We start from the raw sequence: 57,671 nt of genomic DNA, 5'->3' as shown, positions 1-57,671 counted from the left end.
ACGTGCACATGCACGTACGCGGTCGCCGTGCCCTGCAGGATTGCATGACCGCCATCCGCCAGCACTGCCAGGTAGCCGAGGCCGGGCGCCACCTGTTCGCCAATGGCGAGCGTCACCTGCGCAACGCGCAGCAGCTGCAGGAGCTGTACCCCGCCGATTTGCTGGCCGAGACCCTGGCCATTGCCGAACGCTGCCGTTTCGACCTCAGCGAACTCAAGTACCAGTACCCGCGTGAGCTGGTGCCCGAAAGCCATACCCCCGCAAGCTGGCTGCGCGAACTGTGCGAGCGAGGCTTGCCGTTGCGCTGGCCGGCCGGGCCGAGCGACAAGGTGCGCGAAGTGCTGGCACGGGAGCTGGCATTGATCGAAGAGCTGGCTTACGAAAGCTACTTCCTGACCGTGCACGACATCGTCGCCTTCGCCCGCAGCCAGCGTATCCTCTGCCAGGGCCGGGGTTCGGCAGCCAACTCGGTGGTGTGTTTCGTGCTGGGGATTACCGAACTCGACCCCATGCAGCACCGCCTGCTGTTCGAGCGTTTTCTGTCACGCGAGCGCAACGAGCCGCCCGACATCGACGTGGACTTCGAGCACGACCGCCGCGAAGAAGTGATCCAGTACGTGTTTCGTCGCTATGGCCGGCATCGCGCCGCACTCACCGCCGTGGTCAACACCTATCACGCTGCCGGAGCGGTGCGTGATGTGGCGCGGGTACTGGGGTTGCCGGCCGATCAGGTGGATGCACTGGCCAAGTGCTGCGGCCGCTGGAGTGATCGCATCCCCGATGCACAGCGCTTGGCCGAAGCGGGTTTCGAGGCCAGCAGCCCATCGTTGCGGCGGGTGCTGATTCTGGCCGCTGAGCTGATCGGCTTTCCCCGGCACCTGTCGCAACACCCTGGCGGCTTTGTCATCTCGCAGCAACCGCTGGACCAACTGGTGCCGGTGGAAAACGCCGCGATGCAAGACCGCACGGTGATCCAGTGGGACAAGGACGACCTGGACATGGTCGGGCTGCTCAAGGTCGATGTGCTGGCCCTGGGCATGCTCAGCGCCTTGCGCCGTTGTTTCGACCTGCTGCAACGCCACCGTGGCCGGCAGCTGACCTTGGCGAGCATTCCAGCTGAGGACCCGGCTACCTACGCGATGATCAGTCGGGCCGAGACCATGGGCGTGTTCCAGATCGAATCACGGGCGCAAATGGCCATGTTGCCTCGGCTCAAACCCACCACCTTCTACGACCTGGTGATCGAGGTGGCCATCGTGCGACCCGGGCCGATCCAGGGCGACATGGTCCACCCTTACTTGCGCAGGCGCCTGAAGCAGGAACCGGTCACCTACCCCTCGCCGAAGTTGCAGGAAGTGTTCGAGCGTACCCTGGGGGTGCCGCTGTTTCAGGAACAGGTCATGGAACTGGCCATGGTGGCTGCCGACTACAGCCCGGGCGAGGCCGACCAGTTGCGGCGCAGCATGGCCGCCTGGAAGCGCCACGGTGGGCTGGAGCCGCACCGTGAGCGGCTGATACAAGGCATGTTGCGCAATGGTTACGACTTGTCGTTTGCCGAGCGCATCTTCGAGCAGATCAAGGGCTTCGGCAGCTATGGCTTTCCTGAGTCTCACGCGGCCAGCTTTGCCTTGCTGTGTTATGCGAGCAGTTGGCTCAAGTGCCATGAGCCGGCCATTTTCACCTGTGCGTTGGTCAACAGTTGGCCCATGGGTTTCTACAGCCCCGACCAACTGCTGCAGGAGGCCAGGCGCCAAGGTATCGAGGTGCGGCCGGTGGATGTGTTTCACAGCGAGTGGGATTGCACGCTCGAGCGCGTGGCTGACAATGCCCTAGCCATTCGCCTGGGGTTGCGGCAGATTCGGGGCTTTGCCGAGGCCGATGCTCGGCGCCTGGAGCAGGCGAGGGCGCAACGGCCCTGGCGCGATGTCGAAGATCTGTGCCTGCGTGCAGGGCTCGACCAGCGTGCCCGCGCCCGCCTGGCGGACGCCGGGGCACTGAGGGCCCTGGCGCGTGACCGCCACCAGGCGCGCTGGCAGGTGGCGGCCGTGCAACCGCAACTGCCCTTGTTCGCTGAAGTGGACGCAGTGCCAGAGGGCGCGGTGGCGCTACCGGCGCCGACCGTGGGTGAAGACCTTGTCAGTGATTATCAGACCTTGGGTACCACGCTTGGGCCACACCCGTTGACACTGCTGCGCCCACGCTTGCGCGCGTTGGGCTGTCGCAGTTCGTGCGAGCTGGCTGCTGTCGAGCATGGCGACAGCATTGCCGTGGCCGGGCTGGTGGTGGGCAGGCAACGCCCGCAAACCGCCAGCGGGGTGACGTTCGTGACGTTGGAGGATGAGTACGGCATGGTCAATGTGGTGGTGTGGCGTGACTTGGCCGAGCGGCAGCGGCGAGCATTGGTGGGCTCGCAATTGCTCAAGGTGAGCGGGCGGCTGGAGCAGGAGAATGGCGTTCGCCACCTGATCGCCCGACGGCTGGAGGATGTCAGCCCCTTGCTGCAGGGGCTGAATGTTCGTAGCCGCGATTTTCACTGAGTGTGTAGGAGCGGCCTTGCGTCGCGAAAGGGCTGCGCAGCGGCCCCGGCATTATATGCGGTGACGCTGAAATCCTGGGGCCGCTGCGCAGCCCTTTCGCGACGCAAGGCCGCTCCTACAAGGGCGGTGTCGGTCAGACCATCGCCAACCGTTGTTTGCGGGCCGGCGGTGGAAACGCCCGGTCGATTGCCCGTAGGTCTTCGCTGCTCAAGGTCAGCACACCCGCCGCCGCATTCAGCCGCACATGTTCTGGCGCTACCGCCTTGGGAATGGCGATCACCCCATCTTCACGTGTCACCCAGGCCAGACTGACCTGGGCCGTTGACGCGCCATGGCGCTCGGCGATCTCCAGCAGCACAGGATGCTGCAGCAACTGCCCGGCCTGAGCCAGTGGGCAGTACGCCATGGTTGGCAATGCATGCTTCTGGCTCCACGGCAGCAGGTCGAACTCGATGCCGCGCTGCGTCGGGTTGTACAGCACCTGGTTGGTGGCGCAATCGGGGTTGTTCAACTCGCGCAGGTCATCGACGTCGAAGTTGGACACCCCCCAGCGCTTGATCTTGCCCTGTTCGCGCAGGCGCTCGAACGCCTCGACGGTCTGCTCAAGTGGATGCTGGCCACGCCAATGCAGCAGGTACAGGTCGATGCAGTCGGTACCCAGGCGTTTGAGGCTGCGCTCGCAGGCAGCCGGCACGCCCCGCGTACTGGCATTGTGCGGGTAGACCTTGCTGACCAGAAACACCTGGTCCCGACGCCCGGCGATGGCCTGGCCGACCACTTCCTCCGCGCCGCCCTCGGCATACATTTCAGCAGTGTCGATCAGGCTCAGGCCAAGCTCGATACCCTGTTGCAGGGCAGACACCTCTGCTGCACGGCGGCCGGGGTCTTCACCCATGTACCAGGTGCCCTGGCCAATGGCCGGAACGCTCGAACCTGCCAGTTTCACGTGTCGCATGTCACCTCCGGGATCAGGGTATGGGAAAGCAGTACCTCGAGCAGCGCTTGCGCTGCGGTGGACAATTTGTGCTCGCTCAGGGCAATGACACCGATGCGCCGTTCAACCGAGGGCTCGACCAAGGGCAGGCAGCGGGCGCCGAGCTCCTGCATCTGGTTGATGCACAGCGCCGGTACTGCGCTGACGCCCAGGCCACTGGCAACCATGCGCCCAATGGTCGACAGCTGATGGCTTTCGAACGCCACTGCCAGTTTGCCGTGCCTGGCCGCAACGTTCTGTTCCATCAGCAGACGCACCGCCGAAGGGCGCTGCAAGGCAATGAAATCTTCGGCCAGCAGTTGTGCCCAACTGACCCCGGGCAACAACGCCAACGGTGAGTCGGCGGGTACCACGGCGACGAAGCGGTCCATGTACAACGGGTAGAAGGCCAGGCCATCGGTGTTGTCCGGTTCGAAGCCGATGCCCAGTTCGACGCGACGATGGCGCACCAGTTCCAGTACCTGTTCGTTGATCACATCGTGCACGGTGACGTTGACCTTCGGGTAGCGCTGGCGAAACACCTTGAGCGAGCGGGGCAGCAAGTTGCCTGCAAAAGCCGGCATCGCCGCCACTGAAACCCGACCCAGTTGCAGGGTGAAGCGCTGGCGCAGCAGTTCTTCGGTGTCGTCCCAGTCGGCCAGCAGGCGCCGCGCCAGTGGCAGCAGTACTTCACCTTCGGCCGTCAGGCTGACACTGCGGGTGGTGCGGCTGAGCAAGGCGCCGCCGAGGTTTTCCTCAAGGGCCTTGATGGTCAGGCTCAATGCCGGTTGCGAAACATGCAGATGCTCGCCGGCTTGGGCGAAGCTTTGGTACTTGGCCACGGCGACGAAGGCGCGGAGTTGCTTGACGTTCATGACGGGCCTACTGTTTGTTTTGAAAACGTTATCAATCAATGATGAAAACAAAATTAACAAATCAGTCGTCTGCGGTGAAGATGTCAGCACACGCTCACCGACAGCCTCGTCGGTTCAACAACTACAAAAGGCGGATCAACATGGCCGGACTGGACAAGCGCGTAGCAACCTATGAAGAGGCCCTTGACGGCCTGACCGACAACATGACGGTACTGGCCGGTGGCTTTGGCCTGTGCGGCATCCCGGAAAACCTCATCAACGAGATCAAGCGCCGTGGCGTCAAGGGCCTGACCGTGGTCTCCAACAACTGCGGTGTCGATGGTTTCGGCCTGGGTGTACTGCTGGAAGAGCGCCAGATTCGCAAGATGATCGCTTCCTACGTGGGCGAGAACGCCGAATTCGAACGCCAACTGCTCAGTGGTGAACTGGAAGTCGAACTCACCCCACAAGGTACCCTGGCCGAAAAAATGCGCGCCGGCGGCGCTGGCATCCCGGCCTTCTTCACTGCCACCGGCTATGGCACCCCAGTCGCCGATGGCAAGGAAGTGCGTGAATTCAAAGGCCGCCATTACATTCTCGAAGAATCCATCACCGGTGACTTCGCCATCGTCAAGGGCTGGAAGGCCGACCATTACGGCAACGTGGTGTACCGCAACACCGCGCAGAACTTCAACCCGCTGGCGGCCACCGCCGGCAAGATCACCGTGGTTGAAGTGGAAGAGATCGTCGAACCGGGCGTGCTGCTGCCCAGCGAGATCCACACCCCCGGTATTTTCGTGGACCGTGTGATTGTCGGTACCTTCGAAAAGCGTATCGAAAAGCGCACCGTCAAGGCCTGAGCGCCCTCCTTCAGAACAACAAAGAGATCCTGACCATGGCACTGACCCGCGAACAGATGGCGCAACGCGTCGCCCGTGAACTGAAGGACGGCTACTACGTCAACCTTGGCATTGGCATTCCGACCCTGGTGGCCAACTACGTACCCGACGATATGGATGTCATGCTGCAGTCGGAAAACGGCTTGCTCGGCATGGGCGAGTTCCCTACCGAAAGCACGATCGATGCCGACATGATCAACGCCGGCAAGCAGACCGTTACCGCCCGCCGTGGCGCATCGATCTTCGATTCGGCGCAATCGTTCGCCATGATCCGTGGTGGCCACGTCGACCTCACCGTGCTGGGCGCCTTCGAAGTGGATGTGCAAGGCAACATCGCCTCGTGGATGATCCCCGGCAAGCTGGTCAAGGGCATGGGCGGCGCCATGGACCTGGTGGCCGGTGCCGACAACATCATCGTCACCATGACCCACGCCTCCAAGGACGGTGAGTCCAAGTTGCTGGAGCGTTGCAGCCTGCCGTTGACCGGTGCCGGTTGCATTCGCAAGGTACTGACCGACCTTGCGTACCTGGAGATCGACAATGGCACCTTCATCCTGCGCGAGACGGCGCCGGGGGTAAGCGTCGAAGAAATCATCGAGAAGACCGCCGGCAAGCTGATCGTGCCGGATGATGTGAAAGAGATGACGTTCTAACCTCTGCTGTGATCATCAACCCTGTGCGAGCGAGCTTGCACAGGGTTTTTGCTGTTGATTCAAGATCAGTTCGACAAAACCAATAAAAGGACATGACTGTGGCCGCTGAAATCCAAGACAGCCGTTCCGCCCGCTTTGCCTTGCGCTGTTCCAACTGGGCTGAACGCTGGTTCCCTGATTCCTGGGTATTCGCCGCCCTTGCGGTAGTGCTGGTGTGCCTGGGTGCCCTGGTGATGGGTGCCAAACCGACCGACACCGCCAAGGCCTTCGGCGATGGCTTCTGGAGCTTGATCCCGTTCACCATGCAGATGGCGTTCGTGGTCATTGGCGGCTATGTGGTGGCCAGCTCGCCGCCTGCCGCTCGGCTGATCGACCGCTTGGCGCGTATCCCCAGCAACGGCCGTTCGGCGGTGTGCTGGGTTGCGCTGGTCTCGATGCTGGCCTCGTTGCTCAATTGGGGCCTGTCGCTGGTCTTCGGAGGCCTGCTGGTGCGCGCCCTGGCGCGCCGCACTGACCTGAAAATGGATTACCGCGCCGCTGGCGCCGCTGCCTACCTGGGCCTTGGCGCGGTATGGGCGCTGGGCCTTTCGTCTTCGGCGGCGCAACTGCAGGCCAACCCGGCCAGCTTGCCGCCGTCGATTCTGTCGATCACCGGGGTGATTCCGTTCACCGAAACCATCTTCCTCTGGCAGTCGGGGGTCATGCTGGCGGCGCTGGTGATCGTATCGCTGGTGGTGGCCTATGCCACCGCCCCAGGCGCGACCAGCGCGCGTACGGCGGAACAATGCGGCGTCGACCCAAGCTTCACCGCGCCGCCACCGGCCCAGCGCAGCCGGCCCGGCGAGTGGCTGGAGTACAGCCCGATCCTGACCTTGCTGCTGGTGGCCCTGGCCGGTGGTTGGCTGTACCAGGAGTTCGCCACCAAGCCTGCAATCACCGCCATCTCAGGGCTTAACACCTACAACTTCCTGTTCATCATGCTGGGTGCCTTGCTGCACTGGCGCCCGCGCAGCTTCCTCGATGCGGTGACCCGTGCCGTGCCCACCACCACGGGGGTGCTAATCCAGTTCCCGTTGTATGGCTCGATCGCGGCGATCCTCACCCAGGTCAAGGGCGTGGACGAACAGACCCTGGCCCACCACATTTCCACCTTCTTCGTACAGATCGCCTCCCACGATACCTACGCCGTGCTGATGGGCGTGTACTCGGCAGTGCTGGGCTTCTTCATCCCCTCGGGCGGGGGCAAATGGATCATCGAGGCGCCCTATGTGATGCTGGTGGCCAATGACCTGCAATATCACCTGGGTTGGGCCGTGCAGATCTACAACGCTGCCGAAGCCCTGCCAAACCTGATCAACCCGTTCTACATGCTGCCGCTGCTGGGCGTGCTGGGCCTCAAGGCGCGCGACCTGATCGGCTTCTCGTTCGTGCAATTGCTGGTGCATGCACCCTTGGTACTGGTGCTGCTGTGGGCGTTGGGTACGACATTGCAGTATGTGCCGCCCGTGATGCCTTGAGATCAGGGCCAGCATTTCGCGCGCAGTCCACGTATCATCGGTGCGCGCGAGCCTTGCATCTGCCTTCGCCTGGGAAAACTGCGTCACATGTCTATCCGATTGAAATTGCTGAGAAAGAAACTGGGCCTGACCCTGGAATTGCTGGCCGATAAAACCGGCATGACCAAGAGCTACCTGTCCAAGGTCGAGCGTGGCCTGAACACGCCGTCGATCGCTGCGGCGCTGAAGCTGGCGCGGGCGTTGAACGTCAATGTCGAAGAATTGTTCGCTGAAGAGCAAACCGCGCAGCACCGTTACAGCCTGGTGCGTCATGCTGAGCGCCAGGCCCTGGTGGGCGACGGCACAGGGCCGGGGTACGCGGCACTCACCAGCCAGGTGGGGCAGCGCAGCCTGTTGCCGTTCCTGATCCAGCCACCGACCCAGTTCAGTGACCCGACGTTCAAGGAGCACCAGGGCGAGGAGTTTCTGTTCGTTCATGCAGGCCAGGTAGAGGTGGATTTCATGAACGAACGGGTGCTGCTGGAGCAGGGCGATGCCTTGCATTTCAATGCCCAGACGCCGCACCGGCTGCGCTCTGTGGGGCCGCAGCCGGCGCAGTTGCTGGTTGTGGTACACGACGACGGCGAATGAGGGCAGGGTGATGATCGAGGTGTCGCGGTTCTGGCGGGATCCGGCATTGCCCTTCGTCGAAGCCCGGCGCGTAGGGGACGGGCGCCAGGTGTGCTACGCCGCCCACTCCCATGAGAGTTTTTCCATCGGCGTCATCACCGGTGGGCGCAGTACTTACCTGACCGGCGATAGCCAGATCGAAGTGAGCGCCGGTGCTACGGTGCTGATGAACCCCGGGGTTGTGCATACCTGCAACCCCATCGAGGGCCAGGCCTGGTCTTACCTGATGCTGTTCGTGGATCTGCCATGGCTGCAGGCGCTGGGTTTTCAGCTGCCTCAACAGACCTGCAGCACCTCGCCGCGCCTCTATAGCCGCGTTTTACAGGTATTTGCAGACCTGTTCGACGACGGCCTGCCTGATCGTGAAGGCCGCGTAGCGACATTTTTTGGCACACTGCCAAGCCTGCTAGGTGCCACGCCAGCTTTGAACGTGCCGGAACACTCTCGGCTGGACGCAGCTGCTGCCTTCATTCGCGCACACCGTACCGACCCACTGAGCCTTGAAGACATCTGCATGGCCAGTGGCTTATCCCGGTCTTACCTGATTCGGGCCTTTCGCCAGCGTTTCGGCCTGACGCCCCATGGCTACCTGGTTGACCAGCGCGTGCAGCTCGCCCGGGCGTACCTGCGCAAGGGCCGTGCTATTGCCGAAGTGGCACTGGCGGCAGGTTTCGCCGACCAGGCGCACTTGCAGCGTGCGTTCAAGAAACACCTGGCGGCAACGCCGGGGCATTACTGCAAGAGTGCCCCGTCGCTCAGATGACCAGATACGCAGCACTGGCCACCAGCAACACGGCCAGCCCGCGGTTCAGCAAGCGCATCTGCCGGGGGTTGCCCAGGCACTGGCGAATCACGCTTCCGGCCCATGCCCAGCTGGCCACCGAGACAAAACAGATCGGCCCATAGATCCAGGTAAACAGCCACAGCAGTTGCTGTTCGCCGCCGGTGTAGGCGCCGACACCCGCCACCGCCGCCAGCCATGCCTTGGGGTTGAGCCACTGCATCGCTGCGCCATGCCAGGCCGAGGGCGCGCTCTGCCCGTGCTCGCCACCTAGCTGGCCATCATCGCTGGCCAGTTTCCAGGCCATGTACAGCAAAAAAGCCACCCCACCCCAGTGCAGTAGCACGCCCAGCAGCGGCCAGCGCAGCAACAGTTCATGCAGGCCCAGCCCGACCAGTACCAGCAGCAGGCAGAACCCCAGCGTCGCACCGGCCACATGGGCCAGGCTAGCGCGCAGGCCATGACGGGCACCGCTGCCCAGGGCGACGATGTTGACCGGGCCAGGGGAGATCGAGGCCGCCAGCGCGAAAGCGGCCATAGACAAAGACAGACTCATGAGGGCAATCCTGTGAGGGGAGTTGCCGAGCATCTTCGGGCTGCGGTGCTCTGGCGTATTGAACAAAAGTCCCCAATGGGCTGTTACAGGTTTTGTAATAGTTTCTCACTGTCAGAAAAACCTGCTGTGATTGTACGATCGCTTACCCAATTTCTACCCAGGTAACTATGAGCACCTTCGCGGAGCCCCCCAGTCTTCGGCCTTCTCGGCCATCCTTCAACCGTCCCTGTGACGCTTCCCTTGTGAGTACCCGGTAATGGAATGGCTAGCCGACCCCACGGCCTGGCTAGGCCTGTTGACGCTTATCGTCCTCGAGCTGGTGCTGGGTATCGACAACCTGGTGTTCATCGCCATCCTGGCCGACAAGTTGCCGCCCCATCAGCGCGACCGTGCGCGGATCATCGGTTTGAGCCTGGCGCTGATCATGCGCCTGGGCTTGTTGGCGAGTATCTCGTGGATGGTGACGCTGACCGCGCCGCTGATCGAGGTGTTTGGCAAGAGCTTCTCGGGCCGTGACCTGATCATGCTGTTCGGTGGTGTATTCCTGCTTTTCAAGGCCACCATGGAGCTGCACGAACGGCTTGAAGGGCACGTCACTCAGGCCAGTGGCGTGGTACGCCATGCGGCGTTCTGGCCGATTGTTGCGCAAATCGTCGTGCTCGATGCGGTGTTCTCGCTGGACGCCGTGATCACCGCCGTGGGCATGGTCGAGCAGCTGTCGATCATGATGATTGCGGTGATCTTCTCGATCGGCATCATGATTGTCGCCAGCAAACCGCTGACCCGCTTCGTCAACGCCCACCCGACAGTGATCATGCTGTGCCTGGGCTTCTTGATGATGATCGGCTTCAGCCTGACCGCCGAAGGCCTGGGCTTCCATATACCGAAAGGCTACCTGTACGCGGCCATTGGCTTCTCGATCCTGATCGAAGTGTTCAATCAGTTGGCCCGCGCGCGCCGCAAACGCAGCCTGCAGCAGCATCGGCCGCTGCGTGAGCGTACTGCCCATGCGGTACTGCGCCTGCTGGGTGGCCGTCGGGTCGAGGCCGACGAAGTGGGCGAAGATATCGCCGACCTGGTCGGGGGCGGCGGCGAAGAGGTGCTGTTCGACCGCCGGGAGCGGGTAATGATCAGTGGTGTACTGAACCTTGCCGAGCGGCCGATCCGCACGGTGATGACCGCACGCACCGAAGTCGATGTGATCGACCTTGCGCAGCCGGCCGCGGCCATAGCCGAAGCCCTGGCGAATTCGCCGTACTCACGCCTCCCGTTGATCCGCGATGGTCGCATCGATGAGCCGCTGGGCTTCGTGCACAAGAAGGAGTTGTTCAAGGAGCTGCTGTCGGGAAGCCAGCCAGACCTGGAGCGCATGGCCCGGGCCCCTTTGAACCTGCTGGAAAGCTTCAGCATCCTCAACGCCCTTGAACAGATGCGTGGCCAATCTACCCATATCGCCTTCGTGGTCAACGAATTCGGTGATTTCACCGGCCTGCTGACCATGACCGATATCCTTGAGTCGATTGCCGGTGAGTTGCCAGATGCCAGCGAAGTGGAAGGCCCGGGTATCGTTGAAGAGGGTGATGGCTTTGTCGTCAGCGGCGCCCTGAACCTCAGCCAGGTCCAGGCACGTACCGGCTTCAGTGCCCGTGCCACCGAGGATTACCAGACCCTCGCGGGCCTGGTGATGAGCTTGCTGGACCGCCTGCCGGTGGTGGGTGATCGCTTGGCCTGGAATGGCTGGATCATGACTGTGGAGGCTGTTGAAGAGCGGCGCGTGCGCCAGGTACGGCTTATACCGAACGGCGACGCTGACGCAGCAGGTGCTTGAACCCTTCCACAACCAGTACCAGCACTGCGGCCCAGATCGGCAGGTAAGTCAGCCACTGATCCGGGCCGATGCTTTCACCCAGCAGCAGGGCCACGCCCACCAGCAATACCGGCTCGACGTAGCTAAGCAGGCCAAACAGGCTGAACGGCAACAGACGGCTGGCCAGCACATAGGCGATCAGGGCCGAGGCGCTGATCGCTCCCAATACCGGGATCAAGGCGTAAAGGCCAGGGTGGGCAAGCAGGTCCGCCGCTGACAACGGCCCCTGGATCACGAAGTACAGCGCCCATGGCAACAGCAGGCACATGTCGCACCACAGGCCGCCCAGGTGGTCGGTGCGGCAGCGTCGGCGCAGCACGAAGTAGATCGGGTAGCCGATCATCACCACCAGGGTTTCCCAGGCGAAGCTGCCATGCTGGTACAGCTCGTGCCCGACACCCAGCGCGGCGCAGCACACCGCCACCTTCTGCAGGTGCGACAGGCGTTCGCCGTAGACCAGGCGGCCGGTCAAGACCATGGTCAGCGGCAGCAGGAAGTAGCCCATCGACACTTCCAGGCTGCGCCCATGCAGCGGTGCCCACAGGAACAGCCACAGTTGCACCCCCATAAGCCAGGACGTACCGACCATCCCCAGCAGCAGCACCGGTGTGCGCCGCACCCGCGCCAGCAGCTCGCCGACCCGTTTCCAGTCCTTCGAGGCCAGCATGAACAGGGTGAGGCAGGGCAGCGTCAACAGCGTGCGCCAGCCAAAGATCTCTTCGCCATCGAGCGGCGTGAGCAGGGAGGTATAGAAGTACATCACAGCGAACAAGCAAGACGCCATGACCGATGAAAGGATGCCTTTTGACACGAATGCCTCGAATAGGGGAGTTGAGCGTGTGGATCAGCCGCGCATGATCTCAGGGGGCGCGTCCTGCGGCAACCGCGACACACCGGAGCGTGCGGCCAGCGCTTCGAGGAACGCCTCTGCCGGCATGGGCCGGGCGAACAAGTAGCCTTGCTGGAAATCCACCGCGTGTTGGGCCAGGTAGTCACGCTGGGCCTCGGTTTCCACGCCTTCGGCGACGATGCCCAAGCCCAATTTGCCCGACAGCTCGATGATGGTGTCGAGGATGTGCAGGGACAGCGCGTCGACACCGATCATGGCGACGAAGCTCTGGTCGATCTTCAGGTAGTCGACCTTGAACTGGCGCAGGTAGTTGAGGCTCGACTGGCCCGTGCCGAAGTCATCGAGGGCAATCATCACGCCCATATCATGCAGTTTCTCGAACAACTCCAAGGCCACTGGGGTGGCTTCGATCAGCTTGCGTTCGGTCAGCTCCAGGGTCAGTGCCACCCGTCCGGGTGGAAAGTGCTGAAGGAAAGTCCGGCAGTCGTCGAGCAGGCTCAGGTCGCGGCAATGGTCGGCGGTTATGTTGATGCCGATGTGAAAGCCATCTTCCAGCAGCGCGGCATACGGTGCCAGGCTCTGCGCGGTGTGCAGCATCAGCGCGCGGGTCATGGCGACGATCTGGCCGCTGTGTTCGGCGTAGGGGATGAACAGGTCGGGGCGCACCAGGCCTTCCCGTGGGTGGTTCCAGCGCATCAGCACTTCGGCGCCCGCCCAGCGGTAATCGCCCTTGCGCACCACGGGTTGGAAGTACGGCAGAAATTCGTCAGCCTCAAGGGCGCGCTGCAACTCGGCACGTGGCGAGGTGGCACGGCGGATTTGCCAGTGGCACGCGGCCCCGGCCAGCACGCCGAGCACCATCAGCAAGCTGAGCAGGGCGGGGTAGTGGCTGCGCAGCAGCTGGCCTTGCTTTTCGGCGCCATAGCCGCCGTACACGCTGAACGGGTAGCGGGTCGAGCTCAGCGTCACGGCGGCGGTCGCAGCCGTGGGGGGCACGCCTTTGTGGACGATACCGTCCTTGCCCATCCAGTCGTTGCCGACGCGAATCTGCAACGTATCGTCCGGGCCGATCAGGCGCAGGGCCGTGAGCAGGTGGTCGCCATCCACGGTGCTGATCGCCCCGTGGTCGCCCTCGCTGGCCCGGTACACCAGCAGCGGATGGCCCGGCGTCACCGAGTTGCCATCCATCAGCCAGAGCGTGCCGTTGGTGTACTCGCTCGCGTCGACGACCTCATCGAACTCCCCGAACAGTGATGAGCAATACAGCGTGTTGTGCTGAAAAAGGTTGGTCGAACGGACGAAGGCATTACGGGTGACCTGGCCACGCAGGGCCAGTTTGACCTGTGTGCAGGGGCTACCTGCCAAGGGCAGCAGCGCGTGGGCGGTGCTGGACAAGCTGTCGAGAATGCGCTCGACATGCTCGACCACTTGGGCGGCGGTGGCATGGCTGCTGGCGCGCAGGTCGCGATCGATCTGCCAGTTCATCACTGCCAGGCCACACGCCACCGGGACTACGCCGATCGCCCAGGGCAGCAGGGTGCGCCAGCTCCAGCCGGCGCGGCGTCTAGTGGTAAGGGGCATGCTGGCCTAATGTGATGGAAGGTAACGTGCAGAGGATAGCCGCTTGTCAGGGAGCGTGGCTAACTAAAGCGCGACAAAGCAATTTACGCAATGTAGAATCCGGTTACGAATACAACAATAAGGTTCTCCACCTCCGGAGAATCAAGCCCGCCGAGAATGGGTCCATATGACAAACCATGGGTTCAAATTGATCATTGGTGACTTCCTCGCTCGCAGCGTGCGCGGCATCCCGTGCTCACCGCCTGTTCTGTTCTACATCCCCGGAAATCACTAATTTTTCGCTGTAGATGAGGACAAGAACATGGCAGATATTTTCGAAAATCCAATGGGCCTGATGGGCTTCGAGTTCATCGAGCTGGCATCGCCGACACCTGGCGTACTCGAGCCGGTTCTGCAGATACTCGGTTTCACCAAGGTTGCTACGCACCGTTCCAAAGAGGTGCACCTGTACCGTCAGGGCGGTATCAACCTGATCCTGAACAACGAACCTAAAAGCATCGCCTCGTACTTTGCCGCCGAACATGGCCCATCGGTCTGTGGCATGGCGTTCCGCGTGCGCAATGCCCATGAAGCCTATGCCCGCGCTTTGGAGCTGGGCGCCCAGCCGGTGGAGATCGAAACCGGCCCGATGGAGCTGCGCCTGCCGGCGATCAAGGGTATTGGTGGTGCGCCGCTGTACCTGATCGACCGCTTTGAAGAAGGCAGCTCGATCTACGACATCGATTTCAACTTCATCGAAGGTGTGGATCGCAACCCTGTGGGTGCGGGCCTGAAGATCATCGATCACCTGACCCATAACGTCTACCGTGGGCGCATGGCCTATTGGGCCGGTTTCTACGAGAAGCTGTTCAACTTCCGCGAGATCCGCTACTTCGATATCAAGGGCGAGTACACCGGCCTGACCTCGCGTGCCATGACCGCACCCGACGGCATGATCCGCATCCCGCTCAACGAAGAGTCGTCCAAGGGCGCCGGGCAGATCGAAGAGTTCCTGATGCAGTTCAACGGTGAAGGCATCCAGCACGTGGCCTTCCTCACCGATGACCTGCTCAAGACCTGGGATGCGCTGAAGGGCATTGGCATGCGCTTCATGACCCCACCGCCGCAAACCTACTACGAAATGCTCGAAGAGCGCCTGCCAGGCCACGGTGAACCGGTGGATCAACTGCAAGCGCGCGGCATCCTCCTTGATGGCGCCGCAGAGTCGGGTGACAAGCGCCTGCTGCTGCAGATCTTCTCGGAAACGTTGCTTGGGCCGGTGTTCTTCGAGTTCATCCAGCGCAAGGGCGATGATGGCTTTGGCGAAGGCAACTTCAAGGCGCTGTTCGAATCCATCGAACGGGACCAGGTTCGTCGGGGCGTATTGAGCACCGACTGATCCAACCGGGTACCGCCGTCAGGGTTTTTCGGCGGCGGTACCACGCCTGTTGCCCCGCGCCCGGAACAGGCCCCAATAGATGATCGAGCCGGTCACTATGCCTACCAGCACCAAAGAAGGAAGAATCTGCAGCATCGACTGGCGGATTTCCTGGGCGCTGTACCCTTGGGCGTACCCCCCCGTGACGGCATATCCATACTTGGCAGAAACTGCCCGTACCGTGTACTCGGACTGTGAAGGCCGATTCGGGTCGCGGCTGTCTCCATGGCTCCAGATGTACTGGTCGCCAAACTCCAGAAGCAGCGTCAGGCCATCCTGGAATGCGCGCAATTCGTTGCGCAGTTCCGAGGCATTGCCTGTGACGATCACACTGGGGTTTTGCCCCGGCACTTGAAAGTGAGTAACCAGCGTGGTGGGTAACACGGGCGAGTCGATCGCCAGCTCAACCCCCTGCCCGGATTGGGCGAAAGCCGACAGATGCTCCAGCGACTCGGTGTGGGTGCTGCAGTATGCTTGCTGGTCTTGCGTCAGCGTCAATGAGCGTAGCAAGGGATCGCGGGCCACCTGGTCCTGCAATGTACTGATGACATCCGCGCATGCCTTGCCAGCCAAAGGCTGGGCAAGCAAGGCGGTGCTATGCATGCGCTCCAGCACCTTGTCGATGGTGAACACCGCTTCCTGAACCGAGATCTGTGCGTTTTCCTCAAGCTTCTTTTCCAGTTGAAACACCATCACCAGCAACCCGGAAACCACCGGTACCAGGCCGATCGCCATGATTAGCAGCAACTCCAGCAAACTGCGCCCGGCATGCATGATTTTCGACATAGGCCATTGCTCTCCAGTCTGATGCTGCCCGTGTTGGACAGATGAGCTGAAAGCCTATGTATTCAACGGTATGTCGGATGTAGTCCGGGTGCGGCATGAACGCCGGGAAATCAGGTAATCAGGCGTAAGTTGTCACTTTGACTTGAGTCTCGCGAGCACCTTTTCAGCCAAGTCAGCCGTGGATGCGGGGTTTTGCCCGGTAATAAGACGATCATCGCTGACCACGAAGGGTTTCCACGGGTCATCGTGCTTGCTGTAAATACCGCCACGGGCAACCAGTTCGTTTTCGGTGAGAAAAGGCACTACCTTGTCCAGTTCAACCAGTTGCTCTTCGATGTTGGAAAAGCCTGTGACCTGTCGGTCCTTCACCAGCAGGCTGTTGTCACTGAGCTTGATGTTCAACAGGCCGACGACGCCGTGGCAAACAGCCGCGATGATGCCTTTGTTCTCATAGATCTTGCGTGCGAGGTCTTGAACCGGTTTGCTCTCGACAAAGTCGTACATCACGCCATGCCCGCCGGTGTAATAGATGGCGCTGTAGTCGTCAGCCTTGACCAGACCTGGGCTCAGGGTGGCGCCCAGGCGGCTCATGAACCGCTTGTCGTCATACCACTGCCAGTCCAGGTCGGGGGCCATCTGCAGGCTGTGCGGGTCGACCGGTACGTAGCCACCCTGAGGGCTGACATAGTCAACTTCGTAACCGGCCTTCTCGACTTTCTCGACAAAATGCACGGCCTCGCCCAACCATAGCCCGGTTGCCCGCTTGAGGTTCGGGTACTTGGCCGTATTGGTCAGCACTACCAGCACTTTCTTGCTCATGACCACACTCCCGTCGGCAGCCTGTAAGGGACCGTTATTCCATGGCTCAGTGGAAAACCTAATGAGCATAGCTGCCACATGCCGGTACGCCATTAAAGCAGCGCGAGCTGTGCTACCTTGAACAGCATTCGCCACCCAGAACACCATGGGAGTCACACATTTGGTCGCTAATGGCACCCCCCGCGAAGCTGCGTCACAGGCCATCCTGCTGGCGCCCAACACGGCAACGGTCGATCCCATGGGCGAGTGCATCGCCCAATTCGATTGGGGGCGCACCGCCCTCGGGCCATTGCCACGCTGGCAGGCCTCGCTGCGTATTGCCGTCGACATGATGCTGTTGTCGCCATTTGCCTGCGCGGTGGTGTGGGGGCCTGACCTCAGCGTGATCCATAACGATGCCTATCGAGCGCTGCGCCTCGGCGGCCAGGATGTACTGGGCAAAGCGTTCGACGCGGTCTGGAGCGATGCCTGGCAGACCATGGGGCCTTGGGTGTTCAAGGCACTCGAAGGGCGCTCGAGTTTTGTCGAGGACCCGCCCATGCGTATCGCCTGCGGCCAGAACGGCGACCCCGTGTGGTGTGTCTTCGGCTACTCACCGATTCGTGACGAGCAGGGCAGCGTTGCGGGTTTTCTTCACACACTCATCGAAACCACGGCAAATGTCGAGGCGTATCACCATTGGCGTGAGCAGGCCGAGGCCTTTGAAAAACAGCTCGGAAGCTACATGGCCGATCGTGAACAGATCTGGCAACTGTCGCGTGATGCCATGATGATCGTCACCCGTGAACTGACGCTACACGCTACCAACCCAGCCTGGCACCGTATCCTGGGTTGGGGTAAGGACGCGGCGCAGGGCATGCCGATACTGGAGCTGATCCACCCGGCGGATCGCGCAGAAGTGCAGGTGGCGGTATCCGGCTTCGTGCAGGACAAGGCGCTCGAGCAGATCGATATCCGCCTGCGTCACCAGGATGGCCACTATCGCTGGTTTCGCTGGGCCGCCAAATTCGATGGCAGCTTGCTGACCGCCGTGGGCCGTGACATCACCGCCGACCGCGAAGAGGCCACCCGCCAGTCCGAGGCCCTGTTGCGCAACAGTGAACATCTGGAAGTCATTGGCCAATTGGCAGGCGGGATGGCACATGAAATGAACAACCTGCTGTCGGGTATCGGGGGCAGCCTGGAACTGTTGCAACGACGCATGCTGCAGGGGCGCCTGGAACGCATGGAGACCTATGTGGAGCTGGCGCGCGACTCGGTGCAGCGCGCCATGAACCTGACTCACCGGCTGCTGGCGTTTTCCAGCCATCAGCCCCTTGATCCCAAGCCACTGAATGTCAATCGGCAGCTGTCCTTGATCGAACCAATGCTACTAAAGGCCCTGGGCGCGGAAATGAGCCTGCATTGGCAACTGGATGTGAGACCATGGACGGTCTGCGTTGACCTTACCCAGTTTGAAAATGCCTTGATCAACCTCTGCGTGAATGCCCGTGAAGCCTGCCTTGAGCGTGGCAGCGTCACTATCCGTACTGTCAATGAACGGTTGACTGCGCATTTCCCGGATGAGCAGGGGCTGCCGCCAGGCGACTACGTGGCATTGCATGTCGAAGACAACGGCCACGGCATGTCGGCGGCCGATGTCGCCAGAGCTTTCGAGCCCTTTTTCACCACCAAGCCCATGGGGCGTGGGTCGGGGCTCGGCCTGCCGATGGTCTACGGCTTTGTCGGGCAGTCGGGTGGTTATGTCTGGATCGAGTCGAACCTGAACGAGGGGACGAGAGTCTCCTTATTGTTTCCGCGCAGCCGTGCGTCGATTCCGGCAGAGGCACCGGCATGCCTGCCGGTCATCGAGCGGGTCCAGGGCGGGCGGCTGCTGCTGATCGATGACGAGGTCAACCTGCGCGCACTGATGCGTGAGTTTCTCTGCGAGCGTGGTTTCGCCGTCATTGAAGTTTCCGACGCCAATTCTGCACTGGACCGCTTTCGTCATGACGGGGCTTTCGACCTGGTCATCACTGACATCGGCTTGCCGGGTGGTTTCAGCGGCCGGCAAGTGGCCAAGGCCATGCGCATGCTCAAACCGACGCAGAAAATCCTCTTCATCACCGGGTATACCGATCAGCCGATCGAAGCCCAACTGCTCGAGCAGCCTGGCACCGCGCTGATGCTCAAGCCGTTCCCGCTGGAGCAATTGGCCAACCAGGCCCAGCACATGCTTGCCGACTGAGCCGGTTCAGGGCTCGCCGAGTATCTGCGTCACCTGCGCCTGCAGCTGTTCGAGTGCGAATGGCTTGCAGATCAGGTGCATGCCCGCGCCAAGAAAGCCCTCCCTGGCCATGGCCGTTTCTGCGTAACCGGTGATGAACAGCACCGGCAGGTCTGGGCGCAGGGTGCGGGCGATTTCCGCCAGTTGCCGCCCATTCATGCCGGGCAGGCCGACATCGCTGACCAGCAGGTCGATCCTTTGCGATGAACGCAGTATGTGCAGCGCTTCATTGGCGTTGGCGGCGGTTTGACAAGGGAAGCCGTCTTCGCACAGCGCATGACAGAGCAACTGACGCACATGAGGGTCGTCTTCGACCACCAGCACGTCATGGCCCTTGCTGCCGGGCACAGGCCTTGGGGTCGGGCGCTCGGGCTTTGCCTCGCCAACGTGCCGCGGCAAGTACAGGTCGACTTGGGTGCCATGGCCGATCTTGCTCTGCAGGGTGACATGCCCATGGGACTGCTTGCTGAAGCCGTACACCATGGACAGGCCCAGGCCGATGCCCTGGCCAACGGGTTTGGTGCTGAAAAACGGTTCGAAGGCGTGTTCCAGCGTGCTCTGCGACATACCCTGGCCGTCATCGATGATGCTCAGGCGCAGGTATTCACCACTGTTGAGGGCGCCCCCCGCGAACTGCTCGTGCTCGACCCGCTGGTTGCTCGCCTCGATGCGTAGCAGCCCGCCGGTGGGCATGGCTTCACAGGCATTGAGCAGCAGATTGTCCACGGCCTCTTGCAGCTGCCCGTCGTCGGCCTCCACCGGCCAGAGGTCGGCGGGCACATGCAGTTGCAGGGTCACTGAATGGCTGAGCCCAGCATTCAGGCGCTTAGGTTCAAGCAGCGTGTGCAGCTCGACGCGCTGAGTGTGCAGGGATTGCCTGCAGGAAAACGCCAGCAGACGGTGGGTCAACTGACCTGCGCGCGACAGGGCCTCCTGGCCCATGCGCAAGATGCCCTCCAGGCTGTCGCTGCGGCCCTGCTTGAAACGACGCTCGATCAGTTCGAGACTGCCACCGATACTGGTCAACAGGTTGTTGAAATCATGAGCGATGCCACCGGCCAGTTGGCCGATGGCTTCCATTTTGCGGATCTGCGTGCGGGCGAGCTCTGTGCTGTGCTGTTCCTGGAAACGTGCGTCCAGCCGCTGTTGCTGGGCTGAGAGCTGATCACGTGCGTGGTACTGATGGCGGCGGTTACGCTGCGCGATGCGGATCAGTTGCAACACTTGCCCCTCCTCGAGTGGGAAGAGCAACTGCATCAGGTTACCTGTAGGCAGGTGGGTGGGGCCTGTGGCGGCTGAGCTGACATCCATGATCAGCAGAATGGGCAGGTCTGACCAGCTGGGCTGCTGGTCGATAAAACCTTGCAACGGCGGGCTGGGCCCGTTGCTGAACGTCTGCTCGGCGATGATCGCCAGGGCCGCACCTTCGATCAGGCAGTCGTGCAGGTTGGCGATGTCATGGGCACACAGGCTTTCGATGCCGACGGTCGCAAGCAGGCGAGCGGTATCCGCAGCAAGCTGTGGGGGTGCCAGGATCAAGGCACGTTCGTCCAACGCCAACGAACTGGCCAAAGCGACGCTCCTGTAACATTAGGCAGGGCCAAGGCTTGGCCGTGCTGCCAGTAGTCCGATACTCACTGGACCGCAGGCTGTCGCTTGGGGTTCAACGAATTTTTCGGCGGCCTAAAGCCCCTGTTGTAGCACCGGGTCGTCGGGGTTTTGCCGTTCGAGCTCGGCGAGCAGCACCTGAACGTTCTGCAGTTGGCCGGTCTCTTTCCAGTACTGGATAAGCAACAGCCGCGCCCGGCGATTGGCTGGCTCGCGACTGAGCACGGTTTCCAACTGTTTCTGGGCAGCATCGACCTGCTCGAGTTCATGCAGGGTCACCGCCAGGGTAGTGCGGTACTCGGCGTTGTCCGGCTCCAGCTCCACCGCACGGGACAGGGCAAGCAGGGCATATTCGCGCTGTTCGTGCCGATTGAGCCAGAGCCCCAGCTCATATTGCAAAAAGGCAGAGTCGGGGCTCAGGAGCAAGGCTTTGGCCAGCACCTGGCGAGAAGCGTCGTGATGGCCTTGGCGCTCCAGCAGGCGAACCTGGGTTGCCAACGCGTCGACGTTGCCTGGGGCCACCGTCAGGGCCCGTTGCAAGGCAGCAGCGGCCTGGGTGTAGTCGTTTTCGTGCAGGTACAGGCGCGCCAGATGCACCTGGGCATCGGCGTCGTCGGGTTGTTCCTCCAGTGCCTGCTGGTACTGCTCCAGGGCTGCCTGCAAGGGGCCGAAGTACAGGCCGATAGCGTCCGGGTCCAGGCCCAGCAGAGCGTCTACGGCCGCGAAGCGTACACTTTGCTCGGCGTCATCGAGCAAGGGGCCGAGTACCAGGCTGCGTTGTGCGGCCGGCAGCAAGCGGCGAATGCCGGCAATGGCTGCTTGGCGTACCAGCGGGTCTGCGTGCTCCAGGTCCAGGCGTGCGAGTTTCAGGGCCTGGGGGGAGGGGTAGTTGGGCAGCTCGGCGTACAGAGCCGCGCGGCGAATGGGGGCCAGGTCGTTACGTTGCAATTGCTGGTACAGCACCCGCGCAGCGCCTGGCAAGCCTTCATGGGCCTGGCGCAGGGCCTTGGCGTAACTGTGCGCGGGCAGCGTGGGCGGTGCCGGCTGGTCGTCTCGCTGCAGGTAGCCGATCATGGTGACCAGCAGAATCAGCAGCAGCAAGGCGATCAGGTAGCGGTTGCGTCTGGGCATCGGACGGTCCGTGGCGGCAGGAAGGGCAGAGCTTGGGCCAGCAACGGGTCAAATGCAACCGCTGAAGGCATGGCGGCGCCAAGGCCGTCAGAGGCCCCGCAAGGCGCAAAAAAAAGCCCCGCAGGCCAAGGCCCGCGGGGCAAACAGTTGGGGGAGTAACCAACCAAAGGAGTCGTTGAAAGGGGTTGAATCAGCGCGCGCTGGCCACCGTATCCGGTTGCCAGCCGCCACCCAGGGCCTTGTAGATCGAGACGATGCCGCGGTACAGCTCGACCTCTCCCTGGGCCTGGGCATCTTCTGCGCTAAGGCGCTCACGCTCGGCGTCGAGCAGCACCAGGTAATCCACCGTGCCTTCGCGATAGCGGATCGAGGCCAGCGCTGCCGCCTTGCGGCTAGCGTCGCTCTGACGCATCAGCGACAACAGGCGCTGCTGGGTCTTGTCGTAATCGCTGAAGGCGTTGGCCGACTCTTCAAGGGCCAGCAACACTTGCTGCTCATAGTTGGCCAGGGCGCCTTCGGCGTCTGCCTTGGCACCGCGCAGACGGGCGCGCACGCTGCCCAGGTCGAAGGCCGCCCAGGTGATGCTCGGGCCCAGGCCCCAGGCGTTGGCTGCCGAGGAGCCGATCTGCGAGCCGCGCGCAGCCGTAAAGCCGAGGAAGCCACTGAGGCTGACCCGTGGGAACAGGTCGGCAGTGGCCACACCGACGTTGGCCGTGGCGGCGGCCAGTTGGCGTTCGGCACTGCGAATATCCGGGCGACGACGCAGCAGCTCGCCGGGGTCGCCCACCGGCAGTGCTTTGGCGATGGCTGGCAGGGCCTTGGGCGACAGGTCTACGCTCAGCGCGTCCGGGCGCTGGCCAAGCAGGGTGGCGATGCGGTGACGGGCACGCGCCTGTTCGGCCTGCAGTTGCGGCACAGTGGCTTCGACACCTGCCAGGCGCGCATCGGCACGCACCACATCAAGGTCGTTGCCCACGCCAGCATCGCGCAGGGTTTCGGTGATGGTGCGCGATTCCTGCTGGGTCTTGAGGTTGGCCAGGGCGATGTTCTCGCGCAACTGGGCACCGCGCAGTTGGCCATAGGCGTCGACCAGTTCGGCGATCAAGCTGACTTGCAACTGCTGCAGGTCGGCCGCGGCGGCGGCCTCCTGGGCTTCGCTGGCTTCGATCTGGCGCTGAATACGGCCGAACAGGTCGAGTTCCCAGGCCATGTCCAGGCCCAGGTCATAGCGTTCGCTGTTGACCCGCTGCTCGGTCTGGCCGGGGACCTGGCCCTTGCCGATTTCGCTGCTGGCACGGCTGGTGACCACCGGCAGTTGGTCGTTGGCGGCGTCCTCACGGATAGCACGGGCCGACTTTAAACGGGCAAAGGCTACCCGCAGGTCACGGTTACCGTCGAGCGAGGCCTGCACCAGCTGGTTCAGCACCGGGTCGTCGAACTGCTTCCACCAGATGCTTTCGAAGCGGCTACGGTCGTAGGCCTTGGCCTGCAGCTGAGGGTCAAAACGGGCAGGCTCGGTGTTCGGCGTCTTGTAGTCCGGGCCCACCGCGCAGGCCGCCAGGGCCAACGCCAGCAGGCTCGGGGTCAGGGGTTTGAGCAGGTTCATGCGGGGTTCTCCAGCGATTGCACGCGTTCGGCCTTGCGGGCTTGGCGGCGTTCGACGAAACGGCGGATCAGGAAGAAGAACACTGGAGTCAGGAACAGCCCGAACACCGTCACGCCGATCATCCCCGAGAACACCGCGACACCCATGGCGTGGCGCATTTCGGAACCGGCACCGGAGGAGAACACCAGCGGTACCACGCCCATGATGAAGGCGATCGAGGTCATCAGGATCGGCCGCAGACGCAAGCGGCAGGCTTCCAGCACTGCGGCCAGCGGGTCGAGGCCCTTGGCCTGTTCATCCTTGGCGAATTCGACGATAAGGATCGCGTTCTTGCACGCAAGGCCCACCAGTACGATCAAGCCGATCTGGGTGAATATGTTGTTGTCACCGCCCGAGACAATCACCCCGGTAATGGCCGACAGCAGGGTCATCGGCACGATCAGGATCACCGCCAGCGGCAGGCTCCAGCTTTCGTATTGGGCCGCCAGCACCAGGAACGCCAGCAGTACGCAGAGCGGGAACACCAGCAGCGCGGTATTGCCAGAGAGAATCTGCTGATAGGTCAGGTCAGTCCACTCGAAGGTCATGCCGTTGGGCAGTTCCTCTTTGAGCAGTTTCTCGATGGCAGCCTCGGCTTGGCCAGAGCTGTAGCCCGGGGCCGCCGCACCGTTGATTTCTGCGGTGATGAAGCCGTTGTAGTGCATCACGCGATCAGGCCCGGAGGTGTCGCTGACCTTGAGGAAGGTCGCCAGCGGGATCATCTCGCCCAGGTTGTTGCGCACCTTCAATTGGCCGATCTGTTCGGCATCGAGGCGGAACTGCTGCTCGGCCTGGACGTTGACCTGGTAGGTACGGCCAAAGCGGTTGAAGTCGTTGGTGTACAGCGAGCCCAGGTAAACCTGCAGGGTGTCGAAGATGTCGTTGATCGCCACGCCGTGGGTCTTGGCCTTTTCCCGGTCGATGGCGGCATCGACCTGCGGCACGTTGACCTGGTAGCTGGTGAACAGGCCCGCCAGTTCCGGCACGTTGTGGCTCTTGGCGATGATGTTCTGGGTTTCCTTGTACAGCGCTTCGTAACCCAGGTTACCGCGGTCCTCGATCTGCAGGCGGAAGCCGCCAATGGTGCCCAGGCCCTGTACCGGCGGCGGTGGGAAGATCGCGATGTAGGCGTCCTGGATGTCGGCGAACTGGGCGTTCAGGGCGGCGGCGATGGCCGCTGCCGACTGGCTCGGGTCTTTGCGCTCGTCGAACGGCTTGAGCGGGGTGAACACGATGCCGCTGTTCGGGCTGTTGGTGAAACCGTTGATCGACAGGCCCGGGAAGGCTACCGAATCGGCAACCCCAGGTTGCTTCAGGGCGATCTCGCTCATGCGCTTGATCACTGCCTCGGTGCGGTCGAGGCTGGCAGCATCAGGCAGTTGGGCAAAAGCCACCAGGTATTGCTTGTCCTGGGCTGGCACGAAACCGGTCGGGGTGGACGAGAAACCGAGGTAAGTCAGGCCCATCAAACCGGCATACACGAACAGGGCGATGCCGCTGGAGCGGATGACCCGGCGCACGCCGCCGACGTAACTGTGGCTGGCACGGTCGAAGAAGCGGTTGAACGGCGAGAACAGCCAGCTGCCCAGCAGTTTGTCGAGGAAGCGCGAGAAACGGTCCTTGGGTGCGTGGTGGTCCTTGAGCAGCACGGCGGCCAGGGCCGGCGACAGGGTCAGCGAGTTGAACGCCGAGATGACCGTGGAGATGGCGATGGTCAGGGCGAACTGCTTGTAGAACTGCCCGGTAAGGCCGGAAATGAACGCGGCAGGCACGAACACGGCGCACAGCACCAGGGCAGTGGCAATGATCGGCCCGGTCACTTCGCTCATGGCCTTTTGCGTGGCTTCGAGCGGTTTCAGGCCCAGCCCGATATTACGTTCGACGTTCTCCACCACAACGATGGCGTCGTCCACCACGATACCGATGGCCAACACCAGCCCGAACAGCGACAAGGCATTGAGCGAGAAGCCGAACAGGTGCATCACCGCGAAGGTACCGATCAGCGACACCGGCACCGCCAGCAACGGGATGATCGAGGCGCGCCAGGTCTGCAGGAACAGGATCACTACCAGCACCACCAGTATCAGCGCTTCGAACAGGGTGTGTACCACTGCCTCGATGGAGCCGCGCACGAAGATGGTCGGGTCATAGACGATGCTGTAGTCCATGCCCTCGGGGAAGTCCTTCTTCAGCTCGGCCATCTTGGCCCGTACTTCATCGGAGATCTCGATGGCGTTGGAGCCTGGGCGCTGGAAGATCGGGATGGCCACTGCCGGCTGGTTGTTCAGCAGCGAGCGCAGGGCATATTGGCTGGAGCCGAGTTCGACCCGGGCGATGTCTTTCAGGCGAGTGATTTCGCCATCGGCACCGGCACGAATGATGATGTTCTCGAACTCTTCCTCATTGACCAGGCGGCCTTGAGTGTTGATCGACAGCTGGAAACTGGTGGACCCAGGGGCGGGCGGGGCGCCCAGCTGGCCGGCAGCGACCTGGCGGTTCTGCTCGCGGATGGCCGCGACAACGTCACTGGCCGTCAGGTTGCGCGAGGCGGTCTTGTTCGGGTCGAGCCACACGCGCAGCGAGTAGTCACCCATGCCGAACAGTTGCACGTCACCCACGCCGCCCAGGCGTGCCAGCTCATCCTTGATGTTGAGGATGGCGTAGTTGGACAGGTAGAGCATGTCGTAGCGGTTGTCCGGCGAGGTCAGGTGCACGACCATGGTCAGGTCGGGCGAGGCCTTGTCGACGGTAATACCGATGCGCGTCACTTCTTCCGGCAGCTTGGGCTGGGTGCGGGTGACGCGGTTCTGTACCTGCACCTGCGCGTTGTCGAGGTCGGTGCCCAGGGCGAAGGTGATGGTCAGGGTCAGCTTGCCATCGGCGGTGGATTGCGAGGACATGTACAGCATGTTCTCGACACCGGTGATGGCCTGCTCCAACGGTGCGGCGACGGTTTCGCCGATCACTTTGGGGTTGGCACCGGGGAAGTTGGCGCGCACCACCACGGTGGGCGGCACCACTTCCGGGTATTCGCTGATCGGCAGCTGGAACAGCGAGATCGAACCCGCAATCAGCAGCACCAGCGACAGCACCGCGGCAAAAATCGGCCGGGTAATGAAGAATTTTGAAAAGTTCATCGGTGTGATCCCTTAACCGCGTGGCGCCTGGACGCTGGCGACTTTCTCAGTGGTGCCCGCTACCTTCGGCGTGGTGTTGCTGGCTTCGAGGGCCTGGCGCTGCTGGGCGAGGGCGGCGAGGGTCTGTTCGCTGGCCATTGGCGTTTCTTCTGGGGTAACCGCCGAACCTGGGCGTACCCGCTGCAGGCCTCTGACTACGATGCGGTCATCCTTGGCCAGGCCGCTGCGCACGATGCGCAGGCCTTCGAGCTTGGGCCCCAGCTCTACAGCGCGGTAGGTAGCTTTGTTGTCCTTGTCCATGACCAGCACGAACTTCTTGCCAAGGTCGGTGCCCACGGCTTCGTCGTTGATCAGCATGGCGTCGTACTGGGCGCTGCCGACCAGCTTCAGGCGTGCATACAGGCCAGGGGTGAACTGGCCGTCGCGGTTGTCGAACACGGCGCGGCCACGGATGGTGCCGGTGCGCGGGTTGACCTGGTTGTCGACGAAGTTCATCTGGCCCAGGTGCGGGTTGCCGGTTTCGTTGGTCAGGCCCAGGTACACCGGGGTGGTCTGGCCGCGCTGGCCTTCACGTGCCAGCTGGGTGTACTTGAGGTACACGCGCTCGTCGGCGTCGAAGTAGGCGTAGACCTTGTCGGTGGACACCACGCTGGTCAGCGGGGTGACATCGGCGGTGACGATGTTGCCGGCTGTGAACTGGGCACGGCTGACACGGCCGCTGATGGGCGCGGTAACACGGGTGAAGCTCAGGTTCAGACGGGCCAGGTCGAGCTGGGCCTGGATTGCATCGACCCCGGCGCGGGCTTCGGCGGCGGCACTGCTGCGCGATTCGGCAAGTTCGGCGGAGATGGCGTTGCTGTCACGCAGGCGCTCGCCACGGCGGGCTTCGTTGGCGCTGCGGATGGCGGTGGCCTTGGCCTGTTGCAGTTGCGCTTCGAGGCGGCGGACTTCAGCCTGGAACGGGCGCGGGTCGATCTGGAACAGCAGGTCGCCTTTCTTGACCTGGGCGCCTTCGGTGAAACCGACGAGGTCGATCTGGCCCGAGACCCGCGGCCGCACTTCGACGGTTTCCGGGGCTTCGAGGCGGCCGGTGAACTCGTCCCATTCATTGATCGGCTGTTCGATCACCTTGGCAACGGTGACTTTGGGCGCGGCGGGCGCCTGCACGGCGTCGGGGGTTCGACCGCAAGCGCTGAGCACTACGACTGCCAGGGCAGCGAGTGGAAAGCGCAAGGGTTTGAGTGAGTGGTCCATGGAGAACTCCGCCAGAGTATTAGTAGTGGGCGGAGTGTGAGTGCCTTGCGCGCGGCGCACGAATCGAACGGGGCGAAGGTTATTATCACGCTGAATGATATGTCGGGATCTTTCATCGATAAGCGGCATCGCGGGGAGATGAGCATCTGAGCGATCAATCGGGAACTTCAATGCCATGCTCAGGTCGATAGGCTCTTCTTTCGAGCCAGGCCCACCTGGACCAGTCGAGTGCTTTCCTCATGCCAAGCAAGCGTATGCTGTCGACCCTTACCCTGTTGTTCAGCGTCGCTGCGAGCCATTTCACCGTCGCCGGCGAGCGCACGGCGACTGCACACAGTAATACGGCCTCGACCCTGTTGATCGACACCGCTTCTAGGCAATATGCAGACGGCAAACTTGATCAGGCCGCGGCCACACTGGAGCGGGCGCTGCAAATTCAGCCGAACAATCCCGCTACACTGCACTATCTGGGTGTGCTGCGCTTGCAGCAGGGGCAATACGATCAGGCGGGAGTGTTGGCGGCGCGCTCCAACCTGCGCGTCGGGCACAACGTGGCATTGCGCAATCGTAATCTGCAATTGATTCAGGCAGCGAACAAAGCCCGGACTTCAGGTACTGCTCCTGGTGCTGTAAACGCGTCGGCTGTTCAAGCAACACAAGTACAGACGAGCTCGGCGCACGCACGATCAGTCACGCTTGCTGCTGCCGAACAGATGCAGGGCATTGCCGGTCAGCAGCGAATCGGTCTTGCTGAACACCGCATGGCCGATGCTGCTTTTGAGGTGCCGCCAGGCCACAGGCCGCCACCGGGCAAATGCCGAATCTGGTTCCCCGATCGCTCACCCGGGCATCAACCCCCGCCCGGCAAGTGCAAAAAGCTAAAAAAACACATTCCTGCCGGCGCCTACCTTGTGCGTCATTAATGGCCTGGGCCTAGCCGTTTCAGTGGATGCTTGAGGCCAGTTCGAAGATCGGCATGTACATCAAGATCACGATGAAGCCGATCAGCAAGCCGATGAAGGTCATCAGCAGCGGCTCGAACAGCTTGACGAACCATTCCACCCAGCGGCCGATCTCCTGGTCGTGAAAGTCGGCGCAACGCTCCAGCATCTCGCCGAGGTTGCCCGACTGTTCACCCGCCCGCAGCAGCCGCAAAGACACCGGCGTCACCAGTTGCCCGGCCTCCAGCGCATCGGACAACGGCAGCCCTTCGGCCACGCGTTGGCTGGCTTGTTCAAGGCCTTGGGCTGCGGCACTGCCCAGCAGCCCGCGGGCCATGCCCATTGCCGTGAGGATGGAAATGCCACCTTGTAAAAGGATGCCCAGCGAGCGGTAGAAGCGTGCCAGCTCGTACATCATCAACCGCTGGTGCAGTGCGGGCATGCGCCTTAGCTGGCGGGATGCCCAGCGTCGCACGCGCGGGTGACGGCGCAGCAGTACCAGGGCGGTTATCCCCGCCACACTGCCCAGTGCCAACGGCAGTTGCTGGGCATGCAGGAACAAGCCGATCTGCATCAGCATGCGTGACAGCCAGGGCAGCTCGGTACCCATGCCCTCGAACACCTGGCTGAAGCGCGGCACCACGTAGCCGAGCAGAAACAGCACCACGCCACCGCCCACCAGCAACAGCAGCAGCGGGTAGACCGACGCCCCCACCAGCTTCTGCCGGACCAGGTCCAGGCGTTGGCGGTAGGCGATATAGCGGCCCAGGGCGTCGCCCAGGGCGCCGGTGCGCTCGCTGGACTGCACCAAGGCGACGTACAGCGCCGGGAAGATCCGCGGCTGCCGGGCCAGCGCCTGGGACAGCGAATGGCCCTCGTACAGCTGGCGCACCAGGTCACCCAGCGTTTTGCGCGTGGCCGGGGTCGCGGCTTTTTCCGCCAGGCTTTCCAAGGCGTCGATCAACGGCAGCCCGGCATTCAGCAGGGTCGACAGCTCCTGGCTGAACAGCACCAGGTCAAAGTGTGCTTCACGGCGCCAGGCCATGCGACGCAATGCGCCGCCCTGGCCCTTCACGCTAACCACCCGCAAACCTTGCGCCTCGACCTGGCGACGCGCCTGGTCGGCATCTTCGGCGTCGATCTGCAACTGCACCACGCCCTGTCTGCCCAGGGCCTTGAGGCTGTAGCGCATGGCCGAACTCCTCATTGCCAACTGGTGATTTCGGCGTTTTCCCCGTCACCACCGGGCTGGCCGTCCTTGCCCATCGACAGCAGGTCGTATTCGCCGCCGTTCTCGCCGGGTTGCCGGTAGATGTAGGCGTGCCCCCACGGGTCCTGCGGTACCGCCTTCTGCAGGTAGGGGCCCGTCCAGCGGGCTTCGCCACTGGGAGCGGTGACCAGCGCCTGCAGGCCCTGTTCACTGTTGGGGTAATGGCCGACTTCCAGGCGATAGAGGTCAAGGGCCTTGCTCAAGCCCTCGATCTGTGCCCGTGCCACCTTGACCTCCGAGCGGCCTAGCTGGCTGAAGTACTTGGGCGCGACGATGCCGGCCAGCAGGCCGAGCACCACCAGCACCACGAGGAGTTCGAGCAGGGTGAAACCACGTTGGGGGTTGGATCTGCGCTGCATGGTGAAGGCCTCCGCTGCATGTAAACAGGCTGTGTCAGGCACCATGCAACAGCCGTGCACGTCTGCCTCGGGGCCTTGCACCATGCGGTACAGGAAGCGGCACAGTGCTTGCGTCGTCGACATCGACCTCGGGTTTTCCGGGGCATTTCCCCCACATCGGGGGCCACGACGAAGAGGCAGCCGACATGCGTGGACTCATCCTGGGTTTGATCTGGCTGGCGGCGGGTGCCGCCCAGGCCGATGTGTACATCTCCATCGATGCCAAGGGCGGCTACGTACTGACCAACGTCCATCGACCCGGGCGTCATTACCAGCGGGTGATCAGCGAACCGCTGGCCCAGGCGGGCCCGGCCGGTGCGCAGTTGATCACCGGGCGCCCCTATGCCGAGCTGGTGGCGGCCGCGGCGCTCGCCCACAACGTACCGCAAGCGTTGCTGCATGCGCTGATCAAGGCCGAGTCCGGCTATAACCCCAAGGCCCGCTCGCCAGCGGGCGCGGTGGGGCTGATGCAACTGATGCCCGATACCGCCCGTGAAATGGGCGTGGAGAACGCCCTGGACCCTGAAGACAACGTGCAGGGCGGCGCACGCTACCTCAAACGCATGCTGACCCTGTTCGACAACGACATCACCTTGGCCGTGGCCGCCTACAACGCAGGCCCCGATGCAGTGCTGCGACGGGGGGCGGTGCCGCCGTTCGCCGAAACCCGCCGCTACGTGCCCAACGTGCTGCGCGAGTACCGCAAGCTGCAAGGGTTGGCGGACGATTCGCCGTTGTAGGCGCGGCCACCCTTCGGCGGATGCCATCAATTTACAACCATGGTTCCCCCAACTCTGGGCTATAACCTTCAAAGGTGCCCAGCCGTGGAGTCCGCCATGGACATCGCCCCCCGTTCCGACGCCCTCGAAGTGCCTGCCGGCAGCGAGGCGGCAACCCCACGCAAGCCGTTCAACCTGTTGCGCTGGTACGCCTGGGTCAGCCTGGCCATCATCTTTTCGGTGGCTGTCGGCCTGGGGCTGATTTCCAGCCGCTTTATCATCGACGAAAGCGTCGAGCGCGATGCGCTGCTTTCTGCCCAGTTCATTACCTCGATTGCCGACGCCGAAGTGCGCCACGTGTCAATCCCCAATGTGCGCACCATGGGCGAGCTGCTTGACCCGCGCACCGATCGCACGGCGCTGCCGGATGTCGATCCCGAAGCCCGGCGCAAGGCGCGCGGTGAATTCCTTGACCATATCGCGCACCTGCCTGACATGCTGTTGGCCAATATCTATGCGCCGGACCGCACCGTGATCTGGTCCAGCAACCCCGCATTGATCGGCAAGCTGATCGAGGGCGATGACGACCTTGATCGCGCCTTCGAATACAAGATGCGAGTCTCTGCCAGCTACCATGATTTTGAACAGGCACGCGAAGAGCAGAAGTTCGTGACTCCGCCCGTGCAGCTGTTCATCGAGAACTACATCCCGCTGTTCGACGCCGATGGCGAGCATGTCACGGCCATGGTGGAAATCTACAAGGAGCCCCATGACCTGATCGTGCGCATCGAGCACGGCCTGATCCTTATCTGGGCGGCGATCACCGTTGGCGCCGCACTGGTCTATATCGGCCTGTACGGCATCATGCGCCGCGCCGCCAAGCTGCTGGCAGTGCAGCAGAAGCGGCTGATCAACAACGAAACCTACGTGGCCCTTGGCGAGGTGTCTTCGGCGGTGGCGCACAGTTTGCGCAACCCGCTGGCGAGCATCCGCTCCAGTGCCGAGCTTGCACAAGCGTTTGATGACGGCCCGGCACAGCGGAATATCAACGACATCATCAACCAGGTCGATCGCATGTCGCAGTGGATTCGCCAACTGTTGCAGTCACTGCGCCCGCTCAATGACGAAGCGGCGGCGGTGGACCTGGCGCAGGCACTGCAGGAAAGCCTGCAGACCTTTGCCGTACCGCTGACGCGCTGTGCAGTGAGGCTTGACCTGCAGCCGTTACCGGCGGTTCAGGTACTCGGGCACCCGGCATTGCTCAGGCAGATCTTCAGCAGCCTGATCGCCAACGCGCTGGAGTCGATGGAGCAGGGCGGCACCTTGCGTGTCGAAGTGGTGCGCCAGGACCGGCGCAGCCTCACCCTGCGCCTGTCCGATACCGGCAAGGGCATGACCGAGCAGCAGGTTCGCATGGCATTCAGGCCGTTCTTCACCACCAAGCAGGGCGGGCTGGGTGTTGGCCTGGTGCTGGTCAAACGCATCATGGAGCGCTTTGGTGGGGCGGTGAGGTTGAGCAGCAGTGAAGGGCACGGCACTCGGGTTTCGCTGAACTTCAGGTTGGTCAGTTCCGCATGATTGGCTTTAAATATATTGTGTAACTATATGATTTATATGTATTTATGGTTTTTTGGGTAATTTTCACCCAATGGTGGGGGTTAGATCTTGAAATTGGATTAAAAATCCAAACTAAGTAATTGAAAAAACTTCAATTTATCGATTTCTAGATTTGCTGGCTGAGTTTTTGCAAAGACCGATAGCAACAGATGGCAGCTTCGGCGGCCCAGGTGGAGTGCTATTGAATTGCTACCAACCGTAGCAAGGCTGCGCTTCAGAACGGACTCCCTGCGCGGGAACCACTCAATGCAGATGCTGGACAACGAAATGCCCGACAAAGCCTCTGCGGCCTCCAGTGGTTTCGCGGCACCGCTGCGCGAGTTCAACCTGCTGCGTTGGTTTTCACTGATCAGCCTGTTGATCATCGCCTCGGTAGCCGGTGGCCTGGGTTACGTATCGACGCGCTTTGTGGTACGTGACAGCGTCGAGCGCGACGCCATGCTCACCGCGCAGTTCATCCAGGCCATGGCCCAGGCCGAAGTCCGCCATTCGCAGTTGCCGCCGGGCACCACCATGGGTGAACTGCTCGACCCCCGCCTGGACCTACAGCACCTGCAAGTCACCCCGGCGCTGGCCGAGTCGACCCGCGTCGAATTCCTCGACCACGTCGAACACCTGCCCGACACCCTGCTGGCCAACGTCTATGCCCGTGACCGGACCATCGTCTGGTCCACCAACCCTCAGTTGATTGGCAAACGCATCGAGGAGGATGGCGACCTGGAGCACGCCTTCCGTTCGCGCAAGGCGGTTTCTGCCAGCTACCACAAGGCTGAGGAAGACCGTGAAGAACAGAAATTCCTGCGTGAACCCGAGTACCTGTTCATCGAGAACTACATCCCGCTGTTCGACAGCCAGGGTGAACAGGTGCTGTCGATGGTCGAGATCTACAAAGAGCCGCAGGACTTGATCCGGCGTATCCAGCGGGGCTATGTGCTGATCTGGGCCTCAACCCTGGTGGGCGGGGCGCTGATCTATTTCGGCCTGTTCTGGATCGTGCGGCGGGCTGCGCTCATGCTCGACCAGCAGCAAGACCGGCTGGTGGCCAGCGAAACCTACGGGGCGCTGGGCGAAATGTCCTCGGCGGTGGCCCACAGCCTGCGCAACCCGTTGGCCAACATCCGCTCCAGCGCCGAGCTGGCCCAGGAAATCGCCAACCCCACCGCGCAGAAGAACATCAACGACATCATCGGCCAGGTGGACCGCATGTCACGCTGGGTGCGCGACCTGTTGGTATCGCTGCGCCCGGCCAGTGACGAGCCCGAGGCGGTGGACCTGGTCGCGGCCATCGAGGACACCCACCTGGCCTTCGCCCAACAGATCGCGCGCAACGGGGTGCAGTTCTGCTACGAAGGGCCCGAGCTGCAATACGTGGCCAGCCAGCCGCTGCAGCTCACGCAGATTCTCAACAGCCTGTTTTCCAATGCCATCGAGGCCATGCCCGCAGGCGGTGTGTTGCGCGCCCAGGTCAGCGTGGCGGACGGCCAGCGTGCGGTCATGCTGCTCAGCGACACCGGCAAGGGCATGAGCCAGCAGCAGGAACGGATGGTGTTCAAACCATTCTTTACCACCAAACAGGGCGGCCTCGGCGTAGGCCTGGCCCTGGCTCAACGCATCATGGAGCGTTTTGGCGGCTCGGTCAGCCTGAGCAGCCGCGAAGAGGAAGGAACCCGCGTCAGCCTTACTTTCAATATCGCAGCGGGAGTGGACCATGGAACAGAGCATCCTGGTAGTCGAGGATGATGAAATCCTTGCTGACAACATTCGCACCTACCTGAGCCTCAAGGGCTATGAGGTGACGGTCTGCCACAGTGCCGAGCTTGCACTGGAGCAGGTCAAGCAGGCCCAGCCCGACGCCGTGCTGACCGACAACTCGTTGCCCGGCATGAGCGGGCACGACCTGTTGCGCGCCCTGGTGGCACAGGTGCCGGCGCTGAAAGTCATCATGATGACCGGCTACGGCAACGTCGAAGACGCCGTGCAGGCGATGAAGGAGGGCGCGTTCCATTACCTGACCAAGCCGGTGGTTCTGGCCGAGCTCAAGCTGACCCTGGACAAGGCCCTGGCGGCCGAGCGGATGGAGCGCACCCTGTCGTTCTACCAGGAGCGCGAGGCGCAGAAGTCCGGGTTGCAGGCACTGATCGGCGACTCGCCGGTGATGCTCAGCCTCAAGCACACGTTGCACCAGGTGCTGGATGCCGAGCGGCGCATGGCCAGCGACGACCTGCCCCCGGTGCTGGTCGAAGGCGAGACCGGCACAGGCAAGGAGCTGGTGGCCCGGGCACTGCATTTCGATGGGTTGCGCAGCAAGGGGCCGTTCATCGAGTTCAACTGCGCGTCGATCCCGGCCAATTTGCTCGAAGCGGAGTTGTTCGGTCATGAGAAAGGTGCTTTCACCGATGCCAAGGAGCGCAGGGTGGGCCTGGTCGAGGCCGCTGATGGGGGCACGCTGTTCCTCGATGAAATCGGCGAGATGGACCTGGTGTTGCAAGCCAAGCTGCTCAAGCTGCTCGAAGACCGCAGCATCCGCCGCATTGGTGCGGTGAAGGAGCGCAAGGTCGACTTGCGGGTAATCAGTGCCACCAACTGCAACCTCGAACAGATGGTGCAGCAGGGCAAGTTCCGCCGCGACCTGTTCTTCCGGCTGCGCATCATCGCGCTCAAGGTGCCGCGGTTGTATGCGCGTGGGCAGGACATTCTGCTATTGGCTCGTCATTTCCTGGCGCACCATGGCCGCCGTTATGGCAAGCCTAACCTGCGTTTTTCCGCCGAGGCCGAGGCCTTGATGCTGGGCTACAGCTGGCCAGGCAACGTGCGGGAGCTGCGCAACATGCTGGAGCAGACAGTGCTGCTGGCGCCCAACGAGGTGATCCAGACCCATCAGCTGAACTTGTGCATGAGCTTGATCGACGAACCGTTGATTCAGCAACAGGCGCCTATGGTGTTCGAGATGCCACGGCATGAGCCCGAACCCGGCACCAGCCTGCCGGACATGGAGCGGGACCTGGTGTGCAAGACCCTGGACCGGACCGACTGGAACGTGACCAAGTCGGCGCGGATGCTGGGGTTGTCGCGGGATATGCTGCGTTACCGGATCGAGAAGCTGGGGTTAACCAGGCCAGACAAGCGGCAGTGGTAACCCCTCAGCGCGCAGCGACGTCAGGGCTTGCTGGCGCCTGTCTTGTTGCTGTCTTGCGAACCGCTACCCTCCATGCCGGGCAAATCATGTTCATCATTCTGCGTGGCAGGCGGGCTGTCGGGGTCATTGCCCTGCAAGCGCGGGTCGGTATCCCGTGGCATCGGTTTTTCAATCGGGTTGAGGGTGCTGTCGACACCCGGCTGGGGCGCTGGGTTGTGCGGGTCGTCGGGGTAGGTCGGCCCGGTGCCGACCGCGAGGGCCAGCGGCGAAACAAACACGGCTGCGAGCAGGAAGGGGCGGATCATGGTGCAAGCTCCTTTGCATCGGGATGAGGGCTTCTACCTCGATTGGGCCGCCGAGCTGACGCCGGGTGCCCCCATCCCGATCAACGGTCACACCACCATCGACAACAACATGATGAAGATGATGCCCACCACCGAAAGGATGGTCTCCATCATGCTCCAGGTCTTGAAGGTCTCGGCCACGGTCATGTTGAAGTACTGTTTCACCAGCCAGAACCCAGCATCGTTGACGTGCGACAGGATCAGCGAGCCCGCGCCAGTGGCCAGCACCAGCAGCTCACGGTTGACCCCCGGTACCATGTCGATCACGGGTGCGACGATCCCTGCGCCGGTGATGGTGGCGACCGTCGCCGAGCCGGTGGCGATGCGGATCACCGCCGCCACCAGCCAGGCCAGCATGATCGGCGAGATTTCCGCCTGCACCGCCATCTGCCCGATCACGTTGCCGACCCCGGTATCCACCAGCATCTGCTTGAAGCCGCCGCCAGCCCCTACGATCAGCACGATGGCAGCGGTCGGTGCCAGGCTCTGGTCGAGCATCTTCATGATCTGCTGGCGGTTGAAACCACGCGCCGCGCCGAAGGTATAGAAGGCCAGCAGCAAGGCGGCGAGCAGGGCGGTGATGGGGTGGCCGATCAGGTCCATCCACTGCCGCACGATATGCTCGGCGGGCAGCACCACGTCGGCAAAGGTCTTGAGCAGCATCAGCGCCACCGGCAGCAGCACCGTGAGCAGGGTGACGGCGAAGCTCGGCAGGTTGCCCTGGTCGGACTCCTTGGCGATCTGGTCCATCAGCTCCTGGGACGGGTTACCGGGGATGTAACGCGAGATGAAGTTGCCGAACAGCGGGCCAGCGATGATCGCGGTAGGCAGCGCCACGATCAGGCCATAGAAGATGGTCTTGCCGATGTCGGCATTGAAGATGCCGATCGCCAACAGCGGCCCCGGGTGCGGCGGCACCAGGCCGTGAACCACGGACAGGCCGGCCAGCAGCGGGATGCCGATTTTCACCAACGAGACCCCGGAACGCCGGGCGACGATGAATACCAGCGGAATCAGCAGCACGAAGCCGATCTCGAAGAACAGCGGGATGCCGACCAGGAAGGCGGCGAACATCATGGCCCAGTGCACGTTCTTCTTGCCGAAGGCGCGGATCAGCGTCTGCGCGATCTGGTCGGCGCCGCCGGAATCGGCCATCAGCTTGCCAAGCATGGTGCCCAAGGCGAGCACGATGCCGACGAAGCCCAGTACGCCGCCAAAACCGTCCTGGAACGATTTCATCACCTTGGCCACCGGCATGCCGGAGGTAAGGCCGAGGAAGCCGGCCGCGAGGGTGAGGGCGACGAAGGGGTGAACTTTGAAATGGGTGATCAGCAGGATCAGCCCGATGATGGTTACCAGGGCGTCGAGCAGCAGGAAGGTATCAGTAGCCAGTCCGAACATGGTTTTTATGCCTCGGTCTTATCGTTGTTTTGGGCGTTGCTTTATTGAACTTCAGGCGCTTTCATTGGTCGAGACAGCGCTGTCTTTGGTGAGCCGGAAAAACCGCCTGGTTCAGGCCGTTTGCGCCAGGTCCCGCTCACCGCAGGGCTTTAGCCAGCTGTCTACCGTCTCGGCAAGCACATTGATGGGCTGGGTGGCGTCCAGGGGCAGCGTCAGCGGCTCGCCATGCGGGGCTTCGAGGGCTGCAAACTGGCTGTCGATGAGGCTTGCCGGCATGAAATGCCCAGGGCGGGCCAGTACGCGCTTTTCTGCCTCGGCAGGGGTGAGTTCGAGGAACACAAACACCAGGCCGGGCATGGAGGCGCGCAAGGTATCGCGGTAGCGGCGCTTGAGGGCAGAACAGGTGAGGATCGGGCGCTCGCCCGCGTTGACCGTGGCCTGCAGCTCCTGGCCCAGGTGCACCAGCCAGCCGGCACGGTCGTTGTCGTCCAGCGGGATGCCAGCGCTCATCTTGCGGATGTTTTCGGCAGGGTGAAAAGCGTCGCCTTCGATCAGGCGGCCGCCGCTTCTGGCGGCAATGGCGGCACCGACGCAGCTTTTGCCGCAGCCAGCCACGCCCATCACCACAATGGCGGACAGGGGAGAATTCATCAGTACCTCCTGCGGGGTGAGGTAGCGCTGTCTCGTCGCTGACGAACAGCCACCTACCCGGTGTTATTGGTCTTGTCCTTACGCAGTATGGACGCTTGGCAGCGAGCACGCGGAACGGCTACCAAAGATTACATTGCCTGCGTCCTGAGACAGCGCTACCTTAGTGGCCGTTCCCCTCCCTTGGCAAGTAGTAAAATTACAACATTCATGTCCCGAACAGGCTCCCGCACCACCGGTCGTCCCACCCTGGCAGAAGTCGCCAGGCTTTCCGGGGTTTCCCCGATCACCGCATCCCGCGCCTTGCGCGGGGTCAGCACGGTTGCCCCGGCGCTGGCCGAAAAGGTTGCCGCTGCTGCGGCGAGCCTGGGCTATGTCGCCAACCCGGCCGCCCGCGCACTCGCCTCGGCCCGCAGCCAGTCGGTGGTGGTGCTGATCCCGTCATTGTCCAACCAGTTGTTCATCGACACCCTCGAAGCCATTCACGAGGTGATGCGCCCGCGCGGGCTTGAGGTTTTGATCGGCAACTATCACTACGATATTGCCGAAGAAGAGAACCTGATCCGCAACTACCTGGCCTACCAGCCTTGCGGCATGCTGCTGACCGGTTTCGAGCGCAGTGACGCATCGCGACAGATGCTGGCGGCCAGTGGCGTGCCCTGCGTGCACATGATGGAGTTGGGTGGCGAGGCGGGTGCATTGTCGGTGGGCTTTTCGCAGCAACAGGCCGGGCGTGCGGCTGCCAAGCACCTGATCGAACGCGGGCGGCGGCGCTTGGCGTTCATTGCCGCGCAGCTCGACCCGCGGGTGATGCAGCGCGCCGAGGGGTTCCGCCAGGCCCTGAGCGAAGCGGGGCTGCAAGCGACTGAGCTGGAAATCCTGGCGCCCGAGCCTTCTTCCATCGCGTTGGGCAGTGCGTTGTTCAGCCAGCTGATGCAGCAGGCGCCGGATGTCGACGGCATCTTTTTCTGCAACGACGACCTGGCCCAGGGCGCTGTGCTGCAGGCGCTGCGCCAAGGGGTTGAGGTACCGCGGCAGGTGGCGATGGTGGGGTTCAACGATTTGCCCGCCTCGGCGCACATGGTGCCGCGGTTGACCTCGATTCGCACACCTAGGGCGGCCGTAGGCCGGGGGGCGGCACTGGCGCTGCTGACGTTGCTTGACGGCAAGCGGGTGACCAACGAGCAGCAGGACCTTGGGTTCGAACTGATGGTGCGCGAGAGTTCTTGAGGCTTAGAGTTCTTCAGGCTCAGCGCCTCGTGTTTGAAGGCCTCGGGGACTAATTACAAAGTGATATCAATGTGCTTGCACGGCGCTGTTGCCCATCTATGCTCAGGAAACCCCGCGCATAAAGGAGCCCGGCGTCATGTTCGATTTCCATCGCAAGTCCGACCTCGTCGAGATCCAGCGTAGTCACCAGGCACTGGCCAGTGCGCAAGCAAAGCTCGCGGCAATCAGCCGTTCGATGGCGATGATCGAGTTCGCGCCGGATGGGACCATTCTCGACGCCAACGAGCGCTTCTGCCAGGCCATGGGTTACAGCGTCGAAGAATTACGCGGCAAGCATCATCGGCTGTTCTGCGACTCGGCCTACGTCAAGACAGCCGAATACCAGCAGCTCTGGCGCGAACTGGGGCAGGGCAAGGCTATCAGCGGCACCTTCGAGCGGGTCGACAAGGCAGGGCGTGAGGTCTGGCTTGAAGCCAGCTATATGCCGGTGCTGGATGAGCAGCGGCAAGTCACCAGCGTGATCAAGGTGGCGTCGGACATCAGCCAGCGGGTCATGCAGGAGCACGAGAGTGAAAGCCTGCTCAAGGCCATCGGCCGCTCCATGGCTGTGATCGAGTTCACCCCTGACGGCCGGGTCATCAAGGCCAACCCGAATTTTCTCACCACCATGGGCTATCGCCTGGAAGAGGTGGTGGGGCGCCACCACGGGCTGTTCTGCCTGCCGCAGGAGCGGGAGTCGTCGGCGTACCGGGAGTTCTGGGCGTCGCTCAACCGTGGGGAATACCACTCGCACCGCTTCGAGCGGGTCAACAAGCAAGGCCAGACGGTCTTTCTTGAAGCCTCTTACAACCCGATCTTCGACAGCAAGGGCCGGCTGTACAAGGTGGTCAAGTTCGCCAGCGATATCACCAGCCAGGTCTGCACCCAGCAAAGTGCCGCCGATGCCGCCCACGCCAGCTCCATGCAGACCGATGCCTGCGCGCGCAAGGGTACCGAGGTGGTGCAACAGGCGGTGCAGGTGATCGAGCAGATTTCCCAAGAGCTCAATGACGCGGCGCGCAGCATCGACGCGGTGAGCAAACAGTCGGATGTGATCGGCCAGATTGTCCTGACCATTCGCGGTATTGCCGACCAGACCAATTTGCTGGCACTGAACGCCGCCATCGAAGCGGCACGTGCCGGCGAGCATGGGCGCGGGTTTGCCGTGGTCGCTGATGAAGTGCGCAACCTGGCGGCGCGTACCAGCAAGGCAACCTTGGAGATCGTCGATGTGGTGCGCCAGAACCACGACCTGTCGCTGTTGGCGGTGGCCAGCATGCAGTCGAGCCTGACCCGCACCGGCCATGGCGTCGCCCTGGCCAACGAAGCCGGCACGGTGATCATGGAAATCCAGCAGGGCTCACGCCACGTGGTCGATGCGATCAGCCAGATCAGTTCGACGCTGCAATTGCACTGAGGGCGTCGGCCAGTTCGTGCAGCAAGCTCTGCATGCTGGCCTGCAGTTGCTGCCTTAGTTCAGCCGTAGGCAGCCCTTGGGCTTGCGCATGCTCGATGGCTTCGCAGTCCTTGACCAGTGTGCGTACCTTGAGCATTTTTGCCCCGCCCTTGATGCGATGGGCCAAGGCACGCACCGCATCGCCACTGGCGTCGGGGCCGAGCGCACGCAGCGCGGCCAGGTCTTCGCTGGCGCTCTGCGACAATTGTTCCAGCAGGTGCCGCGTCAGTTGTTCATCGTCCTGAGTCAGGTGGCGCAATTCGTTCAGGTTGAAACCACTGCCTTGGGCTGGCACAGGCTGCGCATGCACGCTGGCGTGCGGCAGGTGGGTTTTGAGGGTTTGCAGGCCAATGGGCTTGAACAGGCATTCATCCATGCCACTGGCCAGGCAGCGTGCACGCTCTTCAGCCTGTGCGTTGGCGGTGACGCCGAGAATCCGGCAAGGCGCCAGCGCGCCTTCGCTTTCGAGGCTGCGGATGCGCCGAGTCAGTTCGTGGCCGTCCATGATCGGCATGCTGCAGTCGGTGATCACCAGGTCGAACCGGGCCGCCTGCCAGCGCGTCAGCGCCGCTTCGCCGTTCTCAGCCAGGGTCACGCGATGCCCCAGCGTGTTCAGTTGCCGCTCCAGCAAGAGCAAATTGGCAGGGTAGTCGTCGACCACCAGAACGTTCAGCGGGCCGCTGCTGCTTTCAAGGACAGGGGCAAGCGCTTCGGCAGGCGCGGGCGCCTGGCTGGCCGGCAGTTGCAGGCTGACCTGCACCTTGGTGCCCACGCCTTCGACGCTGTGCAGGCTGAGCGTACCGCCCATCAGTTCGGCCAGGGTACGGCTGATGACCAGCCCCAGGCCAGCGCCCTGGCGTGCCCGCGGGCCGTCGGCCTGGGCGAAGGCATTGAACAGGCGTGCCTGGTCTTCAGGGCTGATACCAATGCCGGTGTCACGCACGCACAGCTCAACTTGCATCTCGCCGCTGCTGCCTTGGGCCGACAGGGTCAGGCTGGCATGCACTTCACCGCGCTCGGTGAACTTGATGCCGTTGCTGATCAGGTTGGAGAGCACCTGCTTGAGCCGCAGCGGGTCTGCCATGACCCAACCCGCTGAAGGTGGCAGCGCACTGTGCAGGTGCAGGCCTTTGATCCGCGCATTGCCTTCGAATACCCGCAGCGTGTTGCGTACCAGTTCGACCAGGTTGCAGGGGACCGGTTGCAAGGTCATGTGCCCAGACTCGATACGCGAAATGTCGAGGATGTCGCCGATCAGCTCCAGCAGACCGATGGCCGAATCGTGGGCAGTCTGCAAGGTCTGGGTATCGCAGCGGCCGGCGCGACTGTCTTCCAGGGCCAGTTCGAGCAGGCCGATCACCGCGTTCATGGGTGTGCGGATTTCATGGCTCATGGTGGCCAGGAAGGTGCTCTTGGTCTGGCTGGCCTGTTCGGCGTCGTCCTTGGCCTGGCGCAGCTGTTCGAGCAGGCCGCGGCTCAATGCCAGCTGGGCCTGCAGGGCATGCTGGGCGTCGGTGCGCTGGTGGATCAGTTTGCGCAGGTAGCTGTTCCAGAACACCACCCCGGCCAGCAATAGCGCCGACAGTACCAGCACTTGCAGCGCCAGCGTGCGGTAATCGCGCCATGGGCTGTCACTGACCAGTGTGCTGGTGCGCCAGCGGTTGATCAGCTGGTCCAGCTCTTCTGGCGGGATGCTCAGCAGTGCCTTGTCGAGAATGGCCTGCAGTTGCGGTTGGTCCGAGGCCACCGCAAATGCCGCGATGGCCGGGCTGTCGTCCAGCACACTGGCGATGCGCAGCTGGTTCTTGAACACGTGGTTGATGTAGTAGGTGGCGTTGATGTGGTTGCTCAAGGCCACGTCGGCGGCGCCGTTGGCCACTGCTTCCATCAGCCCGAGGGGGTTGTCCACTTCGACCACCTTGGCGCGTGGGTAGCGACGCTTGAGTTCTGCCCGTTGCGGCGAACCGCGTACCAAGGCTATGCGCTGGCCATCGAGGGCCTTGGCCTGGGCAGGCGATGTCGCGTCGTTGCGGGTGACCAGTACCCGTGGGCTGACCAGGTAGGGGCGGGTAAAACGCAATTGCCTGGCGCGCTCCGTGCCGTAGCCCAGGGCGCCGATCATGTGCGCCTCGCCGCGCCCCAGGCGCTCGAGCATCGCCTGCGCCGACTGGCTTTCCAGCGGCTTGAACTGCAGCCCGGTGCGCAGGGATATCTGCTTGAGCAGTTCCAGGGTGATGCCGCTGGCGCGGTGCTGTGCGTCGTTGAAGGTCAGCGGCGCCAGCGACGTGTTGACCAGCACTTTGACGGTGGGGTTGCGGGCGATCCAGTCGGTTTCTTCAGCGGTCAGGGCCGCCAGGTGGCGCTCCAGCAGCAGGCTGGTATTGCCGCTGGTCCAGCGGCGCAGGATGGTCAGGCGCTCGCTTTCGGTGATTCTGCCCAAGGCCTTGTCGATCAGGCTGCGCAGGCGTTGGTTGTCGTTGGCCAGGGCAAACGCGAAGGTGCCGGGCGGCACCTTGCAGAAGTGGTCGATCTTTACCGTGCCCTGGTAACTCTTGCCGATGAGAAAATCCGTGCTGATGGCATCGCCCAGGTAGGCATCGGCCTCGCCCAATTCCACTGCGGCAAGGCCCGCCAGGGTTGAGCGGTACAGGCTCAATTGCGCCTTGGGGTAGAGCGCGCTCACGGTATTGGCGGGCAGGTAGTGGTCGACCATCGCAAGGCGCAGGCCATTGAAGTCTGGGGTGTTTTTCAAGGTGCGGCCTTCGCGCGTAACGATCACCGGCAGGTCGTCGGCGTAAGGCTCGCTAAGGCCGAGCTGGGCATCCGCCGCCTCGAATGCGTTGGAGCTACCCAGCAGGTCGATGCGGCCGTCGCGCAGCGCGGCAATCGCTTGGTGGCGGTTGTCGAAACGCCGGACTTCGATCGGGACGCCCAGTTGCTCGGCGATGATGCCTGCATAATCGGCGCTCAGGCCCTCGTAATCATGCTGGCTGATGTTGATTTCGAACGGCGGGTAATCAGGCCGCGAACTGCCCAGCACCAGGCGGCCGCGCTGCTGCAGCCATTGGCGGTCCTGGTCGCCCAGTTGCAAGGGCGCTGCGGCGCTGATCGAGCGCGCCAACAATTGCCTCGGTTCGCTGTCGGCAAACAGGCCGGTGGAGCCGGCCAGGCCGATGACCAGTAGAACGCTCGCCAGCAGGCGCTTCATGGCAGCTGGGCTCAGTTAACGCTGTTGCGCTTGGCCAGGTCGACCATTTCCACCAGCGATTCGGTCTTGAGCTTGTCCATGATGCGGCCGCGATAGGTGCTGATGGTCTTGGCACTGAGGTTCATGCAGGTGCCGATATTCTTGTTGTTTTCGCCGCGCGCAAGGCGCCGCAACACTTCCATTTCGCGGTTGGACAGGCTGCCCAGGCGTATCGACTCGCTCTCCAGCGAGTTGCTGTTGACCGACATCTGCGGGAAGGTCGAATAGCCTTTGACCAGGGCCTTGAGTGCAAACAGCAAGGCTTCGTGGTCTTCGTCTTTGGTGACGAAGGCGCCGATGCCGGCATCCAGGCAGCGCCGTACATAAAGGTCGGTGGCCTGGCCGGTCAGCACCATGATCTTGGGCACCGGCTCGAGGCACTGAAGCCGCTTGATCACCTCCATGCCGTCCAGGCCGGGCAGGCCGATGTCCAGAAGCACCACGTCCGGCCGCAGTTCACGCGCCACCTGGGCGACTTCGCTGCCATTGGCGACTTCGCCGACGACGTTAAAGCGCTCCCGTTCGAGCAATAGGCGCAGGGACAGCCGGACGATAGGGTGGTCGTCGACGATCAGGACGGTTGTCATCAAGAAAACTCCTGTAGGGGTGTGGTCCGCTTCCTGGAACACTCAGGAATACGTCTGCAAGTGGGGTTATCGGAAGCGCTGCAAGATACGACCATTCCCGAAGTTTGGTAATGCCGAGTATAGGACTGTTGATTAACCTAGTAGGAATTGTTGAAAAGTCCTACAAAAAACGGGGATAAGCACCGCCAGCGTGGCGTGACGATGCCTATTTGCGCAGGGCTGTCAGGCGCAAGCGGGGTGGGGTTTGACTACGCGCAGGGTCGAGGCAGGGTTGTTGGCCAGCGCTTGGCCGACCCGTGTCGGGCGTGCCAGCAACTGGCCGGCGCAGTTGGGGCAGCGGCCGTGCAGGCGAGTGTCGGCACAGGTACGGCAGAACGTGCATTCGAACGAGCAGATCAACGCGTCCGGGCTATCCCCCGGCAGGTCGGCGTTGCAACACTCGCAGTTGGGTCGAAGTTCCAGCATTGGCATGGCTCCTGTTTGCAGGCGGGAGCCTTGAGTCTGCTACGCCAGTGCCAAGGCTGGCAATGCTCAGTCGCCGGGGCGATAGAGGTGTGCGTGCCCGGCCCGGTACAGGGCCGATTCGGCGAACGGCGTATCGCCCAGCACATGGCCGACGAGGATCAGCGCGGTACGGCGAAAATCCTTGAGAGCAACGCGTTCGACGATGTCTTCCAGGGTGCCACGCACCCAGTCCTGGTCCGGCCAGGTGGCGCGATGGACCACGGCAACCGGGCACTGTTGGCCATAGTGGGGTAACAGCTCGCTGACGATCCGCGGCAGGTGTTTCACGCCCAGGTGGATGGCCAAGGTGCTGCCATGGCGCGCCAGATCGGCCAGTTGCTCGCCGGGGGGCATCGGCGAGCTGTCGCCGAAGCGGGTCAGAATCACCGTTTGCGAGACCTGCGGCAAGGTCAGCTCGCAGCCCAGCAACGCCGCGCTGGCGGCGGTGGCGGTGACACCCGGAATGATCTGGTAGTCGATGCCCAGCTCACGCAGGTGGCGGATCTGCTCGCCGATCGCGCCATACAGGCTCGGGTCACCGCTGTGCACCCTGGCCACGTCCTGGCCTCGTGCGTGTGCCGTGCGCATGGCGCTGATGATCTGCTCCAGGTGCAGCTCGGCGCTGTTGATCACGGTCTCGGCCTGGTGGCCATCGAGTACGGCAGCGGGCACCAGGGAGCCGGCATAGATGATCACCGGGCACTGGCGGATCAGGCGCTGGCCCTTGACCGTGATCAGTTCCGGGTCGCCGGGGCCGGCGCCGATGAAGTAGACCGTCATGGAAAATCCTTGCAATGAATGGTTGGCGCAATTATCGCCCGCAGGCCAGGGCGAGGGTAGCCGGCCCGTACACCTGGCGGGTAACCAGCAGCCTGGCAGCGCCGAGGTGCTGGCTGGCCATGGCCAGCGCCGCGCTCTCTGCCACACCCCAGCAACCGCTGTGTGCGTGGGCAATGACCGAGCGATGGCTGAGCAGCGGTTCGTAGGGGGCAAGTTGCCTGTCATCGTACAGCAGCAACGGCACGCCGAGGCGCGTGGCGAGTAGCTGCAAGCCGGGTTCGTCGGCCTTCAAGACGATGCTGGCGATACCGCGCAGCGCTGGCAGTGCCAGGCCGTGGTGGTCCAGGGCCTGGCGCAGCAGGGTTTCGAGGGTGTCCGCCGGGCAGCCCCGGCGGCAGCCGAAGCCGGCGTACAGTGCCGGCATCGAGGTGTCGACCGCCATCAGGCCTGGCTGGAGCGGCGGAACAGCCACGCGCTGAGCAGCCCCAAGGCCACCCAGAAGGCCGCGTTGGTTAGCCAGGAGGCGATCTTGAACTGCGCTTCCAGGGCCTCGGGTGCGAGGCTCTGATGAACCTCAGGTTGCGGTGCGCCGATGACATGCGGCAGCACCAGCAACACCGCGCCCAGCGCCTTCACCAGCCAGTGGCGGGCGAACACCAGCAGTGCCAGGCCTAACGCGGTGGCACTTGCGGTGCCGATCCACCAGGCCTGACGTTGCCCCAGGTCAGCGGCGGCGGTGCCCGGCAGCTCCGGTGGCAGGCCCAGGGTAGGGGCCAGGCAGAACACCGCGAAGCCTGCCAGGCCCCACAGCGCCCCTGTCGCTGCGCGCTTGGGCTCACGCAGGCTGTACAAGGCGGCGAGTATCAAGGCGAAGCCGACCGCGACCACCAGGTTGCCGCCGGTGGTGGACAGGATGCGCTGCCAGCCATCTTCGGGCGACCAGGCTTCGTCGCTGTGTTCATGCGCCGCGGCCCCTTCGGCGCCGTGTGCGTGATGCTCGGCAGCAGGGGCTGCAGACTCGTAGGTTTCCGCCTCAAGGATCAAAGGAGCAACCCAGAAGCTTTGCAGCAGGGTCAGCAGCAAGGCTGCAAGCAGCCCGCTGAAGCCCGCGGTACGGGCGATGCGCGTGATCATGGGGCGTACTCAGTGGCAGGGGAAGGCAGCGCTGTGACGGGTGTCGTGGGCCGCGTTGTGCACGGCCTCGATGTGCGAGAAGCCGGCAAAGTAGACCAGGCACAGGCCGAGCAGGCTGGCGCCGACGGCGATGACGACACGCTGACTGAGGGTAACGGGGGTGGCAATGCTGTGTTTGGCGCTGGTGACGGGCATGACGCGTTCCTCTGCTTTTTGTGGGCAACGGGCAAGCGCGGCAGCCCCGAACGTGATCCGCCCAGGGGAATGCGACAGCGCCCGCCCACCGCGGGGGTGTTGTTCATGAACGCCAGGCCGGTCTCCGGGCTAACGAGGAGGAGCAGCGCTCCTGAAAAGCGCCCCTTCCCATGCCAGATGATGCGGCACAGTGGTCTAGACGCTTCGCTCGCTTACCGTTGCGGGGGCAGCACCGGGTTTGTCCGGCCCTGATTGAGGGCCTGTGACGCACCGGTTTCCCGTTTCACCCCTGAAGGGGCACCTGAACGCGAGGCATTAGGAGACCACGAGGCAGGTTTTGCGTCAATTGCACAGCGGTTCGCGCGCGAAAAGTATTTCAGAAGTTGTAGGTGACCCGGCCGAAGTAGTAGCCACCGTAAGCTGTTGCGGCTGGCGCTGCTGGCCTCGGCCGGTGAGATGCCGTTGGTGACCTATGCGCCGGAAGCGGCGCAGTTGCCGGTGACGATCACCGTGCCCAGTGCCGAGGCGGCGGGTTCGCTGGCCATCGCGATTGCGGTGTGATTGCCATTGCCGGAGCGGCCAGCGTCACGCCTGCAGGCGATTACCGGCAATCTCGCCGAACAGCTCCACCGGCTCCTGCAGGTTGCCCAGATAACGCGGATGGAACAGCCACAAACCCAGCCCTTGGCCGCTGGCGACGAGCCCCAGTTGCAGGTCGGTGCCAATGGTCTCCAGGTTGATCGACAAACTCAGCCCCTGTTCGCTCAAGGCACGCTGCAGCCCCGCGCGAAAACCGCAGCCGTCAGGGTTGAGCACCCAGCCGCTGGTGACCTGGGTGCGCAGCACCGGGTAGGTATCACGTATCTGCGCCAGGGCGTCGAGCAGCACCACATCGCCCAGGGTCTGCGGCACGCCTAGGCGCAAGGTGCCCGACGGGGCACCGTCATTGGCCACCAATTCACGCAGCGAGTCGATCTCGCGCAGGATCGCCTTGCATTGCTCATACACCCGCAGGCCCATTGGCGTGGGCTTGAGCGGTTTGGTGTTGCGGTCGAGGAGGGTGGCGCCGAGGTCTTCCTCGAAGTTCTGCACCCGGCGGGTGATGGCCGGCTGGGTCAGTGCCCGTCAGGCGCTTTCGCGGGCCACCAACTCGCACGTCAGCAGGTTCAGGCGCTGCACTTCGCCTTCATGGGCGACCACGCCCAGGTGCTGCAACACGCGCAAGGCCGCCACCTCGCCAATCTCCCGCGACGGCGGCCTGAGTGTGGTCAGGCTGGGCAACAGCATGTCGGCGAACGGGTAGTCGCCAAAGCCGACGATCGCCATGTCTTGCGGCAGCCGCAGCCCTGCACGTTGGCCGGCGAGCACGGCGCCTGCGGCCAGGTTGTCGTTGGCGAAGAGGATCGCTTCGGGCCGCGGCGCACGGCGGATCAGCGCTTGCATCGCCTGCTTGCCCGCCTCGAACGGCGCGCAATCAGCCGAGGGCACGAAAACCCAGGGCTCAAGCCCGGCATCGCGCAAGGCCTCGATGTACCCGTCGCGCCGCTCCAGCGCACTCAGGTCACCGGCCGCGCTGTTCTGCACGAAGGCAATGCGTCGATACCCTTTGTCCAGCAGGTAGCGGCATGCCTGCACGCCCACCTGGTGATGCAGAAAGCCGACCTGCAAGGGCGCCCGCTCGGGGCGGTAATCCCAGATTTCCACCACCGGCACGTCTGCCTCGGCCAGCATCTTTTCAGTCGCCGGGCTATGAAAATGGCTGGTGACCACCAGCGCTGCGGGCGACCAGCCGAGGAAGGCGCGTACTGCGCTCTCTTCCTGTTCTTCGCTGAAGTAGCTGGACGCCAACAGCAACTGATAGCCGTGGCGGCTGAGGGTGTCGCTGAAGGCCTGGATGGTCTGGGCGAAAATGGGCCCCGAGATGTTCGGTATCACCATGCCAACAATGCGCCCCCGCGCCGAGGCGAGGCCACCGGCAACCAGGTTAGGGACATAGCCCAGCGCCTGCACGGCAGCCTCAATGCGCTCGCGCAGGGGCGGCGACACTTGCTCGGGCTGGTTGAAGTAGCGCGACACGCTGATTGCCGAAACCTCGGCGGCGCGTGCCACGTCGGCCAGCGTGGCACGGCCTGCGCCACGACGCTTGCGGGGTGGATCATTGGCCTGGCTCACGGGCTCGCCTCCTGGGGAAATGGCGCGATGTTAGCGCTAACGTAAGGGCTGCTGACAAATAGCTTTATTGCATATTAATCTGACTTTTAAGTATTTGACGTGCTAAGCAACAGGCTCTGATACTTGTTCATGTTAGCGCTAACAAGCGCTGCTGTTGGCAAGCGCCTGCCACTCGCTCGAGCGAGACCAGACAACCACAGCACCCTCCGTGTCGGCCCGTGAATGTGGGCCTGGTCTGGTCCCATAAGGCAGTGAGCAGCATGCAGACAACTCCGTTTCCAACCACGCAACGCCGGCCGCTGGTAGCGGCTATTCTGTTGGCCGCCTTCGGCCAGGGCGCCCAAGCCGCTGAACCTGCCCAAGCAGCGCAAGCCACGGCGCTGGGCGCGGTGACCGTCACCGCCACCCGCCGCGAGGCCACCCTGCAGGAAGTACCCGTGGCGGTATCGGTGATCGACGGTGAGCAGCTCGAGCGTGACAACCGCAACAACGTGGCCAGCATCGTTCAGCAGGTGCCAACCCTCAATTACCGTGCAGGCGCTTCGAACAAGGACACGTCGCTGTTCATCCGTGGTGTCGGCACCATTTCCACATCCCCCGGCGTCGAACCTACCGTGGCCACGGTGGTCGACGGCGTCGTGTTTGGCCGCCCCGGGCAGTCTACCCTCGACCTGCTCGACCTGGAGCGCATCGAGGTACTGCGTGGCCCGCAAGGCACGCTGTTCGGCAAGAACGCCTCGGCCGGTGTGCTGAACGTGGTCAGCAAGGCCATCCCCGAGCACACCCAGGGTTATGTGGACTACTCGCACTTTGGCGGTGGCGACGAGAACCGCCTGCGCTTCGGCATCGGTGGACGCCTCAGCGAACAGCTCAAGGGTTCGCTGAGCACCCTGTGGGGCGACTACGACGGCAATGTCGAAAACGTCGCCAACGGCCAAGACGTCAACGGTTACCAACGCAAGGGAGCCCGTGGCAAGCTGGAGTTCGAACCCAGCGAAGAGCTGCGCCTGACCTTGATCGCCGACTACATGAAAGGCGAAGACACGCTGCCCAGCGGTGTGATCACCCGCGCGAGTGCCGGGGTTGCCGACCCACTGCGCCCCGTCACGCCAAGTACCCACAACCGCGACATCAACAGCGACTTCAAGACCCATGTCGAAGACCAGAACCAGGGCCTGTCGGCCCAGCTCGACTGGCAGCTGGGTGACTACACGCTGACCTCGATCAGCGCCTGGCGCGGCTGGGACAACACCCAGTACCAGGACGGCGACCGCCGTGCATTGCTGCCCGTGACTGCCTCCCATGACAAGGGCACTGTGGACTATGACCAGTACAGCCAGGAGTTTCGCCTGACCTCGCCCAAAGGGCAGTTCAACGAGTACGTGCTCGGCGCCTTCTACATGCACGGCACCTCCAACGAAACCTACCGGCGCCTGTCGGTCAACGACAGCGTGGCCAACAACGGGCGGGCGGAATACTCGACAAGCAACGACAGCGTCGCGCTGTTCGGTGAGAACACCTTCAACTTCACTGACGACTTGCGGGCCATCTTCGGCCTGCGCTGGACCCACGACGACCTGGAATACGATCACCGCCGCGTCTCTACCTCGGCCACTGCGGTCACCGGCATCCAGCCCTCGACGGCAAGCTCGGGTTCGGTGGATGAAGACGGCTGGAGCGGGCGCACCGGCCTGCAGTACGACTTCAGCGACAACCTGACTGGCTACGTCACCTATTCGCGCGGCTACAAAGGCCCGGCCTACAACGTGTTCTTCAACATGCAGCCGCGCGACACTGACGCCCTCAAACCGGAAACCTCCGACGCCTACGAAATCGGCCTGAAAAGCACGGCGCTAGACAACCGCCTGACGGCCAACCTGGCGGTATTCCACACCGACTACGACAACTACCAGGCCAACTTCTTCGACACGGTGGCCAACCAGGTGGTAACCCGCCTGGTCAACGCCGGCAAGGTCAAGACCCAGGGTGTGGAGCTGGACGCCAGCTTCCAGGCCACGTCGCAATTGAAGCTCACCACGGCGGTGGCCTACACCAAGGCCCGTGTCGATCACTTCAACTGCCCGGCAGGGGCGGCCGCCAACTGCAACATCGACGGTGGCCACTTGCCGTTTACCCCGGACTGGAAGACCTACGTGCGCGCGGACTACGTGATCCCGCTGGACAACGGCCTGGATGTCGAGCTTTCCAGTGACTACAGCTGGCAGGACGCGGTGCAGTTCAGCCTCGACCAGAACCCCGACACCATGCAAGGCGCCTACGGCATCTGGAACGCCAGCATCGCCTTGGCCGACTACAACGACGGCTGGCGCGTGGCGTTGTTGGGCAAGAACCTGGTTGACAAGTCGTATGCGCAGATGCTGGCCAGCGGCGGTGACTATATCTACCGCTCCGTGCCGCGCGATGACGGGCGCTACTTCGGCGTGCAGGTGCGCAAGGACTTCTGACTAACCGCAGCATGCCGGGCACGCACGGTTGGATGGCAGAAGCACCCACCGTGCAGACAGCTTGCTTGCGACCTTAATCCTTCACAAGGAGATCGACATGCGTCGCCAACTCAGCCTGGGCGCCTTCCTCATGGCCACCGGGCACCACGTGGCCGCCTGGCGCCACCCGGACGTACCGGCCGACCCCATGGACTTCAGCAGCTACCGCCGCGCCGCGCAGATCGCCGAGGCTGCCTGCTTCGACGCGTTGTTCGTCGCTGACAGCGTCGCCGCGCCAACTGACGCCTTGGCCAGCCACAGCGCCCGCTCCACCTACTTCGAGCCGCTGACCTTGCTCTCGGCACTGAGCGCAGTCACCGAGCACATCGGCCTGATCGCCACCGCCACCACCAGTTACAACGAGCCGTACCACGTGGCCCGCAAGTTCGCCTCGCTGGACCATCTGTCCGGTGGCCGCGCCGGCTGGAACCTGGTCACCTCCGATGCGGCCGCCGAAGCCGGCAACTTTGGCCGCCAGGCGCATATCCCGCATGCCGAGCGTTATGCCCGGGCCCGTGAGTTCCAGCAGGTGGTACAGGGCCTGTGGGACAGCTGGGCGGACAATGCCTTCGTGCGTGACAAGGCCAGCGGGTTGTTCCACCGCCCTGATGGCGTGCGCGCACTGAACCATGCCGGTGAGCACTTTCGCGTCAAAGGCCCGCTGAACGTTGCACGTTCGCCCCAGGGGCGGCCCGTGCTGGTTCAGGCCGGGTCCTCGCAAGCCGGTCGCGAGCTGGCCGCGCAAACTGCCGAAGTGGTGTTTACCGCGCAACCGAGCCTGGTCCGCGCCCAAGCCTTCTATGCCGACCTCAAGGACCGCCTGGCCGCGTACGGGCGGCACGAGGATTCGCTGAAGATCATGCCCGGCGTGTTTGTGGTGGTCGGGCACAGCCAGGCTGAAGCCGAAGAGAAGTTCCAGCAATTTCAGGAACGGGTCGACCCGCGTGTAGGCGTCGGTTTGCTCGGGCGCATGCTCGGCAACTTCGACCTGTCCGGTTACCCGCTTGACGGCCCGCTGCCCGAACTGCCGCCCACCGAAGATGGCCAGCGCAGCCGCCAGCAACTGCTTACCGAACTGGCCGGCAACGAACAACTGACACTGGCGCAGCTGGGCCGGCGCATCGCCGGCGGGCGAGGGCACTACAGCCTGATCGGCACTGCGACGCACATCGCCGATGAACTGCAGGCCTGGTTCGAGGGCCGCGGCGCTGATGGCTTCAACGTGCTGGTGCCGCACTTGCCCCTCGGGCTTGAGGATTTCGCCCACCAGGTCGTGCCCGAACTGCAGCGCCGCGGGCTGTTCCGCCGACAGTACCAGGGCCGAACCTTGCGTCAACACCTGGGCCTGCAACGCCCTGCCAATCCCTTCTTTACCGAACGAGGTCAACCATGAGCTACGCCGCCAACCCCGAGCGCTACGCGCGCATGCCTTACCGCCGTGTCGGCCGCAGTGGCCTGGTGTTGCCGGCCCTGTCCCTGGGCCTGTGGCACAATTTTGGCGACGCGACGCCTATCGACACCCAGCGCGCCTTGCTGCGCACGGCATTCGATGCCGGCATCAACCACTTCGACCTAGCCAACAATTACGGCCCGCCCTATGGCAGCGCCGAGCGCAATTTCGGCCGGTTGCTGCGTGAGGACCTGCGCAGCTACCGCGACGAGCTGATCATCTCGAGCAAGGCGGGTTGGGACATGTGGCCTGGCCCGTACGGGCAGGGCGGCAGCTCGCGCAAATACCTGATCAGCAGCCTGGACCAGAGCCTGCAGCGCCTGGGCCTCGATTACGTCGACATCTTCTATTCGCACCGCTTCGATGCCGACACCCCGCTGGAGGAAACCGCCATTGCCCTGGCCGACATCGTGCGCCAGGGCAAGGCGCTGTATGTGGGCATTTCTTCCTACTCGGCCGGCAAGACCGCCGAGATTGCCGCACTGCTGGCTGAACTGAAAGTGCCATTGCTGATACACCAGCCTTCGTACAACCTGTTCAACCGCTGGATCGAGCGCGACCTGCTGGCCACCACCGACGCGCTCGGCGCCGGGGTGATCGTGTTCACCGCGCTGGCGCAGGGCCTGCTCAGCGACAAGTACCTGAACGGCATTCCCGCCGATGCCCGGGTCAACCGCGCTGGCGGTGGCTCGTTGTTGCCTCAGCACCTGTCGCAGGCCAACATCGCCCGTGCCCGTGCGCTCAACGACATTGCCCGTGAGCGTGGCCAGAGCCTGGCCCAGCTGGCCCTGGCTTGGACGCTGCGCGACCCGCGCGTGAGTTCGGCGCTGATTGGCGCGAGCCGGCCCGAGCAGATCATCGAAAACGTTGCCGCGCTCGACAACCTGGCGTTCACCCCCGAGGAGCTGGCGGCCATCGACCAGTACGCCGTGGAAGGCGGGATCAACCTCTGGGAAAAACCCTCGACCGACTGGAAGGAGTGACCGATGCGTGTGCTACGCCTTGCCGTCTTGCTGCTGCTGAGCTTTGTTGGAACTGCCCAGGCGGCGGACCCTGCGACGTTACGTATTGGCTATCAGAAGGGTTCGATCAGCCTGGTCCTGGCCAAGCAGCATGGTTTTCTGGAGCAGCGTTTTGCCAATACCCGGGTCCAATGGATCGAGTTCCCGGCCGGCCCACAGATGCTCGAGGCTCTGAATATTGGCAGCCTCGACATCGGCTCCACCGGCGACATCCCGCCGATCTTCGCCCAGGCGGCTGGTGCCGACCTGCTGTACATCGGCGCGGAACCACCCAAGCCGCAAGCCGAGGTGATCCTGGTGCCCAAGGGCAGCGCGGTCGCCAGCGTCGTTGACCTTAAGGGCAAGCGGATTGCCCTGCAGAAAGGTTCCAGTGCGCATAACCTGTTGCTGCGCAGCCTGGCCAAGGCCGGCTTGAGTATCCGCGATGTGCAGCCGGTGTACCTGGCGCCCGCCGATGCCCGCGCCGCGTTCGAGCGCGGCAGCGTGGATGCCTGGGCGATCTGGGACCCGTTCTATTCGGCGATCGACCTGGAGGGCAAGGCGCGGCTGCTGGCCGACGGCCAAGGGCTGGGGTTGATCGGGCCGTTCATGCTGGGGGCGCGTGGTTATGTCGAGGCAAATGGAACGTTCGTTGGCCAACTGCTCGATGAGATCAGCCGGGCCGAGGCCCTCACGCGCAGCGATGAAGCGGGCAGCATTCAGTTGCTGGCAAAGTTCATGGGGTTGCCGGAGGAGGTGGTACGGCGCAGCTTCAGCCATCGGCCAGCTTCGCCCGTGATACCGGTGAGCAATGAAATCATCGCGGCGCAGCAGCGCACGGCGGAGCTGTTTTTCCAGAACAAGGTGCTGCCCAAGCAAGTGGATATCGCCGGAGCGGTGTGGCAGCGGGATTGCACCTGTACTGTGGTGGGGGAGGCTGGCCCCACCACAAAAAATTAATCTAAATCAGATAGCTAGAGTTATATGTTAATAAGTTGCTTAAGGTGACTTTAAAGAGCTGCTGGCGGTTTCCAGGGTCAACCCCGCGCAAACGCCAGCAGCTTCTCGCCATCGAGCCGATACCGAAGCCACTCACTCTGCGCCTCGGCGCCCAACGACTGGTAAAACCCGATTGCCGGCGCGTTCCAGTCCAGCACGCTCCATTCCAGGCGCCCGCAATTGTTCTGCACGGCCTCGCTGGCAATATGGCGCAGCAGTTTGCGCCCAGCGCCATCGCCGCGCTGCTCGGGCGTCACGTACAGGTCTTCGAGGTAGATGCCATTGCGCCCGAGCCAGGTCGAGTAGCTGTAGAAATACACGGCAAAACCAATCGCCAGGCCATCACGCTCGCAAATCAGGCTGTGCACGGTACTGCCTTCGTCAAACAGGCTGCGCTGGATGTCGTCGACAGACGCAACGACCTCGTGCCGGGCACGTTCGTAGTCGGCAAGCTCGGTGATGAATGCCAGAATCTGCGCGGCATCGGTACGCACGGCGGGGCGAATGGTGAGGCTCATGGGGCAGGCTTCCTTGAACTGAACGAGATCGGTACAGTATTTGTATCTATTTAATTTAGCGAAATTGTACCGGTCGCAAGGTAGGGCGACTCCGTTAGTGTGACAGCACCAATAATGATTGTGGAATGCCTGCCATGCTTGCCTCTGCCGACCTGCTGACAGCTTTTGTGCTGTTTGCCTTCGTATCCTCCATCACCCCGGGGCCGAACAACACCATGCTGCTGGCCTCGGGCGTGAACTTCGGCGTGCGCCGTTCGATCCCGCATGCCATTGGCATCAGTGTCGGTTTCATGGTCATGGTGCTGGCAGTCGGTTTAGGGCTGGGTGAGGTGTTCAAGGCATGGCCGGCGCTGTACACCATCCTGCGCTACACAGGCGCCGCCTACCTGCTGTACCTGGCCTGGAAGATCGCCACCTCGGGGCCGATCGGCACAGCCTCGGGCAGCGCCCGCAAACCGTTGGGCTTCTGGGGCGCTGCGGCATTTCAGTGGGTCAACCCCAAGGCCTGGGTAATGGCAGTGGGGGCAATCACCACCTACACACCGGCCCAGGGGTACGTGATGAACGTGGTCGTCATCGCCGCGCTGTTCGCCCTGGTCAACCTGCCCAGCGTCGGGGTCTGGGTCATGTTCGGCAGCGCCTTGCGCAACCTGTTGCAGAACCCGCGTTGGCTGATGCTGTTCAATGTCCTGATGGCCGTGCTACTGGTGATTTCGCTATACCCGCTGCTGTTTGTAGAATCGGCGTTTTCATAGACCGATGAGTACAGCAAGCCCATGCAGTTGATCCCGTGGTCCCACCATTGCTCCGAAGGCTTTACCCTGCGCGGCTGGCGTACGCCGGCCAGTGGCAAGCCTTTGCTGCATTTTCTGCATGGCAACGGCTTCTGCTGTCTGGCCTACCAGCCGTTGCTGATGCGCCTGGGCGAGCACTTCGACCTGTGGCTGTGCGATGTGCAAGGCCATGGCGACAGCGACCATGGCGGTGCGTTTCGCGGCTGGAACCGCACGGCTGAATTGGCAGTGGAGGCGTTCGAGCGCGGGCGTGGCGAATATGGCGAGGTGCCGCGTGTTGCCCTCGGGCACAGTTTTGGTGGCGTGCTCTCGGGGCTGATCCTGGCCAGTAAGCCGCAGTTGTTCGAGCGCGCCGTGCTGCTCGACCCGGTGTTGTTCAGCCGCAGCATGATTGGCGTGATGGGCGCCGCCGCGCTGGTTGGCCTGCACCAGCGCCACGCTTTGGCGCGCAAGGCTGCCAGCCGCCGCAGCCATTGGCCCGATCGTGAAACGGCGCTGGCCTCGCTGCAGGGCCGCGGTATCTTCAAAGGCTGGAGTGATGCGGCGCTGCAAGCCTATGTCGAGCATGCCATTGGCGATTGCGGCGAGGCGGTGGTACTCAAGTGTCGGCCCAGCCGCGAGGTGGAGATTTTCAGTTCGTTCCCCAAACGCATGTGGGCGAATCTGGCAGCGATCCAGACACCGACGCGGGTGCTGTATGGCGAACAGACCTACCCCTTCGTGCCACATTCGGTGAAGCGCCTGGTGGCGCTGAACCCGAACGTGACTGCCCAGCAGGTCGCGGGTG

General features: G+C 63.1%; 48 protein-coding genes, 2 pseudogenes and 1 riboswitch (2 of these 51 running past the window's edge). Of the genes and pseudogenes, 23 read left to right on the top strand and 27 right to left on the bottom strand.

All coding sequences use genetic code 11. The features are described 5' to 3' along the window. Positions 1–2,537: the 3' portion of an error-prone DNA polymerase gene (locus tag PC358_RS05525; protein WP_033698039.1), read on the top strand. 544 nt of this gene lie to the left of the window's left edge; the window shows 2,537 of its 3,081 coding nt (coding positions 545–3,081); the start codon falls outside the window, past its left edge; the stop codon is at positions 2,535–2,537. A gap of 133 nt (positions 2,538–2,670) precedes the next feature. On the opposite strand, the gene PC358_RS05520 is transcribed toward PC358_RS05525, so the two are convergent. Both PC358_RS05520 and PC358_RS05515 read right to left on the bottom strand, forming a co-directional pair. After that, positions 2,671–3,492 (bottom strand): aldo/keto reductase, encoded by an 822-nt coding sequence (locus PC358_RS05520; RefSeq protein WP_033698037.1) that lies wholly within the window; start codon positions 3,490–3,492, stop codon positions 2,671–2,673. Continuing rightward, positions 3,480–4,385, bottom strand: a complete 906-nt coding sequence (locus tag PC358_RS05515) for a LysR family transcriptional regulator (protein ID WP_033698035.1) — start codon at positions 4,383–4,385, stop codon at positions 3,480–3,482. Before PC358_RS05515 ends, PC358_RS05520 begins: the two co-directional genes overlap by 13 nt. A 140-nt stretch (positions 4,386–4,525) precedes the next feature. Here PC358_RS05515 and PC358_RS05510 point away from each other — a divergent pair, with 140 nt between their 5' ends. The 5 genes from PC358_RS05510 to PC358_RS05490 all read left to right on the top strand — a co-directional run bounded on the left by PC358_RS05510 (position 4,526) and on the right by PC358_RS05490 (position 8,865). Further along, positions 4,526–5,224 (top strand): CoA transferase subunit A, encoded by a 699-nt coding sequence (locus PC358_RS05510; RefSeq protein WP_033698034.1) that lies wholly within the window; start codon positions 4,526–4,528, stop codon positions 5,222–5,224. Positions 5,225–5,259: 35 nt separating this feature from the next. Further along, positions 5,260–5,916, top strand: coding sequence for a CoA transferase subunit B (locus PC358_RS05505; RefSeq protein WP_033698033.1), 657 nt, complete (start codon positions 5,260–5,262; stop codon positions 5,914–5,916). A 92-nt stretch (positions 5,917–6,008) separates the two neighbouring features. Continuing rightward, positions 6,009–7,433, top strand: coding sequence for a short-chain fatty acid transporter (locus tag PC358_RS05500; RefSeq protein ID WP_156310133.1), 1,425 nt, complete (start codon positions 6,009–6,011; stop codon positions 7,431–7,433). A gap of 87 nt (positions 7,434–7,520) precedes the next feature. Continuing rightward, positions 7,521–8,063: a helix-turn-helix domain-containing protein gene (locus PC358_RS05495; protein WP_033698031.1), complete on the top strand. Its 543-nt coding sequence runs from the start codon at positions 7,521–7,523 to the stop codon at positions 8,061–8,063. A gap of 10 nt (positions 8,064–8,073) precedes the next feature. After that, positions 8,074–8,865 (top strand): AraC family transcriptional regulator, encoded by a 792-nt coding sequence (locus PC358_RS05490; protein WP_033698030.1) that lies wholly within the window; start codon positions 8,074–8,076, stop codon positions 8,863–8,865. On the opposite strand, the gene PC358_RS05485 is transcribed toward PC358_RS05490, so the two are convergent. Further along, a complete protein-coding gene (locus tag PC358_RS05485; protein WP_033698028.1) occupies positions 8,858–9,439 on the bottom strand; it encodes a LysE family translocator in 582 nt (193 codons plus the stop codon). The genes PC358_RS05490 and PC358_RS05485 overlap by 8 nt on opposite strands. A gap of 256 nt (positions 9,440–9,695) precedes the next feature. On the opposite strand from PC358_RS05485, the gene PC358_RS05480 reads away from it, so the two are divergent. Continuing rightward, a complete protein-coding gene (locus PC358_RS05480) occupies positions 9,696–11,267 on the top strand; it encodes a TerC family protein (RefSeq protein WP_033698027.1) in 1,572 nt (523 codons plus the stop codon). Here PC358_RS05480 and rarD read toward each other — a convergent pair. Both rarD and PC358_RS05470 read right to left on the bottom strand, forming a co-directional pair. Next, positions 11,230–12,117, bottom strand: coding sequence for an EamA family transporter RarD (rarD, locus tag PC358_RS05475; protein ID WP_033698026.1), 888 nt, complete (start codon positions 12,115–12,117; stop codon positions 11,230–11,232). The two genes, PC358_RS05480 and rarD, sit on opposite strands and share 38 nt — an antisense overlap. A 33-nt stretch (positions 12,118–12,150) precedes the next feature. Beyond that, entirely contained in the window at positions 12,151–13,737 is a 1,587-nt protein-coding gene (locus tag PC358_RS05470) for an EAL domain-containing protein (protein ID WP_033698025.1), read from the bottom strand. A gap of 301 nt (positions 13,738–14,038) precedes the next feature. On the opposite strand from PC358_RS05470, the gene hppD reads away from it, so the two are divergent. Then, positions 14,039–15,115 (top strand): 4-hydroxyphenylpyruvate dioxygenase, encoded by a 1,077-nt coding sequence (hppD, locus tag PC358_RS05465; protein ID WP_033698024.1) that lies wholly within the window; start codon positions 14,039–14,041, stop codon positions 15,113–15,115. 18 nt (positions 15,116–15,133) lie between these two features. On the opposite strand, the gene PC358_RS05460 is transcribed toward hppD, so the two are convergent. Together PC358_RS05460 and PC358_RS05455 are read right to left on the bottom strand one after the other, a co-directional pair. Further along, entirely contained in the window at positions 15,134–15,940 is an 807-nt protein-coding gene (locus PC358_RS05460; RefSeq protein WP_033698023.1) for a CSS-motif domain-containing protein, read from the bottom strand. A gap of 132 nt (positions 15,941–16,072) precedes the next feature. Further along, positions 16,073–16,759: a type 1 glutamine amidotransferase domain-containing protein gene (locus tag PC358_RS05455; protein WP_033698022.1), complete on the bottom strand. Its 687-nt coding sequence runs from the start codon at positions 16,757–16,759 to the stop codon at positions 16,073–16,075. Between the two features lie 145 nt (positions 16,760–16,904). On the opposite strand from PC358_RS05455, the gene PC358_RS05450 reads away from it, so the two are divergent. After that, complete coding sequence (locus PC358_RS05450; protein WP_033698021.1) at positions 16,905–18,986, top strand: ATP-binding protein; 2,082 nt, start codon at positions 16,905–16,907, stop codon at positions 18,984–18,986. A 6-nt stretch (positions 18,987–18,992) separates the two neighbouring features. On the opposite strand, the gene PC358_RS05445 is transcribed toward PC358_RS05450, so the two are convergent. The 5 genes from PC358_RS05445 to mexE form a co-directional block, all read right to left on the bottom strand. After that, entirely contained in the window at positions 18,993–20,597 is a 1,605-nt protein-coding gene (locus PC358_RS05445) for a response regulator (protein WP_033698020.1), read from the bottom strand. Positions 20,598–20,708: 111 nt separating this feature from the next. Then, a complete protein-coding gene (locus PC358_RS05440) occupies positions 20,709–21,764 on the bottom strand; it encodes a tetratricopeptide repeat protein (protein ID WP_033698019.1) in 1,056 nt (351 codons plus the stop codon). Positions 21,765–21,954: 190 nt separating this feature from the next. Beyond that, complete coding sequence (locus PC358_RS05435) at positions 21,955–23,370, bottom strand: efflux transporter outer membrane subunit (protein WP_033698018.1); 1,416 nt, start codon at positions 23,368–23,370, stop codon at positions 21,955–21,957. Then, on the bottom strand, positions 23,367–26,546 hold the full coding sequence (locus PC358_RS05430; RefSeq protein WP_033698017.1) for an efflux RND transporter permease subunit: 3,180 nt from the start codon (positions 26,544–26,546) through the stop codon (positions 23,367–23,369). Before PC358_RS05430 ends, PC358_RS05435 begins: the two co-directional genes overlap by 4 nt. A 12-nt stretch (positions 26,547–26,558) precedes the next feature. Beyond that, positions 26,559–27,800, bottom strand: a complete 1,242-nt coding sequence (gene mexE / locus PC358_RS05425; RefSeq protein WP_033698016.1) for a multidrug efflux RND transporter periplasmic adaptor subunit MexE — start codon at positions 27,798–27,800, stop codon at positions 26,559–26,561. 239 nt (positions 27,801–28,039) lie between these two features. Here mexE and PC358_RS26905 point away from each other — a divergent pair, with 239 nt between their 5' ends. Next, entirely contained in the window at positions 28,040–28,723 is a 684-nt protein-coding gene (locus tag PC358_RS26905; RefSeq protein ID WP_077068418.1) for a tetratricopeptide repeat protein, read from the top strand. A gap of 19 nt (positions 28,724–28,742) precedes the next feature. Here PC358_RS26905 and PC358_RS05420 read toward each other — a convergent pair whose 3' ends face one another. Further along, positions 28,743–29,933 carry a type II secretion system F family protein gene (locus tag PC358_RS05420; RefSeq protein WP_033698015.1) on the bottom strand — a complete coding sequence of 397 codons (1,191 nt, stop codon included), beginning with the start codon at positions 29,931–29,933 and terminating at the stop codon, positions 28,743–28,745. 11 nt (positions 29,934–29,944) lie between these two features. Further along, on the bottom strand, positions 29,945–30,370 hold the full coding sequence (gene gspG / locus PC358_RS05415; protein ID WP_033700061.1) for a type II secretion system major pseudopilin GspG: 426 nt from the start codon (positions 30,368–30,370) through the stop codon (positions 29,945–29,947). Between the two features lie 185 nt (positions 30,371–30,555). On the opposite strand from gspG, the gene PC358_RS05410 reads away from it, so the two are divergent. The 4 genes from PC358_RS05410 to PC358_RS05395 all read left to right on the top strand — a co-directional run bounded on the left by PC358_RS05410 (position 30,556) and on the right by PC358_RS05395 (position 35,881). Continuing rightward, entirely contained in the window at positions 30,556–31,149 is a 594-nt protein-coding gene (locus PC358_RS05410) for a lytic transglycosylase domain-containing protein (RefSeq protein ID WP_033698014.1), read from the top strand. A 96-nt stretch (positions 31,150–31,245) separates the two neighbouring features. After that, positions 31,246–32,706: a sensor histidine kinase gene (locus tag PC358_RS05405; protein ID WP_033698012.1), complete on the top strand. Its 1,461-nt coding sequence runs from the start codon at positions 31,246–31,248 to the stop codon at positions 32,704–32,706. A 285-nt stretch (positions 32,707–32,991) separates the two neighbouring features. Beyond that, entirely contained in the window at positions 32,992–34,485 is a 1,494-nt protein-coding gene (locus tag PC358_RS05400) for a sensor histidine kinase (RefSeq protein ID WP_033698010.1), read from the top strand. Further along, the gene (locus PC358_RS05395) at positions 34,454–35,881 is read left to right on the top strand and encodes a sigma-54-dependent transcriptional regulator (protein WP_033698009.1); all 1,428 of its coding nucleotides are present in this window, start codon (positions 34,454–34,456) and stop codon (positions 35,879–35,881) included. The genes PC358_RS05400 and PC358_RS05395 overlap by 32 nt, the downstream gene beginning before the upstream one ends. Before the next feature lie 20 nt (positions 35,882–35,901). Here PC358_RS05395 and PC358_RS05390 read toward each other — a convergent pair whose 3' ends face one another. The 3 genes from PC358_RS05390 to PC358_RS05380 form a co-directional block, all read right to left on the bottom strand. Further along, complete coding sequence (locus tag PC358_RS05390; protein WP_033698008.1) at positions 35,902–36,186, bottom strand: hypothetical protein; 285 nt, start codon at positions 36,184–36,186, stop codon at positions 35,902–35,904. Between the two features lie 87 nt (positions 36,187–36,273). After that, entirely contained in the window at positions 36,274–37,626 is a 1,353-nt protein-coding gene (locus PC358_RS05385) for a GntP family permease (RefSeq protein WP_033698007.1), read from the bottom strand. 111 nt (positions 37,627–37,737) lie between these two features. Further along, complete coding sequence (locus PC358_RS05380; protein WP_033698006.1) at positions 37,738–38,277, bottom strand: gluconokinase; 540 nt, start codon at positions 38,275–38,277, stop codon at positions 37,738–37,740. A 207-nt stretch (positions 38,278–38,484) separates the two neighbouring features. On the opposite strand from PC358_RS05380, the gene gntR reads away from it, so the two are divergent. The 3 genes and pseudogenes from gntR to PC358_RS28380 all read left to right on the top strand — a co-directional run bounded on the left by gntR (position 38,485) and on the right by PC358_RS28380 (position 40,960). Further along, positions 38,485–39,504: an HTH-type transcriptional regulator GntR gene (gene gntR, locus PC358_RS05375; RefSeq protein WP_033698005.1), complete on the top strand. Its 1,020-nt coding sequence runs from the start codon at positions 38,485–38,487 to the stop codon at positions 39,502–39,504. A gap of 136 nt (positions 39,505–39,640) precedes the next feature. Further along, positions 39,641–40,423: pseudogene (locus PC358_RS28385) on the top strand (PAS domain-containing protein); the annotation flags it as partial. A gap of 42 nt (positions 40,424–40,465) precedes the next feature. Beyond that, positions 40,466–40,960 carry a methyl-accepting chemotaxis protein gene (locus PC358_RS28380; protein WP_238338555.1) on the top strand — a complete coding sequence of 165 codons (495 nt, stop codon included), beginning with the start codon at positions 40,466–40,468 and terminating at the stop codon, positions 40,958–40,960. Here PC358_RS28380 and PC358_RS05365 read toward each other — a convergent pair. The 9 genes and pseudogenes from PC358_RS05365 to PC358_RS05325 all read right to left on the bottom strand — a co-directional run bounded on the left by PC358_RS05365 (position 40,935) and on the right by PC358_RS05325 (position 49,618). After that, entirely contained in the window at positions 40,935–44,207 is a 3,273-nt protein-coding gene (locus PC358_RS05365; protein WP_033698003.1) for a transporter substrate-binding domain-containing protein, read from the bottom strand. The genes PC358_RS28380 and PC358_RS05365 overlap by 26 nt on opposite strands. A gap of 11 nt (positions 44,208–44,218) precedes the next feature. Further along, positions 44,219–44,833, bottom strand: a complete 615-nt coding sequence (locus PC358_RS05360) for a response regulator transcription factor (RefSeq protein ID WP_033698002.1) — start codon at positions 44,831–44,833, stop codon at positions 44,219–44,221. Between the two features lie 222 nt (positions 44,834–45,055). Then, positions 45,056–45,298 (bottom strand): DUF1272 domain-containing protein, encoded by a 243-nt coding sequence (locus PC358_RS05355; protein WP_033698001.1) that lies wholly within the window; start codon positions 45,296–45,298, stop codon positions 45,056–45,058. Positions 45,299–45,364: 66 nt separating this feature from the next. Continuing rightward, positions 45,365–46,117 carry a precorrin-4 C(11)-methyltransferase gene (gene cobM, locus PC358_RS05350; RefSeq protein ID WP_033698000.1) on the bottom strand — a complete coding sequence of 251 codons (753 nt, stop codon included), beginning with the start codon at positions 46,115–46,117 and terminating at the stop codon, positions 45,365–45,367. A gap of 31 nt (positions 46,118–46,148) precedes the next feature. Continuing rightward, positions 46,149–46,541, bottom strand: coding sequence for a cobalamin biosynthesis protein (locus PC358_RS05345; protein ID WP_033700058.1), 393 nt, complete (start codon positions 46,539–46,541; stop codon positions 46,149–46,151). Positions 46,542–46,558: 17 nt separating this feature from the next. Next, positions 46,559–47,251, bottom strand: coding sequence for a CbtA family protein (locus PC358_RS05340; protein WP_033697999.1), 693 nt, complete (start codon positions 47,249–47,251; stop codon positions 46,559–46,561). 9 nt (positions 47,252–47,260) lie between these two features. Then, the gene (locus PC358_RS05335) at positions 47,261–47,446 is read right to left on the bottom strand and encodes a CbtB domain-containing protein (RefSeq protein WP_027593390.1); all 186 of its coding nucleotides are present in this window, start codon (positions 47,444–47,446) and stop codon (positions 47,261–47,263) included. 98 nt (positions 47,447–47,544) lie between these two features. Next, positions 47,545–47,766: riboswitch (cobalamin riboswitch) on the bottom strand. Between the two features lie 265 nt (positions 47,767–48,031). Then, a pseudogene (locus tag PC358_RS05330) lies at positions 48,032–48,565 on the bottom strand (LysR family transcriptional regulator); the annotation flags it as partial. Positions 48,566–48,571: 6 nt separating this feature from the next. Then, positions 48,572–49,618, bottom strand: coding sequence for a LacI family DNA-binding transcriptional regulator (locus PC358_RS05325; RefSeq protein WP_033697998.1), 1,047 nt, complete (start codon positions 49,616–49,618; stop codon positions 48,572–48,574). A 260-nt stretch (positions 49,619–49,878) separates the two neighbouring features. Here PC358_RS05325 and PC358_RS05320 point away from each other — a divergent pair, with 260 nt between their 5' ends. The 4 genes from PC358_RS05320 to PC358_RS05305 all read left to right on the top strand — a co-directional run bounded on the left by PC358_RS05320 (position 49,879) and on the right by PC358_RS05305 (position 55,533). Then, positions 49,879–52,083 (top strand): TonB-dependent receptor, encoded by a 2,205-nt coding sequence (locus tag PC358_RS05320; RefSeq protein ID WP_033697996.1) that lies wholly within the window; start codon positions 49,879–49,881, stop codon positions 52,081–52,083. Between the two features lie 97 nt (positions 52,084–52,180). After that, positions 52,181–53,515, top strand: a complete 1,335-nt coding sequence (locus PC358_RS05315) for an LLM class flavin-dependent oxidoreductase (RefSeq protein WP_033697995.1) — start codon at positions 52,181–52,183, stop codon at positions 53,513–53,515. Then, positions 53,512–54,555: an L-glyceraldehyde 3-phosphate reductase gene (mgrA, locus tag PC358_RS05310; RefSeq protein ID WP_033697994.1), complete on the top strand. Its 1,044-nt coding sequence runs from the start codon at positions 53,512–53,514 to the stop codon at positions 54,553–54,555. Before PC358_RS05315 ends, mgrA begins: the two co-directional genes overlap by 4 nt. Before the next feature lie 3 nt (positions 54,556–54,558). Beyond that, the gene (locus PC358_RS05305; protein ID WP_050506060.1) at positions 54,559–55,533 is read left to right on the top strand and encodes an aliphatic sulfonate ABC transporter substrate-binding protein; all 975 of its coding nucleotides are present in this window, start codon (positions 54,559–54,561) and stop codon (positions 55,531–55,533) included. A 77-nt stretch (positions 55,534–55,610) separates the two neighbouring features. Here the strand turns inward: PC358_RS05305 and PC358_RS05300 are convergent, their stop codons facing one another. Next, positions 55,611–56,090 carry a GNAT family N-acetyltransferase gene (locus PC358_RS05300; protein WP_033697993.1) on the bottom strand — a complete coding sequence of 160 codons (480 nt, stop codon included), beginning with the start codon at positions 56,088–56,090 and terminating at the stop codon, positions 55,611–55,613. Positions 56,091–56,215: 125 nt separating this feature from the next. Between PC358_RS05300 and PC358_RS05295 the strand changes: the two genes are divergently transcribed. After that, on the top strand, positions 56,216–56,845 hold the full coding sequence (locus PC358_RS05295) for a LysE family translocator (protein ID WP_077068416.1): 630 nt from the start codon (positions 56,216–56,218) through the stop codon (positions 56,843–56,845). Between the two features lie 21 nt (positions 56,846–56,866). Beyond that, positions 56,867–57,671, top strand: the 5' portion of a protein-coding gene (locus tag PC358_RS05290) for an alpha/beta fold hydrolase (protein WP_033697992.1). It continues 65 nt past the right edge of the window; only the first 805 of its 870 coding nucleotides appear in the window; it begins with the start codon at positions 56,867–56,869; its stop codon lies off the right edge, out of view.

Source organism: Pseudomonas capeferrum, assembly GCF_000731675.1.
Lineage (GTDB): Bacteria > Pseudomonadota > Gammaproteobacteria > Pseudomonadales > Pseudomonadaceae > Aquipseudomonas > Aquipseudomonas capeferrum.
This window is presented reverse-complemented; position numbering and strand designations above follow the sequence as displayed.

Coding starts and splice junctions, on each gene's coding strand:
- PC358_RS05385 (WP_033698007.1), bottom strand. CDS start 37,626: ATGTTCGGACTGGCTACTGATACCTTCCTGCTGCTCGACGCCCTGGTA.
- PC358_RS05295 (WP_077068416.1), top strand. CDS start 56,216: ATGCCTGCCATGCTTGCCTCTGCCGACCTGCTGACAGCTTTTGTGCTG.
- PC358_RS05400 (WP_033698010.1), top strand. CDS start 32,992: ATGCAGATGCTGGACAACGAAATGCCCGACAAAGCCTCTGCGGCCTCC.
- PC358_RS05500 (WP_156310133.1), top strand. CDS start 6,009: ATGACTGTGGCCGCTGAAATCCAAGACAGCCGTTCCGCCCGCTTTGCC.
- PC358_RS05405 (WP_033698012.1), top strand. CDS start 31,246: ATGGACATCGCCCCCCGTTCCGACGCCCTCGAAGTGCCTGCCGGCAGC.
- PC358_RS05315 (WP_033697995.1), top strand. CDS start 52,181: ATGCGTCGCCAACTCAGCCTGGGCGCCTTCCTCATGGCCACCGGGCAC.
- PC358_RS05300 (WP_033697993.1), bottom strand. CDS start 56,090: ATGAGCCTCACCATTCGCCCCGCCGTGCGTACCGATGCCGCGCAGATT.
- PC358_RS05505 (WP_033698033.1), top strand. CDS start 5,260: ATGGCACTGACCCGCGAACAGATGGCGCAACGCGTCGCCCGTGAACTG.
- PC358_RS05495 (WP_033698031.1), top strand. CDS start 7,521: ATGTCTATCCGATTGAAATTGCTGAGAAAGAAACTGGGCCTGACCCTG.
- PC358_RS05460 (WP_033698023.1), bottom strand. CDS start 15,940: ATGTCGAAAATCATGCATGCCGGGCGCAGTTTGCTGGAGTTGCTGCTA.
- PC358_RS28380 (WP_238338555.1), top strand. CDS start 40,466: ATGCAGACCGATGCCTGCGCGCGCAAGGGTACCGAGGTGGTGCAACAG.
- PC358_RS05410 (WP_033698014.1), top strand. CDS start 30,556: ATGCGTGGACTCATCCTGGGTTTGATCTGGCTGGCGGCGGGTGCCGCC.
- PC358_RS05365 (WP_033698003.1), bottom strand. CDS start 44,207: ATGAAGCGCCTGCTGGCGAGCGTTCTACTGGTCATCGGCCTGGCCGGC.
- PC358_RS05420 (WP_033698015.1), bottom strand. CDS start 29,933: ATGCGCTACAGCCTCAAGGCCCTGGGCAGACAGGGCGTGGTGCAGTTG.
- PC358_RS05355 (WP_033698001.1), bottom strand. CDS start 45,298: ATGCTGGAACTTCGACCCAACTGCGAGTGTTGCAACGCCGACCTGCCG.
- PC358_RS05485 (WP_033698028.1), bottom strand. CDS start 9,439: ATGAGTCTGTCTTTGTCTATGGCCGCTTTCGCGCTGGCGGCCTCGATC.
- PC358_RS05490 (WP_033698030.1), top strand. CDS start 8,074: ATGATCGAGGTGTCGCGGTTCTGGCGGGATCCGGCATTGCCCTTCGTC.
- PC358_RS05515 (WP_033698035.1), bottom strand. CDS start 4,385: ATGAACGTCAAGCAACTCCGCGCCTTCGTCGCCGTGGCCAAGTACCAA.
- hppD (WP_033698024.1), top strand. CDS start 14,039: ATGGCAGATATTTTCGAAAATCCAATGGGCCTGATGGGCTTCGAGTTC.
- PC358_RS05335 (WP_027593390.1), bottom strand. CDS start 47,446: ATGCCCGTCACCAGCGCCAAACACAGCATTGCCACCCCCGTTACCCTC.
- PC358_RS05430 (WP_033698017.1), bottom strand. CDS start 26,546: ATGAACTTTTCAAAATTCTTCATTACCCGGCCGATTTTTGCCGCGGTG.
- gntR (WP_033698005.1), top strand. CDS start 38,485: ATGTCCCGAACAGGCTCCCGCACCACCGGTCGTCCCACCCTGGCAGAA.
- mexE (WP_033698016.1), bottom strand. CDS start 27,800: ATGGACCACTCACTCAAACCCTTGCGCTTTCCACTCGCTGCCCTGGCA.
- PC358_RS05470 (WP_033698025.1), bottom strand. CDS start 13,737: ATGCCCCTTACCACTAGACGCCGCGCCGGCTGGAGCTGGCGCACCCTG.
- PC358_RS05345 (WP_033700058.1), bottom strand. CDS start 46,541: ATGCCGGCACTGTACGCCGGCTTCGGCTGCCGCCGGGGCTGCCCGGCG.
- mgrA (WP_033697994.1), top strand. CDS start 53,512: ATGAGCTACGCCGCCAACCCCGAGCGCTACGCGCGCATGCCTTACCGC.
- cobM (WP_033698000.1), bottom strand. CDS start 46,117: ATGACGGTCTACTTCATCGGCGCCGGCCCCGGCGACCCGGAACTGATC.
- PC358_RS05305 (WP_050506060.1), top strand. CDS start 54,559: ATGCGTGTGCTACGCCTTGCCGTCTTGCTGCTGCTGAGCTTTGTTGGA.
- PC358_RS05435 (WP_033698018.1), bottom strand. CDS start 23,370: ATGAACCTGCTCAAACCCCTGACCCCGAGCCTGCTGGCGTTGGCCCTG.
- PC358_RS05360 (WP_033698002.1), bottom strand. CDS start 44,833: ATGACAACCGTCCTGATCGTCGACGACCACCCTATCGTCCGGCTGTCC.
- PC358_RS05440 (WP_033698019.1), bottom strand. CDS start 21,764: ATGCCCAGACGCAACCGCTACCTGATCGCCTTGCTGCTGCTGATTCTG.
- PC358_RS05380 (WP_033698006.1), bottom strand. CDS start 38,277: ATGAATTCTCCCCTGTCCGCCATTGTGGTGATGGGCGTGGCTGGCTGC.
- PC358_RS05390 (WP_033698008.1), bottom strand. CDS start 36,186: ATGATCCGCCCCTTCCTGCTCGCAGCCGTGTTTGTTTCGCCGCTGGCC.
- PC358_RS05480 (WP_033698027.1), top strand. CDS start 9,696: ATGGAATGGCTAGCCGACCCCACGGCCTGGCTAGGCCTGTTGACGCTT.
- PC358_RS05450 (WP_033698021.1), top strand. CDS start 16,905: ATGGGAGTCACACATTTGGTCGCTAATGGCACCCCCCGCGAAGCTGCG.
- PC358_RS05455 (WP_033698022.1), bottom strand. CDS start 16,759: ATGAGCAAGAAAGTGCTGGTAGTGCTGACCAATACGGCCAAGTACCCG.
- gspG (WP_033700061.1), bottom strand. CDS start 30,370: ATGCAGCGCAGATCCAACCCCCAACGTGGTTTCACCCTGCTCGAACTC.
- PC358_RS05520 (WP_033698037.1), bottom strand. CDS start 3,492: ATGCGACACGTGAAACTGGCAGGTTCGAGCGTTCCGGCCATTGGCCAG.
- PC358_RS05395 (WP_033698009.1), top strand. CDS start 34,454: ATGGAACAGAGCATCCTGGTAGTCGAGGATGATGAAATCCTTGCTGAC.
- PC358_RS26905 (WP_077068418.1), top strand. CDS start 28,040: ATGCCAAGCAAGCGTATGCTGTCGACCCTTACCCTGTTGTTCAGCGTC.
- PC358_RS05510 (WP_033698034.1), top strand. CDS start 4,526: ATGGCCGGACTGGACAAGCGCGTAGCAACCTATGAAGAGGCCCTTGAC.
- PC358_RS05340 (WP_033697999.1), bottom strand. CDS start 47,251: ATGATCACGCGCATCGCCCGTACCGCGGGCTTCAGCGGGCTGCTTGCA.
- PC358_RS05320 (WP_033697996.1), top strand. CDS start 49,879: ATGCAGACAACTCCGTTTCCAACCACGCAACGCCGGCCGCTGGTAGCG.